The sequence below is a fragment of the Bradyrhizobium rifense genome (assembly GCF_008123425.1).
Classification (GTDB): Bacteria; Pseudomonadota; Alphaproteobacteria; order Rhizobiales; family Xanthobacteraceae; genus Bradyrhizobium; species Bradyrhizobium rifense.
Map to the genome: position 1 here is coordinate 277573 of NZ_VSSS01000030.1, position 55801 is coordinate 333373.

Sequence of the window (55801 nt, forward strand, 5' to 3'; positions counted from 1 at the left end):
TCAGCGCGAACGCGACCTGGATGATGCCGCCGGCGAGACCAGCGCGACGCCGATGCGCCATGCCATGTTGTAGGACTCGAGTGCGTCGTAGATCACCAGGCAGGTCGCCGCACGGCGTGCGAGGCAAGATCCGTCCTCGCTCCTGCCTGCCTGATCGCCACGCAACCTCAGAGCGCTTTGGTTCAAGCCGATAGGGTGTGCGGTCATCTCGACCAGCCGCGGCGCGCCACGTTTCGACGATAGTGCTGGCTATTGCGGCGCAACGGGCGCATGGTCGTATCGCCAGGTCGGTTGAGCCCCTCTTGTCGAAAAGGCAGGCCTGCATGACCATCCGCTCGCGGCGAGAAGCCGTCACGTTCAGACATCCGTTTCGGATTCGCGGCATCGAGCGGCTGCTGCCCGCCGGCACATATGATGTCGTCACCGACGAGGAGGCGATCGAGGGTCTCAGCTTCCCGGCTTATCGCCGCGTTGCGACGATGATCACGGTGCCCTCGGAGAACGTCCGCGGCTCCATGGAGATGGTCTCGATCGGTTCGATCGATCTCGCCAATGCGCAGGCTGCAGATGCAAGCGCCGTCAACGACTGACAGATAACCGCCAGGAACTCGCTGGAACGAAATCGCTGGAAACGTCATCTACAGGCACGTCTACTTCAAGATCTGATCGTGGTCTGGTTCAAATGCTACCAAGCACACATATAGGGATCAGCACCGCCCGGCCCATGGCATCTACCGGCGATGAGAGCGCTCCCTGCGCTCCCGCCCTCACCGAGCAAGGGAGCGCGCATCATGTCGCATCTGCGAGTTCTCGATCAACCTTCAACTTTGGAATTCCGCTTGACGCAAGAGGCCTTCAACTTGCGGAAGCAGGCTGAACACTTGCCTGTTGGCATTCGTCGTGCCGAGTTGCTGCGGAAGGCTGATCAGATGGACAACGCGATTGAGATCAATCAGTGGGTGAGTTCGCCCGGGCTCCGCGCTCCAATGTGATCTCTGGCAGCGGCCGCCGTTAAGGCGACATCTAGCAGCCGCGGCAAATGTTCTTCAGCTTGGCCGCGGTTCGCGCTTCTTCGTCAGCGAACGGGTCCTTGTAGCCAGCCGGTGAATCGATAATGGCCTCGGCTGGCTTCTTCGCTTTGGGAGGAAACGCCGAGTCATAACAGGCAAGTCGCGCAGAGGTGCTTTCGATGGCGCGACAGCCTGGCTCCGCGGCGAGAGCAGCTCGCGCGAATAGGCCAAGCGCGCACGTCAGGAGAAGTGTCGTCATTGACGTTCTGATCCAGACGATTTTCATGTGGTGCATCCCGTCATTGTTTCTGTTTGCCTGCCCAGGGTGGCGGCGCGCCGGTCCAGGCTGGAAGCGCATCCCATTCGGACCATCGCATCCGCCGCTCTTCGTTTCCAACCCTGACGAAAACGAAGGGAGCGTCGTCCCGGCCGGTTTTTGAACCGACGAAGGTTGCCGGCATCCCGTAGGCGTCCCTGATGATTGCTGTGTTTGCCATTCCAACTCCTGATCGGTTTCGGGCGATCGGCTTGCTCTTTCGCGCATATTGGCCGAGCAGAGCGATCGCTACAGAACGGCCACGGCAGCGATCGGCAGCGCGAAGAAGACCGGCACCAGCACCGGAGGCACGAGCCACTCGCGAAGTTCGAATTTGCGACTGTCGGACATCAGACCGCCCTTTGAGGTCAAGGCGGGAGCGCAATGCTCTCAGTCACCGATAGCAGCCCGGCAGCGTGCGGTGATGTGAGGAGTATAGCAGGCCCCCTCCCCGATAGCGAGGTCAATCGCGGTCACTTCAGCTCGAGGCGGCGCCGGACGTCTCCACGACTTCATCCGTCCACACCTTGAAGCTGACGAGCGTGTTGGGTCCGAACGTCTGGGTGATCGGAACATCCGCGGCATCGCGGCCTTGTGCAATCAGGACGCGGCCAATTCGCGGCGTGTTGTTGCGCGCATCGAAGGTGTACCAGCGGCCGCCGAGATAGGCCTCGAACCAGCCGGCAAAATCGCCGGGCGCATACGGTGGCGGCATGCCGATATCGCCGAGATAGCCGGTGCAATAGCGCGCGGGAATATTCATGCAGCGGCAGAACGAGATGGCCAGATGCGCGTAATCGCGGCAAACGCCCTTGCGCTCGTTGAAGGCTTCCCACGCCGTCTTGGTTGCGCGGGCGTGCTCGTAGCCGAACGCGATATGATTGTGAACGAAATCGCAGATCGCCTGGACCCGGGCCCAGCCCGGCCCGGTCTTCTCGAACAGCTTCCATGCGATGTCGGACAGCCGGTCGGTCTCGCAGTACCGGCTCCCGAGGAGGTAAACGATGGTGTCCGCCGGCAGATCCTCGACGGCGTGTTGCGTGGCTGAAGGCACGATCACATCGGGCAAACCGCTATCGCGCACCGACCCATCGGCGGAGAGGCGCACCCGACCGGCGGGCGCGACGATCCGGCTGCACCAGTTGCCGAAGCCGTCGCGATAGGGCGCGATCGGCACGGAGGGCTGGCTTGTGAGGTAGTCGGGCACGATGACGTCGGAGGCCCGCGTGAAGTGCATGCCCACCACCGCGATCAAAGGCGTCGCTTGCGGAAAGTCGTAGATCATCTCGAAGCCGACACGAATTTTCATGCGAAGGGCCTGACTCCAGCTGGCTTATTCGGAAAACGGCATTCGCTGAGGCCGCGCATCGAAGCGGCCTCCTTGGCGTGACAGGCGACGGTCGCCCTGCTGATCGGCTGGAGAGAAATGGCTCTCAGGCGACGATACCACGTCCAACTCGGCGATATCGGAACAATCGCCTCGGGAGCCTAAAGTTCAATTGCGCGTCCAACGAACTAAGGCGCCTCGAAATTGGGCAGCGGAGCAAGTGTGACCCACGTCAAAGAGCGTCATGAGGCGATCCAATATCTCCAGCGGGATCGTTGCATGAATTTGGTCCATTGCCGTGAAAAGCCATTTGCCGTTGCTGGATCCGCTGCGCTTCGGGGCCGCCGTCGGAGTCGCCATTTTTCACCAGATGTTCTGGTCCTGGGCCTGGTTCTCGATTGGCGTCCCGGGTTTCGAGCGTACCGTCGCCGCCGATGTCATCTACCCCTCTGCCGCCCCCTTCACATGGTTCGGCTGGGTGGGCGTCGAGATCTTCTTTGTCATTTCCGGTTTCGTCATCGCGAATTCCGCAAGCCAGTCCTCGCCGGGCGAGTTTCTTCTCGGTCGTGCACTCAGGCTTTATCCGGCGGTCTGGGTTTGCGCCACCGCGACGTTCATCGTTCTGCTGCTCTTCGGGAGTGGACCGGCATCCGAATTCATTCTGCCCTACATCCACGCCATGCTGATGGTGCCCAAGGGCGTCACAGGTCAATGGCTCGACGAGGTCTACTGGACGCTGGCAGCCGAGACGGCGTTTTATGGTCTCGTGTTTTGCGCGATGCTCACGAAGAGGATCACCCTGCGACACCTGGCGTGGGGTCTCACCATCTACAGCGCAATATTCAATGCGGTCGCGCTGCAGGTCGTGTCATGCACGACGCCATCCGACCTGCCCTACCTCGTCATCCTGATGTTTCGGGTGCCGTGCGCAGCATTCCTGTTGAGCCATGGCTGCTTCTTTGCGCTGGGGATCTGGCTGTTCATGTCTGCGAACAGACAGTTGACGAGGCTCGAACAGGTCGCCGTTGCCACCACCTGTCTTTCAGGCGCCGCAGAGATCTACGTCTTTGCCTCGTTCTTTCTGACGTCCATACCCGCTATCGCGGATCAATCAGCCGTTGTGCCGATCATGGTTTGGGCGGCGGCGGTGCTCCTCATTGCGCTGGCCGCGAACCGGAGCAGGCGCTCTGCGGGTATCGCTTCGCCCAACACACCAGCCTATTTGAGAACGCTCGGACTGATCACCTATCCGCTCTATCTCACCCATAACGTCATTGGCGCGGCGATTATTCGTGCCCTGGTCGATGCCGGCCTCGACGCGACCTCGGCCGTATGGATCGCGCTGGGTCTGCTGATGCTGGTCTGCTGGTTCATTTGCGCGAAGATCGAGCCAGCCGTGAGATCCGCGCTGATGCAAACCCTTTCCCATCTCGGGAAGCTGCTGGAAAGACTGCCGGCATCGCGACATCAGGCGTTGGCCAAGCCGCCTCTCGCCGAACACTTCGCGCGTAGCCAACTCATGGCACGCGCACCGACCTCGATGGTTAGCGTCCGCTTTGGTCATAAGCCGCCACCACGCGTCGTACCGCGATTGGTCCGCTAAGGGCCCAATAACGGGAGTGAGCGGCTATGCTGCGTTGATCGCAGGTGTGTGATAAGATGACGGCGAGAGTTGCGGTCAGCCACGAGTCCGGCCACGTTAACGGCGTCGAGTCCGTGGCATGTCCAAAGGTAACGCCCGCGTGAGTTCATTTGGCCGAAATCAGGAATTGACATCTCAGCCGACGCCGTCAGGCGAACGCGGCTCCAGCAAATACGGCGTCGCCGGGCTGTTGGCCTCATCCGCCCCGCGCGGTTGGTCGAATCTCACGGCAGAGCTTCGCAGCCACAGCGGTACGGTTGCCTGGAATAAGCCCCAGCCTGATGCCGAGATCTGCGTTGATGTGCGCGGTAATCGGTCCGTTGTCACGCGTCGGCTGGACGGGGCCATCGACTCGACCGTCTCCGAACGTGGAACGATCTGGTTGCGTCCGGCCGGCGTCCAGGAAGGCCTGATCGACATGTCGGAGCCGGTGCCGGCGATTTTGCATCTTTACCTGCCGCCCAGCTTGTTCTTGTCGGACAATCTGGGTGAAGGGTTCGACGCGACTGCGATCGATTCGCTCCGCCGCAAGGGCGGCTTCCGCGATCCACTGCTTGCCGAGATCGCCTATGCCATCATGCTCGAACTGGAACACGAGACTTCCGCGGGTAGGCTGCTCGCCGAAACCCTGGCGTTGAGCCTGGTGGCGAGATTGATCCAGAACCATGCCGCGTCGCAGTCCGGCCTCGTCACGCCCGCTTCAGGCGAAGGGCTCGACCGACGCAGACTGGCGCGCGTGCTAGACTATATCGAAGCCAATTTGGAGGGCGATCTGACGGTCGCGCGGCTGGCGTCGGTTGCCTGCCTGAGTGAGTTTTATTTCGCGCGCGCGTTCAAGGCCGCCATCGGCAAATCGCCGCATCGGCATGTCAGTGCAAGGCGCCTCGACCGCGCCAAAGATCTGCTCTGCCATGCGGACCGGGCCTTGATCGATATCGCCCTCGCGCTCAGGTTTTCGTGCCAGGCCAATTTCACCCGCGCATTCCGGCGAGCCACGGGCCAGACGCCGGCGCAATATCGGCGAAACCTGCTGGCTTGACTTTGTTACCGATGTAACGATTGGCAGCCTCCGACGGCAGGAAATGACAATAGCTGAGCAGGCGATGCAAAGCGGCATTGCCTCGATCAGGGTAACTGTTCGCTCATCCATGCACTTTGCGTGAAGGAGAAGCGAATATGATGTCCGAACGGAAGGTTGTCATCATCACCGGGGCATCGCGCGGCATTGGCGCGGCCTTGCTCAAGGCCTATCGCGATATCGGCTATCACGTCGTTGCCAGTTCTCGTTCGATCGGCAGCAGCGACGATCCATCGATGCTTGCGGTCGCCGGCGATATCGCCAGCGCAGAGACGGCCGATCGCATCGTGGAACTGGCCATCGAGCGCTTCGGACGGATCGATACGCTCATCAACAATGCCGGCCTGTTCATTCCGAAGCCCTTTACCGAGTATTCCGAGGCCGACTTCGCCACGATGGTCGGGGTCAATCTCGCGGGCTTTTTCAATCTGACGCAACGAGCGGCGGCGAGGATGCTGCTCGCGGGCTCGGGTCACATCGTCAATATCACGGCCACGATCGCCGAGCAGCCGATGGCCTCCCTGGCGGCGGCGTTGGCGGCGCTCACCAAAGGCGGGCTCAACGCGACCACCCGCTCGCTCGCGATCGAGTACGCAAGCCGGAATATCCGCGTGAATGCGGTATCACCTGGTGCGATCGCGACCCCGATGCATGCGCCGCAGGCGCATGGTTTCCTCGCAGGCTTGCAGCCGATGGGCCGCATGGGCGAGATACAGGAGGTCGTCGACGCCGTGATGTATCTTGAGCGGGCGGCGTTCGTCACCGGCGAGATCATGCATGTCGATGGCGGCGCGTCCGCCGGCCGCTGGTAGGAGGTGTGCAATGTGGTCTGACCGGCGTCTTGTTGAATTGTTCAAGATCGAGCATCCGATTGTGCTGGCGCCGATGGCCGGATTGGGCACGGTGGATCTTGCAGCCGCGGTCTCGAATGCCGGCGGCATCGGCTCGATCGGTTGCGCTGTCTTGACGCCTGAGCTCATTGCAAAGACCGCTGCCGAGCTACGGCGACTGACGAAGAACCCAATCAATCTCAACTTCTTCTGCCACGATGCGGCAAAGGCGGACGCCGCTCGCGAGCGTGCATGGCATGAGAAGCTTTCGTCGTATTATCGCGAACTCGGCATCGACCCCGCAACGGTTCCACCGCGCCTCGATCTCGCTCCGTTCGGCGATGTCGCGGTCGCCGTCGTCGAACAGGTCCGGCCGGAGGTGGTAAGCTTTCATTTCGGTTTGCCCGAGCCCCGATTGGTCGATCGGGTCAAGGCAGCTGGCTGCAAGGTGATGTCATCGGCGACGACGGTCGACGAAGCATGCTGGCTCGAAAAGCATGGTGCCGATGCGATCATCGCCCAGGGGTACGAAGCCGGCGGACATCGAGGCTCATTCCTCGATTCTGACCGCAAGCGTGCGGTCGCCTCACAGGCCGGCACGTTCGCCCTGGTGCCACAAGTCGCTGACGCCGTCAGCGTGCCCGTGATCGCAGCCGGCGGGATCGGGGATGGACGGGGGATCGCAGCGGCGTTCGCACTCGGGGCTGCCGGCGCGCAGGTTGGAACCGCCTTTCTGCTTTGTGCCGAGGCGGCAACGCCCCCGCTCTATCGCGAAGCCCTGCGAAATGCGCGGTCGAACCGGACTGTCGTGACAAACGTGTTCTCCGGGCGACCGGCGAGGGTTCTGGTCAATCGCCTTGCCGCCGAGATTGGCCCCTGGTCGGATGCGGCGCCGGACTTTCCGCTGCCCATGGGTGAACTGCCGTCGCTGCGTGCTGCGGCTGAGCAGAAAGGGAGCGCCGATTTCATGCCACTCTGGTCAGGCCAGGCAGCCGGGCTTGCCCGCGAGATGCCCGCCAGGATGTTGATGGACCTCCTCGTGCGGGAAGCCACCAAGTTGGGAGGCGGCTGATGTGCGGCTCAGGATACCAATCAAAGTCCGAATTGGGTCCCAAGTAGCCCCATCGCGACCAAGCAGCGAGGCGTCCGCCGTAGGCTCCGAAGCTGCCGAGCGACCACGCCTCCACCTACGCCGTCCGCAACACCGGCGCCGGCGGCTGCGAAGGCCGGGTCAGCGCGAACGCGACCTGGATGATGCCGCCGGCGAGACCCAGCGCCACGCCGATGCGCCAGGCCATGTTGTAGGAGCCGAGCGCGTCGTAGATCACCCCTCCTCCGTAGGCACCGAGGAAGCTGCCGATCTGGTGGCTCATGAAGGCGAGGCCCTGGATCATGGCCTGCCAGCGCAGGCCGAACATCTCGGCGACGGCGCCTGCGACCAGCGGGCCGACGCCCATCCAGAGGAAGCCCATGATCGCGCCGAACAGCAGCGTCGAGAATGGCGTGGCCGGCAGCATGAAATACCAGGCGAGCGCGAGCGAGCGGAAGATGTAGATGCCGCCGAGCAGCGCCAGCTTGTTCCAGCGCTGGCCGGCCCAGCCGAAGAACAGCGAGCCCAGCACGTTGAAGCCGCCGATCATGCCGAGCGTCTGCGCGCTCAGCATCGGATCGAGGCCGCAGATCGCCAGATAGGACGGCAGATGCGTGGTGAGGAACACCAGCTGCATGCCGCAGACCAGATAAGCGCACGTCATGACCACGAAGGAGGCATTGCCGAACGCCAACTTCGCGACGGACGCAGCCGTGGCGTCGCCGATATCGTCGGCGGCCGGCTTCGGCAGCGGGATGGCATCAACGCGGCCGGCATACCAGGCAGCCGGGATCATCAGCACCGACATGACGACGAAGCCGGCAAGCCCGATGCGCCAGCCAAAACCCTCGTTGAGCATCTGCCCGATCGGCGCCGACAGCAGCGCGCCGAGCGAGCCCGCGCCGGAGACGATGCCGAGCACGGTGGAGCGCACCGTCGCCGGAACCGCGCGCGCCGCCACCGACATCGCGATCGCAGCCGCGGTGCAGGCAAGCGATGTGCCGATCAGCACGCCGGCGCCGATCATGATGCTGACGAGCCCGTTCGCGGTCGTCATCAGGATGAGGCCTGCGATGTACATCAGTGCGCCGACGATCATGATCGGGCGGAAGCCGTAGCGCACGGTCATCGCGCCGGCGAGCGGCTGGAGGAAGCCCCAGGCGAGGTTCTGCACGGCGAGTGCCAGCGTGAAGTCCGACACCGACAGGTGGATGTCGTGCGTCAGCGGCTGCATGAAGATGCCGAGCGACTGCCGCAGCCCCATGCTCAGCGTCAGCATGATCGAGGCGCCGATCAGGATCGGCAATGTCGGACGCAGGACCTGCAACAGGGGCATTGTTGTTCTCCCTCGTGGGCACGGCACGCGTGCCGGCGCCTGCCATTCGCGTTGATTTTGGTTACACAGACCTGTGTAATTAGTCTATAGAAGGGTCGCACTGTCAAGCCAACAGAACATTCGCCGCCGCATGGCTCCCCCGCCCGCCCCACAGACGATGAAAGAGCGGATCCTCGAGACCGCCGACAAGCTGTTCTATCTGCAAGGCATTCGCGCCATCGGCGTCGACACCATCGCGGCCGAGATCGGCATCTCCAAGCGCACGCTCTACAACCACTTCCCCTCCAAGGACGCGCTGATCGCGGCCTATCTGGAGCGCCGCTTCGTGCATGCGCGCCCCTCCGACAAGCCGCCGGCCGAACAGATTCTCGGTACCTTCGATTCGCTGGAGCGGCGCTTTTCAGCGAAGGATTTTCGCGGCTGCCCGTTCGTGAATGCCGTCGCCGAGCTCGGCCCCACCGACCGTGCCGTGAAGAAGATCGCGATCGCCTTCAAGGAAAGCCGCCGCGTCTGGTTTCGCGAGCGGTTGACCGAGCTTGGCGTAGCGGAAGCCGAAGCGCTCGCAACGCAGCTCGTGCTGCTGGTCGACGGCTCGATCGCACAGGACCTAGTGCGTGATGATCCGGCCATGGCGCGCGCGGCGAAGGAAGCGGCGAAGGTGCTGCTGCGGAATGCGGGGGTTGATGTGGGCGGTGGTGCGGCGAAGCCGACGGCCACGCGAGGCAAGCGCGCACCTCAGCAATGACTGCTCGCAGCAGCGCCCGGTATCATCACCCGCGAGAAAGCGGGAGATCCAGTGCTCCAGTGATCATTAAGGCGCGCTTGCTGGTATGACGACCGCGACCGCGCTCCTACGCCCCCGCCGCGTCGCTCTTACCGAAACGCTGCTTATATGCCTTGATGTAGGCTTCCGGCGAGGGTCTTAGATGCCGACGCGTCAGCGAGATCAGTTCATCGCGACGGCCACCGCGTAGCGCCTTGATCATCTTCAGATGATCGAGGCGCGCGCGATCGAGCGATTCCGGCGATGCGTTGGCATAGAAGCGTATTCCGTGGACCTTACGTGCCAACTGATCGACGGTCTCGATCAGGCAGGAATTGCCGCACAGGCCAAACAAGGTCTGGTGAAAGCTCAGATTGCTGTAGAACACAGTGAGCAGATCACCGGATGCGACGGCCGCGCTGTGCTCGCGGTGAAGTTCTTCGAGCCGACCGATTTCGTGTGAGGCAACGGGGAACGGAATGATGCGCACCGCCATCACCTCCAATTCCTCACGGACGGCGTAGATCGCACGCACCTCATGCGGCGTCAATCCGCGCACCATCGCGCCCCGATTGGGGATGCGCTCGATCAGTCCCTTCCGCTCCAGCTCGAACAGCGCAAGCCGCACGTCACCGCGATGGGTCTGAAACAGATCGCAAAGATCCTGCTCGATCAGGCGCTCGCGCGGATGCCGTCGCCCGAGCACGATATCTTCCTCGATCCGCCGTGCAATCAAGTCGGCCGCGGCCGGCGCCTGCGCAGCACATGCGTCGGCGGGTTTGTCCAAGGCCTTCTCGGCGACCTTGACCCCGCCCCTCCCTGGCTTGATCGATTTTACGGCCATGCTGTCCTGATCCGTCAACGCGCGCCGCGCAGGCGCCGCTTGCTTTGAACCGATAATAATATTGTAGACGACATTGTAAACAATTCTGAATGGGGTTACGCTTCTCGACAATGCGGACGGCTGGGCCTTTAGGCCCGGCGACAGATCCGAACAGGGAGGAAACGGCATGACAAGACAACGCCACAAGTCCGTCCGCGATCGCGAGTGCGTTTCGAACCCCCTCCCCTCCAGCCAGCACAGTCGCCGCAAATTCCTCATCAAGGCAGGCGGCGCATTGGCTGCCGGCGCCTTCGGCGCGGTGCCGCTCCGTGGTTACGCTGCTGACGTCGTCAATATCGGCGGGCTCTATCCCACCACCGGCAGCATGGCGCAGATCGGTACCGGCTGCGTCGCCGCAGCCAAGCTTGCAGTCGACATGATCAATGAGGCTGGCGGCATCAAGTCGCTCGGCGGCGCCAAGCTCAACCTCATCATCTCCGATGTGCAGAGCGATACGACGGTGACCCGTACCGAGACCGACCGGCTGATCACCGGCAACAAACTGTCGGCGATCCATGGCTGCTTCGCCAGCGCGCTCACCTTGATTGCGAGCGAAGTCTGCGAGCGTGCCAAGGTGCCGATCATCACCGGTTCGAGCTCCGACCAGCTCAACAAGGGCCGCAAATTCACCTTCACGCCGTTCGCGCGCGCCTCGCAATTCGCCCGCGCGCAGCTCCAGATGGCCAAGCTCGTCAGCGACCAGCCGAAGGTGGCCGTGATCTTCGAGAACACCGCTTTCGGCACCTCCACCTCGAACGGCTTGAAGGAGCTGGCACCGGGCGAAGGCGTCGAGATCGTGATGTTCGAACCTTATTCGGCGGGTTTCACGGATGCAGGCCCCCTGATCAACAAGGTGAAGGCTTCAGGGGCGAATGCGCTGTTTTCAGTCTCCTACCTCAACGATCTGATCCTGATCGTGCGCACGGTGAAGCAGGTCGGCCTCAACGTCGCGATCAATGGTGGCTCCGGCGGCTTTGTCATTCCGGATTTCTACAAGAATGTCGGCAAGCTGGCCGAGGGCCTGCAGGGGGTCGCTCATTGGAATCACGACATGAGCCCGGACTGCCAGAAGGTGAACGAGGCCTACAAGAAAATCACCGGCGACTTCCTGTTCGAATATGCCGGCGGGCTGGTAGCCCAAACCTTCATGCTGGCGGAGGCGCTCGAGCGCGCCGCCTCCGCAGATCCGCAGAAGGTGCGAGAGGCGCTGTCGACGCTCGACGTATCCTCGGGTTATGCAGCCATGGCGCCCGGCGGAAGGGTCAAGTTCGAGCCAGATGGCAAGAATGCCTATGGCCGCCCCGTCGGGGTGCAGTGGCAGAATGGCGACCTCGCCAGCGTCTTCCCCAAGGAAGATGCCCGCGCACCGCTCATCAAAAGCTGAGGACGAGAAGTCGCAATGCTGGAGACAGTGGCTCAGGCCGTCATCAACGGCCTGCTGATCGGTGGCATCTACGCACTCGTCAGCATCGGCGTGACGCTGATCTTCGGCGTCGTGAAGATTGTCAATTTCGCCCAGGGCGAATTCGTGATGATCGGAATGTACATCAGCTATTTCCTCGCCACCTATTTTGGCGTGGATCCGCTTCTGTCGCTGCTCGTGTCGATGCCGACCTTGTTCTTGATCGGTGTGCTGGTCCAGCACTTCCTCATCCGCAGGGTGCTGGGGCCGAACGACATGCCGCAGATCTTCCTGACCTTTGCGCTGTCGCTGCTGCTGCTCAATCTTGCGCTGTTGCTGTTCACCGCGAACTACCGCACGGTTCACACCTCCTATTCGGACGAAGCCCTTCACTTCGGCGGACTCTACATTCCGGAAGCGAAGCTGATCGCCTTCGTGGTCGCGATGGCCTTGAGCGGCGCGCTATGGGCTTTCCTGCACACGACCGATCTCGGCAAGGCGATGCGCGCCGCGGCGCAGAACCGCGATGTCGCAACGCTGATGGGCATCAACTCCAACCGCGTGTTCTGTGTCGCCTTCGGCGCGGCCCTGGCGCTTGCGGGCGCCGCGGGCTCGCTGCTGATGCCGTTTTATTCGGCCTATCCGTTCGTAGGCCAGGTGTTCGTGCTGATGGCCTTTGTTGCGGTCGTGCTGGGTACGCTCGGCAACGTGCTCGGCGCCCTGGTCGCAAGCGTGATGATGGGAATTGCAGAATCGCTCGGCATCCAGTTCGTCGGCGCCGATTCCGGATTGATCGTGGTGTTTGCCATGCTGCTGCTGACGCTGGCGTTCAAGCCGCAAGGCCTTGGCGGTGGGAGAATGCGCTAGTGGGCAAGGACGCTGACAACACCAGCAAGTGGCAGGTGGCTGCCCTGGCCACGCTCGGCATGATCCTGCTGCTGCTTCCGCAACTCGTCAGCAACGGGTTCGCACTCGACATCTTCATCCGCATCCTGCTGTTTTCGTTCATCGGCGTCGCCTGGAACCTGATGGGTGGCTATGCCAAGCAGCTGTCGCTCGGCCACGTCGCCTATTTCGGGCTCGGCGCCTATACCTCGACCATCATGCAGATCGATTTCAACATCTCGCCGTGGATCGGCATGATCGCCGGCGGCTTCGTCGCGATGCTGGCGAGCCTTCCGGTCGGCTGGCTCTGCTTTCGCCTGCGCGGCCCCTATTTCACCATCGCCACCATCGCGACCGCTCAGGCGTTGATGCTGATCTTCCTGAAGTTCCGCGATTTCGCCTGGGGCGCCGAAGGCACCACCATTCCAAATCTCGGCAGCTCGCCCTTGATGATGCAATTCGAGACCAAGGCGTCCTACTATTATGTGGTGCTCGGCCTGCTGGTGCTGGGGCTGGTGATCACCTGGCGCATCGAGCGTTCATGGATGGGCTACTACCTCGTCGCCATCGGCGAGGACGAGGATGCGGCGGAGGCGATCGGCGTGAACGCGCCGCGCATCAAGCGCCACATCTACATGATCAGCGCGTTCCTCACCGCGCTCGCAGGCACGTTCTACGTCCAGTACATCTATTTCATCGATCCCGCGACCGCGTTCAGTTTCAACATCTCGATCGAGGCCGCGCTGGTCTCGATCGTCGGGGGCATCGGCACGCTGTGGGGCCCGGTGGTCGGCACGGTGTTGCTGGAGACCACCTCGGCTTTGCTGCAAAGCTGGCTCGGCTCCTCGACCGGCGGCATCCAGCTCACCGTCTACAGCCTGATCCTGATGGCGATCATCCTGTGGCGGCCGACCGGCTTGATGGGCCTGTTCAACGACCTCTGGCAACGGCATCTCGACCGGCGGCCGGCGCGAATGAGGACATTGCCATGACGGATGCGCTGGTGGTGACGGGCCTGAACAAGCGTTTCGGCGGCCTGCGCGCCGTGCAGGACGTCAGCTTCACCGTCAAGCAGAACGAAACGGTGGCGCTGATCGGGCCGAACGGCGCCGGCAAGACCACGAGCTTTCATCTCATCACCGGCTTTCATCGCGCCGATTCCGGCTCCGTGCTGGCCTTCGGGCAGGAAGTCGTCGGCCTGAAGCCGCATGACGTCTGCGCGCTGGGCCTCGCACGCACCTTCCAGGTCGCAAAGCCCTTCGGTGCAATGACGGTGCTTGCCAATGTCATGACCGGCGCCTTTCTGCGCGATCGCCACGTCATCGCCGCGCGCGAAAAAGCGCGCGAGGCCATCGACTTCGTCGGGCTCGCCGCGCGCGAGCAGACGCCGGCCAAGGACCTCACCACCATCGACCAGCGCCGGCTGGAAATGGCGCGTGCGCTGGCGACACAGCCGCGCATCCTGCTGCTCGACGAGGTGATGGCGGGGCTCAACCCGGCGGAGATCGATCAGGCGGTGGCGCTGGTCGGCAAACTGTCGCAGCGCGGGCTCACGATCGTGATCGTCGAGCATGTGATGCGCGCGATCATGGCGGTCGCCCGACACATCGTCGTGCTCGACCACGGCCAGAAGATCGCGGAGGGCGCGCCGAAGGAGATTGTCGAAAATCCCGAGGTCATCCGTGCCTATCTCGGCTCCGGCTATGCAGGTGCAGGCGGAGGGGCTCATGCTTGAGCTCAAGGGCGTCAGCGCGGTCTACGGTGCGGTGCCGGCGATTTCCCAGGTCTCGATCCGCGTCAACGCGGGTGAAGCCGTTGGTCTGTTGGGCGCGAACGGTGCCGGCAAGAGCACGACCCTGCGCGCCATCTCCGGACTGGTTCGCCTCACGTCGGGGATCATCAGTTTCGACGGCATCGACTTGGCCTCGCTGCCACCTCACAGGATTCCGGAATTGGGCATCGCCCATGTCCCGGAAGGGCGCCAGGTTTTTCCCGAGATGTCCGTGCAGGAAAATCTGGAAATCGGCGCCTTTGTGCCAAGGGCCAAGGTCGAGCGCGCCAAGACGATGGAGCTCGTCTATGAGATTTTTCCGCGGTTGGCCGAGCGCAAAAAGCAGCTCGCGGGGACGATGAGCGGCGGCGAGCAGCAGATGCTCGCGGTCGGCCGCGGTCTCATGCTAAAGCCGCGGCTCTTGATGCTGGACGAGCCGTCACTTGGCTTGGCGCCGGTGATGACCGACGTCACGTTCGAGAAGATTGCAGAAATCGGCAAGATGGGCACCGCCATCCTGCTGGTCGAGCAGAATGTCAGCCGCGCGTTGTCACTGGTCGACCGCGCTTACGTGCTGGAGAGCGGGCGCGTGACCATGCAGGGAAAAAGCGACGAGCTCGCGAACAGCAAACAGGTCCAGTCTGCCTATCTCGGAATCTAAGGGCGCATCTCTGGAGCCGGAGGGAGCTCCGCCACGCCCTGCCCGATCATATCAAAATGCGCCTGTTTTGCCCGACGAGTCAAACGGCCTCACTGGCTCATAAGCCATTGATCCGACAGGCGCCGGCTACTGTGCATGGGGTTGTTTTCGCACTTTTTTGTCGCGAGCGGCCTCACGCCGCCTGCGACACCACGCGATTTCGCCCGTCGTGCTTGGCGCGGTACAGCGCGGTGTCGGCGCGCTTGAGGACGTCGGCGACCGCCTCGCCCTTCTGCTCCAGCGTGGTGAGCCCGATCGAGATCGTGACCTCGATGCGCTTGGTGCCCTTGTGGACGGCGAACGGCTCGCCCGCGATCGAACGGCGCAGGCGCTCGGCGACCATGCCGGCGACGTGGAGATCGGTCTCCGGCATCACGATGACGAACTCCTCGCCGCCGTAGCGGCAGGCGAGATCGATGCCGCGGATCGACTTGCGCACGCGCACCGCGAATTCGCGCAGCACGTCGTCGCCGGCGTCGTGGCCGTAATTGTCGTTGATCGACTTGAAATAGTCGATGTCCAAAATCATCAGCGCCAGCGGCTTGCCGCGGGACGAGGCCTGCTCGGCGAGCGTCGCCAGATGGCTCTCCATGTAGCGGCGATTGTGCAGGCCGGTGAGCGCGTCGGTGATCGCCATCTCGATCGAGTTCTGCACGTTGTCGCGCAGATGATCGGTGTAGCGGCGGCGGCGGATCTGGGTGCGGGCGCGCGCCAAGAGCTCGGTCTTGTCGATCGGCCGCAGCAGATAGTCGTTGACGCCGATCTCGAGGCCGCGGAGCAGCCGCGTGGCATTTTCCGCTTCCGCAATCGCCAGGATCGGCACGTGGCGCGTGCGCTCCAGCGAGCGCGCCTGGCTGCAGAGCCTGAGGCCATCGAAATTGTTCAGGTCGAGTGAGACGATCAGCAGATCGTAATTGCCCTCGGCGGCGTGGAACAGCGCTTCGGTCGGATTCGGCTCGACGTCGATGGTGTGCTCGGCGGCGAGGATCGTCGCCAGCCGCTCATAGGACGACTGCCGGTCGTCGACCAGCAGGATGCGGCCGCCCTTGCCTGCATCGGCGATGGCGCTGCGCTCGGGCGCCTGCATGCCGATCTCGAGCGAGGTGATGGCGCGCATGCGCAGCTCATCCGTCATCATCTTCAGCCGCGTCAGCGAGCGCACGCGCGCGATCAGCACGACGTCGGAGACGGGCTTGGTCAGGAAATCGTCGGCGCCGGCTTCCAGTCCGCGGTTGCGGTCGGAGGGGCTGTCGAGCGCGGTGACCATCACGACGGGAATGTGGTGCGTGGCCGGATCGGTCTTGAGCCGGCGGCAGACTTCAAAGCCGTCCATGTCGGGCATCATCACGTCGAGCAGGATGATGTCGCATTCGGCGCGGCTGGCCAGCGCCAGCGCCTCGGTGCCGTTCGAGGCGGTCATCACGTCGAAATATTCGGCCGAGAGACGGGCTTCGAGCAGTTTGACGTTGGCGGGAACGTCGTCGACAACCAGGATACGCGCGGACACTGTGAACTCACTTCCTATCCGATAAAACGCCGGACCGTCTCAATGAATTTGCCGACCGAGATCGGCTTGGACAAATAGGCTTCGCACCCGCCCTCGCGGATGCGCTCTTCGTCGCCCTTCATCGCGAAGGCCGTGACCGCGACGACGGGAATGGCGCGCAGCTCCGGATCGTCCTTGATCCAGCGCGTCACCTCGAGCCCCGAGACCTGCGGCAATTGGATATCCATCAGCACCAGGTCGGGCCGCATCTTGCGCACGAGGTCGAGCGCCTCGTAGCCGTTGCTGGTGCCGGAGGTCTGGTAGCCGTGCGCCTCCAACAGGTCGCGGAAGAGCTTCATGTTGAGCTCGTTGTCTTCCACGATCAGGACGGTCTTAGCCATCCCGCCCTCCTGATTGGCACGAAGCCCTATACATGTGACGCCTCAGGCGCCGCTCTCCGGCGCTTCGAAAACTGGATTCAAACTAGCCTCAGATTCGCTCTAGTTTCGTTAAACCCGAGGGGCCACTTTCTGCGATGTGGTTTCCAGTTGCTTGTCTGGGCCAGCAGACTCAGGCCCGAGACTCAGTCCCAAGACTCGGGCATATTCCAAAGTAGACACCGAAAGTTAACGGAAAGGCAAACCGGGCCCGTGAAAAAGCCTGTTCACAACCCCCGCGAAGTCGCTGAAATCGTTGCGATTCAGGCGCTAACCTTCGTGGCCGGCGATCCAGAGCGGCTGGGCCTGTTCCTGGCTGAGACAGGGGTCGGCCCGGAGACGCTCCGGAACGCCGCCTCGGACCCCAATTTCCTCCTCAGCGTGCTCGATTTCGTGCTGCGCGATGACGACACCGTGAAGACCTTTGCCAAGGCCTCGGAACTGCATCCGACCAACGTTGCCGCAGCGCGGCAGGTGCTGGGCGATGCGCTCGGCGACCGGACCTGGGAGCGCGATGTGCCGTGAGCGCCGCCGATCCGGCGGGGCCCCGCTGCTTCTGCCGGGATTGTCTGGCCGATCTCGACATGGGCGTGCGACGCTGTTCCGCCTGCGGCTCCCCTCGCCTCGTCCGCCACCGCGCGCTCGCGAGCCTGACCATCGCCCATATCGACTGCGACGCCTTCTATGCGACGGTCGAGAAGCGCGACAATCCTGACATCGCCGACAAGCCCGTCATCATCGGCGGTGGCAAGCGCGGCGTGGTGTCGGCGGCCTGCTACATCGCCCGCACCTATGGCGTGCGCTCGGCGATGCCGATGTTCAAAGCGCTGGAAGCCTGCCCGCATGCGATCGTGATCCCGCCTGACATGGCGAAATATGTCCGCGTCGGCCGCGAGGTGCGCCAGGCCATGCAGGCGTTGACGCCGCTGGTCGAGCCGCTCTCGATCGACGAGGCCTTTCTCGATCTCTCCGGCACCGAGCGGGTGCACGGCATGATCCCGGCAAAAGTGCTGGCGCGCTTTGCCCGCGACGTCGAGCGCGACGTGGGCATCTCTGTCTCGGTCGGCCTGTCCTGCAACAAGTTTTTGGCCAAGATCGCCTCCGATCTCGACAAGCCGCGCGGCTTTGCCGCGCTCGACCAGGAGGAAGCGCGTTTGATGCTGGCTTCGAGGCCGGTCGGCTTCATCTTCGGCGTGGGACCGGCGACGCAGGAGCGCCTGGTGCAGCGCGGCTTCCGCATCATCGCCGACCTGCAAAAGGCCGACGAGATCGAGATGATGCGACAATTTCCGAGTGACGGCCGCAGGCTGTGGCGACTCGCCCGCGGCATCGACGACCGCCGTGTCGAGGCCGATCGCGGTGCCAAAACGATTTCCAGCGAAACCACCTTCGAGACCGACATCCGCGATTTCGCGTCGCTGGAAAAAATTCTGTGGGGGCTGTGCGAGAGGACGTCGTCGCGGCTCAAAAGCAGCGAGCTTGCCGGCTCGACCGTCACGCTGAAGCTCAAGACCGCCGATTTCCGCCAGCGCACGCGCTCTCAATCGATCGCGGCGCCGACGCAGCTTGCAGCAAAGATCTTCTCGATCTGCCGCGAGATGCTGGCGAAAGAGATCGACGGCACCGCCTTCCGCCTGATGGGCGCCGGCGTCAGCGCGCTGCGCGAAGGCTCCCCCGCCGACGACACCGACATGCTCGACCGCCGCGCCGCGCATGCCGAGCGGGCGGTAGACAGCTTGCGGAAGAAGTTCGGCAGCGGGGCCGTCATTCGCGGCATCGCGTATGAAGGGCCGGAGAGGCCACAGGACTGATTGGGCTCGGTTGAAATCAGTCGTGTTCGAATATCCTGGCGCCCGGATAGGCGCGCCGGACGTATTGAACGACCAACTGCCGGTCCTGAGTCTCCGGGAACGGAGTCCGGATCTGACAAGACCCGACCATGAGATGCCACAAGCCGTTGAGTTTTCGAATGACGACGCTCATTGAGCCTCCTCGCAGTGACCCGAGTGGACTCAGATTGTAAGAAGCCCCGCCGTTGCTCAATTGTACGAGCGTAAGAGCAGCGCATGACAAGGAATAGAGCAGGTATACAAAGGTATGTTGGCGAGGCTCCTGCCAGGACCCGACGCTGATGGGTTTCCCAAGCGCTCGACTCAAAACGCGCGCTGAAAGGCTGACAACTGTGGCGGGCGAACGCGATCTCAACGCGCTGTTAAGGGACATGAAGCCGGAGATGCAACCAGGCATCTTCGTGTTTTGCACGATTCCGCCAAACGAAAACATTCCGGCGGCGGTCAACCCGCTGCTGACGTTCCGCGAGCAGGAAGGAACCACACTCGTGATCCAGCGCGAAGAAGCCGAAGCGGCAGGACTCCACTACGCGTTTGCGTCGCGTCTTATCACCCTGACGGTTCACTCCGCGCTCGATGCGGTCGGCTTCCTGGCCGCGATCACGGCACATCTCGCCGAAGCCGGCATCAGCGTGAATGCCGTTTCGGCCTTCCATCACGACCATCTCTTCGTGCCGGCCGACAGGGCCGACGACGCAATGGCTGCTCTACGAGAGATGTCCCGAACGTAGCGCGGAATCAATCCGCGACCGCGATCGCCTCGATCTCGATCAGCCATTCCGGCGCGGCAAGAGCGGAGACGCCGACGAGCGTCGAGGCCGGCGGCTCCATGCCTTCGAAGAAGGCTGAGCGCGCCTTGCCGATGATCGGACGCAGCTCCGGCTTGTAGCCGACGACAAAGGTCGTGATCTTCACGATGTTGCTGTAGGTCGCGCCGGCTGCCTTCAATGCATGACCGAGATTCTGCATCACCTGCGTGGTCTGCGCGGCGAGATCGCCCTCGCCGACGATCCGCCCCTCCTCGTCCACCGACACCTGGCCGGAGATGTAGATCGTGCGCGCGCCGGAGGCGGTGACGACGTGGGAATAAGCGGGATTGTGGTGCAGGCCGCTGGGGCGGAGATGGTCGAGCTTCGGCATGGGCTGGCTCCCTGGCTTTTCTTTCGTGGGGCGCGAGCCTACCCGGAATCGCGCCTTACGCCAACGCTGCTATCGCTCGCGCATGCTCTCATGCCGATACCGCGCAAGCGGCGACAGCAGATAGCTGATGATGCTGCGGGTCCCCGTCTTGATCTCGACACTCACGGCCATTCCCGGCGAGAGATTGACATATTTGTCATCGATCAGCATCCGGTCCCGGTCAGGCGATATCCGGGCCGAATAGACCAGCTCCTGCCCCTTGGGCTCGCTGCTGTCCTGCTCCGCACCCGGCGGACTCGCGCCGTTCTTGTCCACGGGCTTGTCGCGCGTGATCGCATCATGCGACACGCTCGTGACCTTGCCGTCCAGCAGGCCGTAGCGGGTGAAATTGAAGGTATCGACCTTGATCGCCGCGTCCTGACCGACCTCGATGAAGCCGATGTCGCGGTTCGACAGCATCGCCTCGATTTCCAGCCGGCTCTCGAGCGGCACAACCACCATCAACGCCTGCGCCGGCGTGACGACGCCGCCGACGGTATGGATCGCGAGCTGCTGGATGACGCCGTCGACCGGCGCGGTCAGCCGCTGGAAGCTCCGCCTCTGCTCGGCCTTGACGACGTCCTGCGTGAGGCCCGCGGCCTTTTGTTCGGCCTTGGCGAGGTCATCCGACAGCGAACGCTGATACTCGGCCACAGTCTTCGTGGAGGTCTCGACCAGCGCGGCGAGAGCCGCATCAGCTTCCTTGTACCGGCTCTTTTGAACCAGGAACTCCTGCTGCTGGCCGACCAGGTCCTGAAGCTCCTGGAGATAGAAGATCTTCGATCCCAGTTCCTTGTCGAACAACTGCTTGCGCATGTCGACGCGCTGCTGAAGCAGCGGGATCGTTGCCTCGAGCTTGCCGATCGTCGCCGTGATCGTCGCTCGCTCGGCCTCCTTCTGCGCGACCTGATGCTCGATCGAGGCCAGCTTGGCGTTCTGCTCCACGGTCTGGCTCGCCAGGAATCGCCGCTGGACCTGCACGAGTGCGGCGGGAGCGGCTTCCGGCGGATGGAAGCCAGCGAGCGGATCGGCGCCGTCGGATAGAGCCGCGCGCAACCGTGCCACTTCGAGCTGCGCGCCGACGAGATCGCTCTTGAGATGCCCGAGCTCGGCCTCGTTCATCGTCGCGTCGAGATCGACCAGCACATCCCCTGCCCGCACCGTCTGGCCATCGGCGACCTGAATGGCGCGCACCACGCTGGTCTCGAACGGCTGGATGACTTTGGTTCGGCCACTCGGGATCACCTTCCCCGACGCCACTGCGACGATATCCACGGTCCCGAGGCACGCCCAGACGGTCGCGACCAAGAAGGCCGCAGCGATCGTGGCACTGACGGCACGGCCGACGGGATTGGGGGGCGTCTCGACGATCTCCAGCGCCGCCGGAAGAAATGCGATCTCGTCCCGGCTTCTCGCGGTCGGCTTGTTGGCCGGAAACGGCACGACCTTACTAGCTGATTTCATGCAGCCCTGCCTGAAGCCGGAACAGCGTGGCGTATCGGCCGCCGGTCTTGACCAGTTCCTCATGGGTGCCGTCCTCGATCAGACGACCACGATCCATCGTGATGATGCGGTGAGCCATGCGCAGCGTCGAGAGGCGATGCGCGATCACGAAGACGGTGCGACCCTTCGCGATCTGAATCATGTTCTGCTGCACGATCCGCTCGCTCTCGTAATCGAGCGCGCTCGTTGCCTCATCGAGGATCAGGATGCGCGGATTGGTCACCAGCGCCCGCGCGATCGCGATCCGCTGCCGCTGGCCGCCCGAGAGTGTGCTGCCCTGCTCGCCGACGACCGTGTCGTAACCCTCCGGAAGCTCGAGGATGAAATCGTGCGCGCCCGCGAGCCTGGCGGCCTCGATCACGCGCTCGATCGACATCGCTGGATCGGCAAGCGCGATGTTGTCGCGCACGGTGCGGTTGAACAGGATGTTCTCCTGCAGCACGATGCCGATCTGCCGGCGCAGCCAGGTCGGATCGACCATCGCCAGATCGGTGCCGTCCACCAGCACACGTCCGCTCTCGGGGATGTAGAGCCGCTGGATGAGCTTGGCGAGCGTGCTCTTTCCGGAGCCCGACGTGCCGACCACACCGACGAACTGCCCCGCGGGCACGCTCAGGCTGACGTCGCTGAGAATCTCCGGGCCGTCGATGCGGTAGCGAAAAGTGACGTGCTCGAACTTGATGTCGCCGCGGATCGCGGGCAAGGCCGCCCGCCCCGAGGCATAGACCGGCTCCGCCGGCGTGTTCAGGATGTCGCCCAGGCGTTGGACCGACAAGCGCGCCTGGTGGAAATCCTGCCATATTTGCGCAAGACGGAGGACCGGAGCACTGACACGGCCCGCCAGGAGATTGAAGGCAACGAGCTCGCCCACGGTCAGATCGCCCGCGATCACCAGCCGCGCACCGAAATAGAGGATGGCGGCGGTTGCGACCTTGCTGACGAACTGGATGGCCTGGCTTGCGGTGTTGCCGAGGCTGATGACGCGGAAGCTCGCGGCCACATAGCTTGCGAGCTGCTCTTCCCAGCGCCGCTGCATCTGCGGCTCGAGCGCCATCGCCTTCAGGGTCTCGACACCCGTGACGCATTCGACCAGGAACGCCTGGTTCTCCGCGCCACGCTGAAACTTCTCGTCGAGCCGCCCGCGAAACGCGGGACTGACGCCGGCGGAGATGGCGATATAAAACGGAAACGACGCCAGCGTCACCATCGTCAGCAGCGGCGAGTAGACCCACATCACGGCGATGAAGACGATCGTGAAGAACAGATCGATCACGATCGTCAATGCCGAGCTGGTGATGAAATTGCGGATGTTCTCCAGCTCGCGCACCCGCGCGACGGAGTCGCCGACGCGCCGCGCCCGGAAATAACCGATTGGAAGTGCCAGAAGGTGCCGAAACAGCCGAGCGCCCAGCTCGACGTCGATGCGATTGGTGGTGTGCGAAAACAGGTACGTCCGCAGCGCGCCGAGGATCGTCTCAAAGAGCGCGATCGCGATCAGCCCGGTCACGAGGACGTCGAGCGTGGTCATGCTGCGATGGACGAGCACCTTGTCGATCACGACCTGGAACAACAACGGTGATACGAGCGCGAACAGCTGGAGAAACAGCGAACCGACCAGGACCTCGCCGAGCAGCCGCTTGTACTTCTGAATCGCTCCCAGGAACCAGGTGATGTCGAAACGCCGGGTAAGATCGGTCAGGAGCGCCCGCTTCGCAATCAGGATGGCCCGGCCGTCCCAGGCAGCCTCAAACTCGGCCCGGGTCATCATGATTGGCTTCGACGCATCCGGGACCTGGACGATGATCTTGTCGTCCCCGGCTTTGCCGAGCAGCAGAAATCCACCGTCACGCAAAACCCCGATGCATGGCATCGGAATCCCCGCGAGCCGCTCCCACGTCGTGGAGACCGTCTTCGCTTTCAGGCCAAAGCCCTTTGCGCAACGTAGGATCTCGGTAACGCCAATTTGGGCGCCGAATTGATGGCGGACCTGGTCCGCGCTCGCCCCCACCCCATTCAGGCTCAACATGGCAATGATCGCGTGAAGGCCGGGATCGCCGGGCAACGCCTGGGCCGCAGCTTCAGTCATGCGTAGCCCGGCCAAATGCCAGCGCCATCACGCAGTGAGATCCCAATAAGCCCATTGCCTGCTCCATGCATCCTCATCAGGCACGATGCAGCAGGCCGCGCCCAAATTCGTACGATATAATAACAATCTATGTTATAGACGAGAAATGCGACTCATATGCGAAAGCAGATTTCAGTTGACCGGACTTTCTTGACGCCTCTCGGCTAGCGCGGGATGGCGCTATCGCGCTCTCTCATCAAGCTTGCAGCACAATCGGGCCTGCGAATAGGGCCTATCCGGTCCCATTACCCGGGGTGCGCCGGATCAATTTCACATCGCGAGACCGCCGTCTCGCGGCAATTCATGCGGCAATCCGACGCGTCGATGCACGTAACACCACATCGAATTTCGCGGGAATAAAATGTTACTCGCTATGTTATGATAACAAATATGATGCAGATATCGTAATAACTGCCCCGTCGCTTTGACCAACTCCGGACGACGATAGCGTCAACGCGACAGCAACACCTCTCAATTCCGCGCCAAAGCCATCAGACGAAATCCATTTTGCCGACCGCTCACCGATGAATATTGCCCACGTCCCGAATTCAGCGCCTGGTGCAAACGGCTCGTCCTGGCCATCGGAGCCCGGACCGGCCAATGCCGCGTCGCCGTCCGCGCGGACATCTTCCGCCGCGCCGGACAAGCTGCCCTTCCATCCTCCGGCCGACGTGCCGACCCAGTCGGGTCCCCGCGGGATTCGTTTCGACTTCAACGACGGCTGCCGGGTCTGGCTGCCCGAAGCCGACGGCCCCTACCGGGTCCGGCTCAGCGATATCGACAGCGGTAACGTCCTGTTCGAAACCGAGATCAAGTCCGGCCGCATCAATTCGACCAAGCGCTACTTCGTCCGCATCCGCCTCCAGATCTCGATCAAGGACGAGATCGTGCTCGAGCACGACTATTCCGCGGCCGACCGCGATGTCCTGATTCAGCTTCCCGAGGTGACACTGGGCGATACCATCGGATGGTTTCCCTACGCGGACAGGTTTCGCGCGCTGCACGGCTGCCGCCTGACCTGCACAGTGTCAGAACGAGTCATCCCGCTCTTCCGCAAGGCGTATCCGGAGATCACACTCCTGGCGCACGGCGAGGTCGATCCGCGCCGCTACTACGCGACATACAATATCGGACTGTTCTTCGACGATCCGGATCTGGTGTTTCAACCCTGCGACTTCCGCCATGTCGGCCTGCAACGTACCGCAGGCTACATCCTCGGCGTCGACCCGACCGAGCAGCCGCCGCGCATCGCGTTGGCCGAGGACACGCCTCCCATCGCCGAGCCCTATGTCTGCATCGCCGTGCAGAGCACGACGCAATGCAAATACTGGAATAACCCCCATGGCTGGCGCGACACCGTTCGCTGCCTGAAACAGGCCGGCTACCGGGTGATCTGCATCGACCAGAAGCCGGTTCACGGCGCCGGATTGGTCTGGACCCACATTCCGCACGGAGCCGAAGACGAGACCGGCGACCGCCCGCTTCAGGAGCGCGCGCGCTGGGTCAGGCACGCGGCCTTCTTCATCGGCCTGTCGAGCGGACTGTCGTGGCTCGCCTGGGCGACCGGAACGCCGGTCGTGCTCATCAGCGGCTTCACGCATCCGACCAATGAGTTCGCGACGCCTCATCGCGTCGTCAATTACCACGCCTGCAATTCCTGCTGGAACGATCCTGGTCACAGGTTCGACCACAAAGACTTCCTGTGGTGCCCGCGCCACAAGGATACCCCGCGGCAATTCGAATGCACGCGGCTGATCACCTTCGACCAAGTCAAACGCACGATCGAGAACATCCCGGGCTTCGGGATGCGAAACGGACATAGCACACAGTGAATTTTATCAGGAGAAATGCGATGACTGATACAGTGCAACCCGGCGATACCTTGGATGTCGGCTCCGGGTCGACCGCCGACGGGACCTTGGTCCTGTGGAACGGCACGCTCGAAATCAACGCCGGCGGCACGGCCAATGGAACGGTCGTCAATGGCGGCGGTCTGCTAGTGGTGGACTCCGGCGGGACTGCCGTTGACTCCTTCCTCGGCGGCCTCGCCGTCGAAAACGTGTTCGGTACTGACATCAATGCAACGATCGCCGGTGGCGCCGTCATGAACATCTTGAACGGCGGCAAGGCGATCGGCACCACCTTGGACGGCGCCAGTCAGAACGTCTACTCCGGCGGCGTCGCCAGCGGCACCACCGGCGACGGCGTTCAGGCCGTCTACGATGGCGGCATCGCGACAGGCACCAATCTGAGCACCGGCGCGCAATGGGTCTATTCCGGCGGCGTGGCCAGCGGCTCGACGCTCGGCAACGGCATCTACCAGGCCGTCTATAGCGGCGCGATCGTGAGCGACACGACCATTGCCGGCGGCCAGGAGGACGTCGTCGGCACCGCGATCGACACGACAATGACGAACGGCTGGCAATTCATCGGCAGCGGCGGTGTCGCCAGCAACACCACCATGAGCGGCGGCTTCGAATATGTGCTGGCCGGCGGTACTGCGGCCGGCACGCATATGAGCGGCGGATCCCAGATCGTCTGGGACGGCACCGCGGACAACACCGTGATGACCGGCGGCACGCAGACCGTGCTCGGCGGAGGCGTCGTAAGCGGCACGACGTTGACCAGCGCAACGCAGCAGGTGGAGACCTACGGCACGGCGCTCGCCACCGTGGTCAACCGCGGCGGCTACGAAGTCGTGACCTCGGGCGGGGTGACGAGCGGCACGATCGTCAACAGCGGTGGCTACGAGTTCGTCAGCGCGGGAGGAAGCTCGTTCGGGACCACGGTCAACCGTGGCGGCTATGAGATCGTCAGCGCCGGCGGGACGTCCAACAACACGACCGTGACTTCGGGCGGCTATGAGGTCGTCGACACCGGCGGCATCTCGAATAATGCCACCATTCTGACCGGCGCCTACAGCATGATCCAGGTCGGAGGCGTCGCGTACAACATGGTTGTCAGCGCCGGATACCAGTTCGTCTACGGCAATGCCGAAAAGACGACCAACCTCGGTGGCACCGAGTACGTCTATGGCGTCGTCGACGACACCGTGATCGGTAATCACGGCAAGGAGAACGTCATGGGCGTGGCCAACGATGTGGTCGTGAACAGCGGCGGTCTCCAGACCGTGTCGGGCGGCATCACCAACGGCACGATCGTCAACAGCGGCGGCGTCGAATTGGTGAACAGCGGCATTGCCAACGGCACGATCATCGCGGGCGGCGTCGAGCACGTTGCTGCGGGTGGTGCAGCGGTCAACGTCAGCTTCCAGGGCGCAGGCGGCACGCTTCAGCTCGACAGCTCCGACCTTTTCTCGGGCCAGATCACCGGGTTCGGCGATAGCGACCTCATCGACTTCAGGGACATCGCCTTCGGTGCCGGGACGACATTGGGCTACGCAGCCGACGCCGGCAACGCGAGTGGCACGCTGACGCTGAACGACGGCGTCAATTCGACCTCGCTGTTCCTGCTGGGCCAGTACTCGGCTGCAAACTTCGCGCTCGCATCCGACGGGCATGGCGGCACGACGATCGCCGAGCACAATGCGGTGGCGTCGGCGAGCCTGGCCCCCAACGCGCTGGCGGCCTGATGATGACGCAGGTGGCGGAGCCCCGACTCCGCCTGTCCTGAACGATCAAGGGCGCCGCCTCAGAGGCAGCGCCCTTTTCCTCTCACTGTTGGACCGGCGGCGCGCCGAGCCTCGGCGCTCAATTGCAGGGCTTGCTGTCCTTGACGTCGAACTTGCCCATCGCGCCGGAAATGACAAAGTCGTTGTAGTCGAGCACAAGCTGGCGGGAGACGCCGTTTTCGTAGAGCTCGAACGACATCGCATAGACCGGCGTCTGCTCGCCTTCCTTCTGCTGGACGTCGCGGTCGAAATAGCTGACGGTCACCGGCCAGCGCTTCAGCGATTTCATGTGCTCGTCCGACGTCGACGGATCGGGCGACGCGGTGCGTTCGTCGGGGATCGGCTGACCGATCACGGTCAGCGTGTTGTAGACCTTCTGGCCATCGTCGGAGCCGTCATAGACGGAGAGCTCCAGCAGCGATTTGCCCTCCTTGGCGGCGGCAATGATGTGCTGGATCTGCTCGGTCGGAAACACGATCTTGCCGTCGAGGGTGAAATTCTTTGGCGCCGGCAATTTCAGCTTGACGTTGATGTGGTCGCCGTCGCGTTCCGCCGAGCCGTCGACCAGACCGGCCTCGGTCTCGTTCATCCGCGTCTCGATCTTGAAGCGGTAGCTTTTCCCTGTGGCGTCCTCCCAGGAATTGGAGCGGAGATCGCTGAGCGTGATCTTGCCCTCGCCGCTATCGAGCTCGGAGACCTGGCGGAATTCGGACGTATAGCCCTCGCAGCTGCTGCCGGCGAAATTGTAGAGGATGCGGCCGCGCGCGCTGTTGATGGAATTGGAGCGCGATTTGACCAGGCTCAGATCGTAGAGCGCCTGGTGCGCGAGGAACGGACCGTTCGCGGCATGGACGCCACCACCGGGGCCGACAGCGGCCATCGCGAGCGCCATCACACCGAGTGAAGTCCGGAAAAGGTGCACCATGTCTGTTCCCTGGGGACGCGCAGATTCGACACTTTAATGACCGTTCCATTGCGTCGCAACTGCGGCGGTTTCACGTAAAGTTGCGCCTCTTCGTTGAACCTCCTGACCTGCCTCAGGAAAATGCAGTCCACCCCGGCGTCCGACCGCCCTATCGGCTTGCTTGCATGTGGCGGCACGATGGGCGAAACAGGGCGCGCCCGGCGGTCACCAGACGCGCCGGAGCGGATGATTTTTCAGACATCGAGGTCGAGACATGGCGGGCACGGTCGAGCAGAAACTGGCGGAACAGGGCATCAAGCTGCACGATGCCCCCACCCCCGTCGCCAATTACGTGCCGTTCGTACGCACCGGCAACCTGCTGTTCGTCTCCGGCCAGGTCTGCTTTGCACCCGACGGCAAGCTGATCGCCAAGGGCAAGCTGGGTGCCGGCGTCTCGCTCGAGGAAGGTGCCGCGGCCGCGCGCGGCTGTGCCGTCAACCTGCTCGCGCAGGTCAAGGCGGCGCTTGGCGACCTCGACAAGGTCGTGCGGGTGGTGCGCCTCGGCGGGTTCATCAGTTCGGCGCCGGACTTCCTGGACGGCCCGAAGGTTCTCAACGGCGCCTCCGACCTGATGGTCGCGGCCTTCGGTGACAAGGGCCGCCACGCCCGTACCACCGTCGGCGTCGCCTCGCTGCCCGCGGATGCGGCGGTCGAGGTCGAGGGCGTGTTCGAGGTCGCCTGAGATCAATGCGTGCTCCTGATTGGCTGACAGCGCGGCCGGTCGCTCATCGCGGCCTGCATGACATCTCCCGCGGCATCGTCGAGAACATGCCGGGCGCGGTGCAGGCGGCGGTTGCGGGCAATTTCTCGATCGAGGTCGACATCCAGCTCTCCGCTGACGGCGAGGCCATGGTGCACCACGATCATGCGCTCGGCCGCCTCACCGAGGCCATCGGCCCGGTGGTCGCAAAGACCGCAGCCGAGCTGAAGGCCATCACATTCAAGGACACACCCGAGCGGATGATGTCGCTCAGCGACCTCTGCACCATGGTCGCCGGCCGCGTGCCGCTGGTGATCGAGGTGAAGAGCCATTTTGACGGCGACCGCAAGCTGGTGAAGCGGATGGCCGAGGTGCTGGCGTCGTATCAGGGGCAAGCGGTCGGGATGTCCTTCGATCCCGACCAGGTGCTGGCGCTGCGCGAGCTGCTGCCCTCCCGCCCGCGCGGCATCGTCGCGCAGCGGACCTATCAGGACGAGTACTGGGCCTACCTGACGCAAGCTCAGCGCGACAGCATGCTGTACCTGCGCCACGGCTTCCAGACCCAGCCGCACTTCGTTGCCTTCAAGGTCGACCACCTGCCGGCGCCCGCCCCCTGGATCGCCCGCAACGTCTTCGGCTGCGCCCTGCTCGGCTGGACCGTGCGCACACCGGAGCAGCGGGCGCGCGCCGGGCAGTACGCCGATCAGATGATTTTTGAGGGGTTCGTACCGTAGGCTTGATGTTCCCCACCCTTGAAGTCGCTGCTGCAATGCACGATCTTGGGCGCAATGGGATCATCGGACATCACGCTCGAAGCCGTACCGTCGATTGGCGAAGTGTCGCCGGAGGATTGGGACGCCTGCGCCAATCCTGGCAAAGCCTGCAACGGACATGGCATGGGAACCTCATCCAGGCTTCCAGGCGATTCGCTCGACCTTTTAAAGCCCGCCTATAACCCATTCGTATCTCACGCGTTTCTTTCCGCCCTTGAGAAGTCAGGTTCAGCCACGATCCGCACCGGCTGGGGACCGCGGCATCTGGTGGCCAAGATCGACGGCCGCGTGGCCGGCGTCGCGCCCTGCTATCTGAAATCGCACAGCCAGGGCGAATACGTTTTCGACCGCGGCTGGGCCGACGCCTATGAGCGCGCCGGCGGGCGCTATTACCCGAAGCTGCAGGTCTCTGTTCCCTTCACGCCGGCAACCGGCCCGCGGCTCCTGGTCCGCGACGGCGTCGACGGCGAGCGCATCACGGAGGCGCTGGCGAGCGGCTTGGTGGCGCTGTGCGGTGTCAGCAAGGCCTCCTCGGTCCACGTCACCTTCGCCTGCGAGGCAGAGTGGAAGCTGCTTGCCCAGCACGGCTTCCTCCAGCGCACCGACCAGCAGTTCCACTGGCGCAATGAGGGCTTTGCGAGTTTCGACGATTTTCTGGCGACGCTGAACTCGCGCCACCGCAAATCGATCAAGCGCGAGCGACGCGATGCGCTCGCTGCCGGTGTCACCATCCATTGGCTCACCGGCAAGGACATCACCGAGGACGCCTGGGACGCCTTCTTCGCGTTCTACATGGAGACCGGCTCGCGCAAATGGGGCCGGCCTTATCTCACGCGCGAATTCTTCTCGCTGATCGGCGAGACCATGAGCGAGGATGTGCTGCTGGTGATGGCCCGCCGCAACGACCGCTGGATCGCCGGCGCGATCAACTTCATCGGCTCGGACACGCTGTTCGGCCGCAACTGGGGTGCGGTCGAGCATCATCCGTTCCTGCATTTCGAGGTCTGCTACTATCAGGCGATCGATTTCGCCATCAAGCGCGGCCTCACACATGTCGAGGCCGGCGCGCAGGGCGAGCACAAGATCGCGCGCGGCTACCTGCCGCGGACCACCCACTCCGCGCACTTCATCGCCGATCCCGGCCTGCGCCGTGCCATCGACGACTACCTCAAGCGCGAGCGCGCCTATGTCGCCGAGGCTGGACGCGAGCTCGCCGAGCTCGGCCCGTTCCGGAAAGGCATCGACGAGGCGCCTTGACGGTTTGCCGTTGCTGGTGACAGTAAGCGCAAAATTTGAGGAGCCGCCGCCATGACCGCCTATGACCCGAACAACATCTTCGCAAAGATCCTGCGCGGCGAGTTTCCCTGCCACAAGGTCTATGAGGACGAGCATGTCTTCGCCTTCCTCGACATCATGCCGCGGGTGCCCGGCCACACGCTGGTGATCCCGAAAGTCCCCGCCCGCAACATCCTCGACATCAAGCCCGACGACTATGCCCACGTCGCCCGCGGCGCGCACAAAATCGCGGCTGCCGCGATGAAGGCGTTCAAGGCCGATGGCATCACCGTGCAGCAGTTCAGCGAAGCGGCCGGCGGCCAGGTGGTGTTTCATCTCCACATGCACGTGATGCCCCGCCACGACGGCGTCGCGATGCTGCCGCCTGCGAGCCGCAAGGAAGACGTCAAGGTGCTGGAAGAGAATGCGACCAAGCTGATCGCGGCGTTGCAGAGCTGATCGTCACTCCGTCTGAAAATCCCCCGGCTGCGGCGCAGCAAGTGGCGTGAACTCGCAGCGATCGGGCTTGATGTCGATCAACGGCGTGTTGTCGAGGCAGTCGAGGCCACGCACGAGGATGGTGTTGCCCTCGATGCCGACCAGCTTCACGATCGAGGTGCCGATCGGATTGGGGCGGACCGGCGAGCGCAGCGAAAACGTGCCGCGGGTTTTTTCGTTGTTCTTCGGACTTTGCAGCACGATGTCGCGGCGCGATTTGTCGAGCCAGTAGAGCACTTCGAGATTGCCGTAGAAATCGACGCCCTTGATGGCGGGCACGAACGGCTCGAAAATCTCGAGGCGACATACCGGGCCATCGGCGCGGCCCTGCCGTGGCGTCTCCAGCCGCGAGGTCCAGGGCGTGCGGATGCGGCCGATGAAGACGAGGCCGGCATCCTCTGTCGACGGCAGCTCGATGGCGACCTCGCCCTCGCGGAGTTCGTTTTCGCGAACCATATGTCCAGTTCCTTGGCTGTTCGGAGGCGTTTTAGCCCAACCACCACTTGCCGGCCAGCATGAAGACTTCGCCGGCGACAACGCCTGCAAAGATCGAGCGGCGGGTCAACAGGAACACGACGAGGCCGGCGCCGACCGCGCCGTACCGCAGGCCGTCCGGCACGCTGGCGAGCGCGCCGGGTGGCTCGACCACGATCTGGGCGATGACGCCAGCGAGGATCGCGGTGGCGACCGCCCTCACCCAGACCAGCAGCTCGGAGCCCTCGTCGATGCCACCGCCGAACCACAGGCCGAGCATGCGCCATATCTGGTTGGGAATGACACCGGCGACGAACAGCACGACCAGCGCGTGCCAGTCGCCGATGAGTTGCGCGGCACTCATGAGCGCACCTCCCGCCACCAGTGCACCCCATAAGCAATTGTGCCCGCCGCCAGACCGCTGACGAGGATGTCGAGGCCGGAGTTCATCTTCGCGGCCAGCGGATAGAGCAGGACCCCGAGCGCGAGCGCGACGACATCGGCGATCTCGCGGCTGTTGCGCGCGGTCGAGAACAGGAAGGACAGCGGCGTCAGCAGCAGGATCGCGGCGCCCAATGTCTGCGTCAGATTGGCGGCGAGGAAATAGCCGATCGTGTTGGCGGTGAGGCACACCGAGACCAGACCGAAGCCAAGTCCGTTGACGAAGGCGATGCGCCTCTCGCGCGGCACCTGCGGCAGGAAGCGATGGCATTCAACCCACAGCGTCACCGCCGTGAGATGCGCCGCGAAAAACAGCTCACGCCGCTTGGTCGTCGGCGTGCGCATCAGCGGCAGCACCGAGACCACCATCGGAAACAGCCGGATCGCGCTGACAGTGACCGCGATCGCCGACTGGATGACGGTCGCGCCCGAGCCGAGCGTGGTGATCAAGATGATCTGTGCCGGCCCGGCCCAGACGAACAGCGTCGAGCAAAGCGCCCAGACCAGGCTGAAATGGCTGTCATGGGCGAGCGCGCCGATGCCGAGATAGGTCGCGAACAGGACGAGCGTGAGGATCGTCTGCGTGATCGAGCGCACCCCCCAGACGAAGGCATGCCACGGACTTTGCCATTGAGGGGAATCGAGCGGAGGAAGCGCCACGGGACGGCCGGCTGAGGTTGCGGAATCGTGGCCGCATAACGGGCAATGCGGGCGGCCGCGTCAAGGAACCACGCGGCGGGGCTGGCATGCGCGCACTCCCTACCCGCTCACGCCCCGGTTCTTCAGCACGAAGCAAGCCCCGCCCGCTTTGCGGATGCGGTTGCAGAGATCGTCGGCCTCGGGGCGCGTGTCGGTGCCGATGCGCACCTGGTAGAAGGCGTGCGAACCGCGGCTGCGCACCACCGAGCTCAACAGGCTGGGATCGCGCTCGCCGATCACGGCGCTGAGGCGCGTGACGGCGCGAGAGTACATCGCGAGCGCCTTGTTGCGGTCGAAGCCGGCGGCGAGCTGCACGCCCCAGATCTTCGCGGCGGCAAGCTCGACATGCTGCTCGAGCTCGCCAACGAACGGGTTCGGCGCGCGCTTCAACAGCGCCATCAGGTCACGGCAGCTCGTCGGCGGTGAACTGAGCGGCCCCTTGCCAGTGCTGCCGGCCTTGGCCCATGCGTCAACCGTAGCACCGGTGATGGCATAGACGTAGTTGCGGGTCTGCTCCGGTATGCCTCCGGTGCCGGCGAGCCATTCCTGCACCCGCCGCGGGCCGGCATTGTAGGCGGCCGCGGCGAGACCGAGATTGCCGAACTGGTTGCGCAACTCGTTGAGAAACTCGGCCGATTTCGGCAAGGCCTGCACCGGATTGAAGGGATTAAGAAGCCCGCGCTCGCTCGCGGTGCCCGGCATGAACTGCGCGATCCCCTGCGCCTGCTCGCCGCTGCGCGTTATGGGCCCCACCGCGTCGGCCTGGAAACGGCTTTCCTGCCAGATCACGCGGGCGAAGAATTCCAGCGGCAGATTGGCATCGCGCGCGGCCGCCTCCACGATCAGGCAGATCGATTCCCGCGTGTCGCTCTCGCGCCCATCCGCCGGCTTCTCCGGCGGCATCGCGAGCTCCTCGACGCTGGGAACGGCGACGTTGGTCTTTGCCGGTGAGCTGTCCCATGCCATCGCCTGTGTCGCGGACACGAGCAGTGCGGGGATGATGCGTGATGCAATTCGCGTCAGCCGTGCCCAAGTATCGCCGTGGCGCACGCAGGCGCGGCATGCAACAAGATAATCTGCCATGTCGTGGCGTCGTGCCATGGTTCGACGAGTTGCCAATAAATGCTGCCTGACCTGCTTCTCCCAATGCGTTCCCCCGCCAAGGGGATCCGCGCGATCCTCGCCCTCGCATTATTGATCCTGTCCGCCGCGCCAGCCATGGCGCAAGTGAACTGGCGGATGACCACCGAATATCCCGAGAACAATATATCCGGGATCGGGCTCACCACTTTCGCCGATCGCGTCGCCGCGCGCACAAACGGTTTCGTGAGCGTGACCAACGCCTTCGACAATCAGTTGAAGATCAGCTCGGGCGAGATGCCGCGCGCGGCTCTGGACGGCCGGATCGCCGGCGGCGACGCCTTTGCGGGCGCGCTCTCGGGCCTCGACCCCGTGCTCGGCCTCTCGACGCTCCCCTTCCTGGTGCAATCGGTCGAGATCGCTCACGCCGCCAATGCGCGCGCACGGCCGCTTTACGAAAAGGCCCTCGCCGCCCGCGGCCTCAAACTGCTCTATCTGACGATATGGCCAGCCACCGGCCTATGGTCGGATCGCGCGCTTGCAGGCGCCGACGACCTGCCGAAACTCAATTTGCGCGCTTACGATGCCAATTCCAGCGAGGTGATGAAGGCGGCCGGAGCCAACGCGCAGTTCCTGCCGATGGACAAAGCGCTTGCTAGTCTGAAGGAGCATCAACTGAACGCGTTCCTCACCTCCGGCGATGGCGGCGCGGGACGCAAATTGTGGGACTTCCTGCCCTATTTCACGGCCATCAATTACGCGATGCCGATCTCGATCGCCTTCGTCCGCACCGAGGCATTTGCCGCGCTGCCAGAGCCGATGCAGCGCGAGGTGCTGGCCGCCGCAGCCGAGACCGAGCAAAGCCAACTCGCGCTGCTGGCCCACCGCACGACCGAGAATTATGCGCGCATGCGCGAAAACGGCGTCAAGATCGCCGAGCCCGCGCCGCCATCCCTGGTCACGGCGCTCCGAACGGCCGCAACGGCCACGATCTCCGCCTGGGAGGCGCAGGCGGACGCGGATGCCGCCGCGATCGTCGAATGGGCGAAACAGCAATGACGGGAACGGTAGCGGCCAACGGCATGCCACTGCTCATTTGCAGTGAAACGTCCGCCAATCCCACTTTTCGTCGCTTCAGTTTTTGACCGGAAACAGGCTTTCGCCGCTGATGGCGCGATCGAGCGCGTCGATCAGCCCCTGCATCTCCACGAACTTGTTGCGCGCGCGCTCGGCCGTCTCTCGCACAAAGGGAGCGGCCAGCACTTTTGCGTGCGCGTCTCTGTCCTCGATCATGCGATCACGGGCTTTCTTCAGTGTCTCAAGTCGCTCGCTCATCCCGGCTCTCCTGTATCCTCTGACGTGTTAGCAAACGGAGCCAACGACTGCGAAAGCCGCGTTCAACCTTGCATCGCTTCGATGAGCGCGGAAATCTTGATCGTTGCGAAACTGGAGAAGGTATCGGACACGGCATATGGCAAGATGATCTGGTCATTGTGCCGCATCGCACCGCAGGTATAGACGACGTTCGGGACATACCCTTCGCGCTCGGACGGTTCAGGCCGCAACAGCGGCTCGACCGAACGTGCCAGCACCTTTGATGGATCGTGCTTATCGAGCAGCGCGGCTCCGATCGCGTATTTGCGAATCGGACCGACGCCGTGCGTCAGCAGCAGCCAACCTTCGTCAAGTTCGATCGGCGACCCGCAATTGCCGATCTGGACGAACTCCCAGGGAAATTGCGGCTTCAGGAGTATCCGGCCGCCTTCCCACGTGTAGAGGTCGTCCGAATAGATCAGATACAGGTTCTCATTGTCCTGTCGCGCGATCATGGCATAGCTGCCGTCGATCTTGCGTGGGAACAGCGCCATGCCCTTGTTGCGTGCCGCGGCCCCGCGCAAAGGCGTTAGTCGAAACGACATGAAATCGCTGGTCTCGATCAATTCCGACCGGATCGCGCGTCCGCTATAGGCTGTATAGGTCGCGTAGTAGCCCTCCCGATCGCCATCGCTGAATCTGACAAAGCGCGCATCCTCGATGCCATTCGATTGGGATTCGGTAACGGGAAAGATGACGCGCTCGCTGAGGTCTTCCTCAGGCTTGAACATCAACTCCACGCGGTCGCCGTCCGGCCCGGATACGCGATCGCTGACCCGCGGAACCGAGGCAAGGCGCGCGGTCGGATCGACGGCGAGGCTTCCGTCAACCGCAATCGTTCCGGTTCGAAACGTCAGTGACGACACATGTCCCTCGCCGACGGCCCGGAGACTGATGATGAAGCGTAAACCTCCCTTCGGTGCCCCCGATTGATCCGGGTGCGGGACGATGCTGGGGTTGAACAAGGCAGAGGCTTCGAACGAATACTCACTGAGAAAATAGGCACCGACCAGCTGACGCTGGGTCTTCGAGAAGACGCCATGCGCCGCGAAGGCATCCTCCATTTCATCCGCTCGGGTCTCGAATCTCTCCAGGAGATTGCGATGTCGACCCTGAAAATTGTCGAGGACGTCTGCAAGCTGAACCGCAACGGCTTCCGAACTGAGCGCAAGAACCCGGTCGACGATATGATTTGCACGCATCTTATCGGTTGGATTCAGGTCGCGGGGTTCGGTTGTCGGCTTGAAGGGCCGCACGATGACTCGCGCTGGATCGGGGCGCAGATGAAGCCCCTGCCGGTTCAGGAAAGAAGCTTGTGACACGGTATCCTCGGCTCGCTGAATGAGAAGATGACGTTCAGGCGCTCACGGCGCGCAAGGCTGTCGGCCTTGTCAGGATCGGATTGACGCGCGCAAGCTGACGCATCTCCGCAAGTCCGAGGAGATAGCAAACAACCGACTCGCCCCCGCGGTTTTCGTTGGCGCGATCGGGGTGCAAGCCATCCCGGCAACTTCCCGTAAGCGGATCGACCAACGCCACCGAGAGATCATTGCTGCCAAGGAACCAGCCGAAGGCCCGCGTCGCCAAGGCTTTCCATTCGGCATCGCCGTCAACACGCCACGCGGTGAGGCAGGCAGCGATCGTTGCCGTTGCTTCCACAGGCTGCTGGTCAAACGCGTGAGGAGGTTGCCGCAGCTCGCCGAAGCCGGCGGTGCCGACCGGCCGGAAATGACCTGCCGAGCTCGTCTGCTGCGTCATGAGCCAGCGCAGAGACCTCAATCCACCATCGAGATATTGAGGCGTTTGCGTTGCCACACCCGTGAGTATCAGGGCCTGTGGCAATCGCGCGTTGTCGTAAGCCAGCCCCTCCTCAAACCACACCCAATCCGGCGTCTCGACCGACGCCAGACAGGACATCAACCTGCCGGCAAGCGAATGCCGGACTTCCTTGGCGTGGATATCGTCCGGAGCTACAGCGCAATAAGCGTCCAAACCCAGCAACATGAACGCCCACGCGCGGGGCGAACGAAAGCTTTCCGCGACCGACAATGCCTGGGCAAACAGAGCAGCAGCCCACAAGCGCCGGGCCGGGCTCGTGTCTTTGCGTGCAGCCTCACCCAAGGCCCATAGCGTCCGCCCGTGGCTATCTTCCGACCCCTTGTCTTCAAGCCAGGTTCGATTGAAGCCCATGAAGTTGCGAAATTGCCTGGTGTCAGGGTTCCAGGCGTGTTGCACGAATGCCGCAAACCGGCTCGTCAATAGCTCCGACAGCGGCTGTTCGCCTGGACTATTGAGGGCGCAGGCCAACAGCAGCGCTCGCGCATTGTCATCGACGCAATAGCCGTGTACGCGATCCGGCACCGAAAGTACCGCGTGCTGGAACAGGCCGACATCGTCACACATCGACAGAAAATGGCCGATCTGCATATCGGGCGGCGCGGGGCTACGTGGCTCCGGCAAGCTCCTGTCGGCGCGCGCGAAGACCTTCAACCGATGGCCATGCCGCGCGTTTTCGAAGACAGACAGGTAGCGTTCGGCCACCCGCTCCCATGTCATCATTCGGCTCTCGGCATAGGCGCGCCGGGACATCGCCTGGCGGCGGACGTCGTCGGTCAGCAAGTTTGCGATCTCGTTGCCGATCGCCGCGGCGTCGCCGAAAGGCACCAGCACACCGCACCCGTCGGCAAGCAGCTCGCGTGCGTGCCAGTAGGGCGTCGAGACGACCGGCTTCCCCAACCCGAAACTGTAGGCCAAGGTTCCCGACGTCATCTGGGCTTCGTTGAGATAGGGCGTGACATAGACGTCGCACATCGAGATGAATTCGAGCAGCGTGGCCAGATCGGCGAAGCGATCGAAGAACACCACGTGATCGTCAATTCCGAGTTCGCGCACTCGCGCCATCAGGCTCTCGCGATAGGCCTCGCCCTGATTCCGAACCAGATTGGGATGCGTTGCGCCGAGCACGACATACACCGCATTCGCGCAGCGCTTCAGAATCGACGGCATGGCGTCGATCATGACTTCGATGCCCTTGTTCGGTGACAACAGGCCGAACGTCAGAATGACCGACTTCTGCTCAAATCCAAGCTTGGCTTTCGCGGCATCGGGCGTAGCGAAGGCGACATCGGGAATGCCGTGGGCGATGACCTCGATCTTGTCGTCAGGCACCAGGTAGATATCGCGCAGCAGTTCGCGGCCCTTATGGGCCATCACCACGACCTTCACCGACGCCTCGACGATGCGCTCCATGACCGTCCGCTGCGCAGGTGTCGGATCGGCCAGCACGGTATGGAACGTCGTCACCACCGGCAAGGCAAGGCGGGACAGCAACACCAGGATATGGGCGCCGGCTTCACCACCGAAAATTCCAAACTCATGCTGCAGACACACAGTGTCGAATCGGCCGGCATTCAGGAAATCCGCTGCCCGTATGTAGTCTTCGATATTGCCGTCCTTGATCTGGAACGCGACCGCCGGAGGATAATCATAAGCTTGACCGCGATCGGTCATTGCAACGATGCAGGTCTCCAGATCCTGGCGCGAAATCGATATCGCGTTCTTCAGATCGGTCGTATAGGTCGCAATTCCGCACGGGCGTGGCAGCGAGTTGCCGATGACGGCGATACGGCGGAGCGGCGTCATGTCGTCACCTCGATGATTTCTCCTGATGTCGGAGCGTGCACGGCCTCAACAACCGCGGCAGATATTCTTCAGTTTCGCTGCGGTTCTCGCCTCTTCCGCAAGGAACGGGTCTTTGTAGGCACCGCGGGACGCGTTGTCCTCCGCAGTGTCGGGCTTCTTCACTTTCGGGGGAAACGCCGCGTCGTAACACGCGAGGCGTCCGCTCGTGCTTTCGATCGCGCGGCAGTCCGGCTCTCTCGCGACGGCACTTTGCGCGAAGGTGCCAAGCGCCAATGCGACAATAAGCATTTTCATACAGGTATGGTTCCTCGCGACGATCTGGACACGGTCATTCGACGAATCCCCGCGATCTCATGCATCGAATTGGTCGAACTCGTCGGACAGCAGGATCCGCCCTTGCGGCGTGCATATCCGCACGTCGACATAGCCCTCCTGCAACAGCTCCCTCGCCTTCTTCAAAGCGGCATCCGTAGTGGCGCGGGCCAAGCTGACGTAGCCACCTTGATCGCGTCCGCTCACTAGATACTGCAGTGACGTTCTATCCATGCAGAAGCGCCGCCGCAGCCACCAGAAACAACAGAAACAGCGGGACGATCACCGGCGGCACGATCCAGTCGGCCAGGCGAAATCGAGGCACGCGCGCTCCTCCTCGTTCGGCGGGAGCGCAAGTGACCCTCAGTCACCGATGGATGCCATGGGAAGGGCGGTGATAGCGTGACTCTACGCTTACCCCCGGCCAATAGCGAGCCTTTAAAGCGGTACACGACATCCGCGACGCCGGTTTCGGCGTGATGACGGTTGCGCATTGCCTTGGCCTGCGGCCTCGGTTAGGTCAAACAGCGGCGCTGGTATCAACACGGACACGGCCAGAATGGCGACAATCTTCTTCGATCTCGACGGCACGCTGACCAACCCGAAGCCCGGGATCACCCGCTCGATCCAGTACGCCCTGGAGCGGCTGAGCCTCACGGTTCCGAGTGAGGACGAGCTGACCTGGTGCATCGGGCCGCCGCTGCATACGAGCCTGAAGAAGCTCACCGGAACCGACGCGCTGGCCGACCAGGCACTGTTGCTCTATCGCGAGCGCTTCAGCGACATCGGCCTGTTCGAGAACGAGGCCTATGCCGGTATTGTCGACACATTGACGACGATTGCCGCGACCGACCAGCGCATGTTCGTCGCGACCAGCAAGCCCGCGGTCTACGCCACCCGCATCGTCGATCATTTTGGCCTGAAACCGTATTTCGAGCGCGTGTTCGGTTCCGAGCTCGACGGCACCCGCGTCGACAAGCGCGACCTGCTTCGTTACGCGCTCGACGAGACCAGGGTCGATGCCACCAGCGCCATCATGATCGGCGACCGCAGCCATGACGTGGTCGGCGCCAGAACCAACGGAATGACCGCGATCGGCGTGCTCTATGGCTATGGCAGCGAGGCCGAGCTGCGGGACGCCGGCGCGCATCACATCTGCGCCGCACATCCGGAGCTGCTCGGCCACTGCGTCGCCTAGGCAGCGACCGTCTCGACCGCCGCAAGCATTCCCGTCTTTGGATGGCAGTTGAGATATTCGAAGAACTGCTCGTCGGCGGCCGCGACCGTGACCTCGTGATAGAGCCGCAGCTTCGCTGATGGCCCGAGCGTGGAGAGATATTTCATCGCCGCACCGAAGATCTTGACGTGGGTCGGATGCGATTCCGCCCAGCGCTCCAGTGCGGCGAGACTTTTCCACCAGCTCTGACCGTAGGATTTTTCACTCGTCTTGCCGTCAGCCGAGAGCACTTCCATGTAGCGGTTGGCATAGCAGCCGATCGCGAGCCCGTCGTCGCGCAAGAAATCCATGCCCTCGCGGAGCACCGGCTCGACGTCGTCGAGATAGAGCTTCCGCTCGGACGCCTCGGTATCGCTCCAGTCCTGCCCTGAGCGGATCAGGCAGAGATTGTCGTTCGCCTTCACACGCAGCCGCGCACCATCAGGGATCAGTTCCGGATTGCCGCCCGGCGACATCGGATCGGTCTGCGACAGCGGAATGCGATCGCGCATGCCGCCCCAATAGGCGTGCTCTTGTACCTCGCCGCTCATGCCGTCGGCGATGACTGCGACACCTTCAGGCCTGCCGAGTGAGGAAAACAGCGTCTCGTGCCGCGCCACCGTGGGACGCAGCACCTCGATGAAGGTGCCGATTCCGTCGCGCGACTTTCCGGTCCACGCCTCGCGTGCCGGCGCAAACCAGGCATCGAAGCGGGCGATGTCGTCCCAATAGGCGACCGAGACAATGTTCGCGTGGCCGGCCTGATCGACATAGTGCGCGCGGTCCCAATGCGAGGGACCGCCCTCGCCGGCGAACAGCCCGGCGATTTCCGCGAGCGCTTCCGTCGCGGCCGCCGGCGTCGCCCCACGATACTGCACGCCGAAATACGCCATCACGACGCGGCTCACGGCGGGCTTGTAGCGCGCCACGAACGATGGATATGGCGGCTGGTAATCGTCCGGCACGCGCATGTGGCGCGTGCGCTGGGTTTCGAGATGCATAGGAATTGCGGATTCCATGATCGTGCCTCCCTTGATCCCGCCAATCAGCTTGCTGCAGCGTTGATGTCCGTGGGCTCAATAGTATCCACCGGCAGCGCAAACTGCTCGACGCGCTTGTACGGCTTCTTGTTGAGCAGCAGCCGCGTGACGTCGGGCCGCGAATAATGCCCGGCGGGATCGGCAGCATTCTTGGCGACGCCGATGGCGCCGAGGTCGATCTCGGCGATCAGCAGCCCCTCCTGGTCCGGCGCCAGCTTGTCACCGATCTGACTGCCGTCGGGCCCATAGATCGCGGCAAAGCCGCCGCCCACATGCAGCAGCGCATTCTTGTCCGGCCGGTCGCAGAGCTCGTCGATCATCGCCTGCGACACCGTCGCGCAAGGTGCGAGCACGAAGCAGGAGCCCTCGACCGCATAGACGCGCGAAGCGGCGTTGTTGACCTCGGCGCCGAGCGCCGGCGCGAAGGGATCGTAAAGCGAGAAGCTCGGCCAGGCCGCGACGTGCACCTGCTCGTTCTGGGCGTACATGGCGTATTTCGACAGCGGCTGGAGATGCTCCCAGCAGCATAGCGCGCCGATACGGCCGATGTCGGCGCGCGCATGGACCGCAAGATCGCTGCCGTCGCCCTCGCCATAGACGGTGCGCTCGGCATGGGTCGGCCGCAATTTGCGGCGTTTTGCAATTGTCTCGCCATCTGGTCCGATCAGCCATTGCGCCAGATAGAGACTGCCTCCGTCGCGCTCGGACAGGCCGAACACGGCCGTAAGCTTCGCTTTCCGCACCGCATCGCGCAGCCGCTCGGCCTGCGGGCTGTCATAGGACAGCGAATTGTCGAAATAGCGCTGCACAAAACCGCGGCCGATCGCCCAGGCCGGCGAGTCCATCCAGATATGCCAGGGGTAACCGGGGATGAAGGCTTCAGGAAAGGCGATCAGCTTGGCACCCTTCTCGGCGGCCTCCCTGATCAGGGCGATCGACTTGTCAATGGACGCGTCGAGGTCGAGCCAGGCGGGCGCCGCCTGCACCACCGCGACCTTATATTTTGGATGTTCGATGCCCATTGCCGCCTCCATTGCCGGTTGATCGGAGACCAGGTCCGATGCAGTCTATTGGGCCAAGCCGGGCGGCCGCGCGCTCGACCACGGCGGAACAAAAACTCGACTGGAAGGGATCGCGGCCCCGGTACGGAACTTGCCTGCTGTCAGGCTGGATCTGCGCCACCATGCGGTTTTGCTGGATGTGAAAGGGAGGCCTGTGAGATGCCAATCCAGTTCACGACAGACGGCAGCCCCGGCTATCGCCGGCTCGCCCTCTGGCAGGACATCGTCTGCGACGTCTTCGTCGGGCTCGACTGCAAGTCGGACCTCGGCAGCGCCTTTCATGGCTCGGTCACGCAAGTCGCGCTGGGCAAGGCCGTTTGCTCCGAGGTCTGCTCGGACCGTCAGCACGTTTTCCGCACGCCCTCGCGCATCGCGCGCTCGGATCAGGATTATGTTCTCGTTGCGCTCGGCCATCGCGGCGACGGCGGCGTGGTGCAGGATGGCCGGGAGACCGTGATCCATCCCGGCGAGTTCGCGCTCTACGACACCACGCGTCCCTACGAGCTGAAGTTCAAGGACACGTTCTCCCAGACCATCTTCAAGGTGCCCCGCGAGATGTTGCAGCGCCGGCTCGGCCGCACCGAGACGCTCACCGCGATCACATTCGGGGCCGATGTACCGCTCGAGCGGCTCGCCTATGATTTCATCTTCCGCCTCTGCCAGAGCGCCGACCGGCTCGCGCCCAACAGCGCCGCCGCCCTGTCCGAGCAGGCCGTCGACCTGCTCGCCATGGCGCTGAGCGAACGGCTCGGCGGGACGTCGCTGCCGTCCTCGACCCATCGCTCCGCCCTGCTCTACCGGCTCAAGGCGCATATCCGCACACGCCTCGCCGACCCCGACCTCTCGCTGACCGAGACCGCCGCCGCGCTCGGCATCTCCTCGCGCTACGTCAACGATCTCCTCGCCGACGAGGACACCTCGTTCCAGCGCCATGTGCTTGCCGAGCGTCTCGCCCAGTGCAAGCGCGACCTCGCCTCGCCCGTGCTCGCCCAGCGCCACATCAGCGAGATTGCGTTTGCCTGGGGCTTCAACGATCTCTCGCATTTCGGCCGCGTCTTCCGCGAGCATTTCGGGATGTCGCCACGCGACTACAGGCAGAGTCAGTTGCGGCACTGAGATCCATTCTGGTCAGCCATCATTGCGAGCCATCGCCTCAGGCGAAGGCAATGCTCGCCAATTCCAGATTGTCAGGTCGTGCAGTCTGCATCAGGCTCGCATGTATGAGGACTCACGCGACGATAAGCGGATCCGAGCTGCTGCTGGGCATGATCGCGATCCGTCTCGCCGTGCTGGTCCTGGTGGGCTGGGGCTTGACGCTCCTGCCGCGGCAGGCGCGCGACCCGGAAGTCGCTTGCATTTCATCACCCACAACGCGGCTGGAGGCGCAGCCACCGGCCAGCTTGGCGGGCTCGCGCATCGTCGATGCCGCACTCGATGACATGCACTTGCACGACTAGGGCAACAGCGCGTCGCTGGGCGAGACAACACGCGCCTTCATGGCATCGCTCATAGGAAGCTGGAGGTTCTGTCCTTTTGGCGGGATCGGCGATTCGAACCATTTTGCGTAGAGCCGTTCGAACCCGCCGGACGCCATCTTCTCCTTGATTGCGGCGTCGACGAGGGCCTTGAACTCCGGGTCGTCTCTCCGGGTCATCAGCCCGTAGTAGGATGGCGCATAGGTGGCTGCCAACATCCGGAAAGCTTTGGGATCGGATGCGTTCGCGACAAGGCCGGCAACCAGGATATCGTCCTCAAACCACGCCATCGCGCGGCCCGTTCCAAGCATGAGGAGCGACTCGGCGTGGTCCTTGGCCTGGACGATCGTGACATTCAGCTTCTGGTCGTCGATGATCTTCTTGGCGACCCCGAAATTCAGCGAGCCCTGCGTGATGACGACCGTCTGCCCGTCAAGTCCTTTCGGCTCCATCACCTGCGACGAGGCGGACACCAGCCAGCGCGGCGATGCCACATAGGTCGCAACGGAGAACGCGACCTGCTTCTGCCGATCGGCGGTATTGGTCGTGCTGCCGCACTCGACGTCGATCGTGCTGTTCTGCAGCAAGGGAATACGATTGGATGCATTCACCGGAACGTATTCGATCCCGAGTTCGGGCCGCTGTAATACAGCTTTGATCTTGTCCGCCACCGTCGAACAGAGGTCGAGCGAAAGTCCGGTCGGCTTCTGATCGACCCCGAGATAAGCGAACGGAATCGACGCCTCGCGGTAACCGAAGGTGATCTTGCCGACCTCCCTGATCTTGTCGAGTGTCTGGCTGGCTGCCCGCGCGGCCGGAATATCGAGCAGTGCGAACGATACGGCGGCGATGGCGAGTGTCGGCAAAGATTTGCGGATCATGTCAGCCTCCGACAAGTTTGCTAGGCAGCGGGGTTTCGCGACAGCTCGTCGAGACTTTCCCTCAAGGCCCGATCCAGGATTTCAACAGCGTGGTCGATTTCCTCGGTCGAGACGGTCAGAGGCGGCGCGATTCGCCACACCGACCCGCGCTCGGGGCGACGTCGGATGTTCATGCTCAGCCCGTACTCAAAACACTTTTTCGTCGTCAGGCCGCCAAGCTGGTGGGCTGGGCGCCGGCTGTTACGGTCACTGACCAGTTCGACACCGAGCAGGAGGCCCATGCCCCTGATGTCGCCGATCTGCTCGTACTTCTGCTGGAGCCCTTCGAACCGGCCGCGCAGGTAGGCGCCCATCTCGTTTGCGCGTGCGACGAGTTTTTCTTCAGTGATCACGCGCAGCACGGCGAGCCCGACCTCGGCAAGCAGGGGATCGGAGACATGGCTTGTGTAATAAGTGAAGTGATCGTCGTGGAGCTTGCTCTCGATCGCCTCGGTTGTGGACACCGCCGCAAGCGGAAGCCCTCCGCCGAGTGTCTTCGACATGGTCATGATGTCGGGAACGACACCGAAATATTCCGATCCTGTTTTTTTGCCGATGCGCCCAAAGGCAGTCTGGGCCTCGTCAAAGATCAGCAGCATGCCGCGCTCATCGGCCGCCTTGCGCAGCGCCTTCATGAACGCCTTCGGCGGTACCAGCACGCCGCCGGCGCTGATCACGGGCTCCGCGATGATCGCCGCACCCCGCCCGCTCGACTGCATGTCGAACATTTTCAGGGCGAGCTCCAGATTTGCGAGCGCGGACTCGTCCTCGCTGCCCTTTGCGATGTAGGGCCGATAGGCGTTCGGCTCGGGGATGACGAACACGCCTGGCGGCGGGACGCCATATCCCTTGCGGTCGCTGGCCATAGAGACCGCGGCGGCCCCGCCGGTGATGCCGTGCCACGAGCCGCCAAGGACGAGCACCTCGTAGCCGCCGGTGTACATCTTGGCCATCCGGAGCGCGACTTCGGTCGCTTCCGAACCGGTGTTGATGAAGATCGAGCGCCTGATATCTCCCGGGAGCCAATCCGTGGCCAGCACCTGAGCAAGCTCGGCGACCACCTCGGGTATCATCCCGCTGAAGAGATGGAAGGCCTTCTTCCCTGCTCTTTCCACCGCCGCGACGATGGCCGGATGGTTGTGGCCGATGGTGGCGCACATCTGGCCGGAGGTGAAATCGAGATAGTCGCGCCCGTCACTGTCGGTCACGATCGTCCCCTTCGCCGAGGTGAAGAGGTTCGGAAAGACGTCTCCGCCGTATCGGACCAGGAACTCGTCGGCGGCCTGTTTCAGCGCAGAAGTCATGGATTCTCCTCGGGCAAGCGGCATCCGTCGCACGGACGTGCGTTGCGGCGGTGTGCTCGCCGTTGTCGGGTCGGTTTTGGGGTACGAAGCTGTTGCTTCAGGGCGCCTGCGGTACGAGACTTGCCTGAGCAACGTGGACATTCGTACCGAGCGGACATGATGGGCGCCAGTTCAAAAAACTCAGCAGCCGATGAAGCGGGCTCAACGCAGCGGCCGCGAATGCCTCCGCTCAAGGCGCTGTCGGCGTTCGAAGCGGCCTCGCGCCACGGCAGCTTCAGCCGGGCCGCCGAGGAGCTCGGGGTCACACCCTCCGCGATCAGCCATCACATCCAGAAGCTCGAGGACTTCCTCGGCGTTCCCGTCTTTTCCCGGCACGCCGGCCGCGCAGTCCTCACCAATGCGGGCCGCACCTATGCCAGCGAGATCGAGCGCGCATTCGGAACGATCATGGGAGCGACGCAGCTGGTCGCGCCGCAGTCGCAGCGCGAACACCTCTTCATCGCGAGCGGTCCGAGCTTCGCCGCCAAATGGCTGCAGCCACGGATCGGACATTTCATCGGCCAGCACCCGGAGATCGGGATCAGGCTGTCGACCATCACCGACTTGCGCGACCTCGAAACCATTCGGTTCGATCTCGCCATCGCCTATGGCCGTCCTCCCGTCGGCAACGGCCGGCAGATCGAACCGTTGCTGGCGGAGCGTCTGCGCCCGCTCTGCAGCCCGCGGCTGATCGAACAGCTCGCGCTCCGCGACCCCGGTGATCTCGCCCGCGCCACGTTGATCCATTCCTCAAATGCCCTGACCTGGACCGACTATCTGCGACAGGTCTTGGGCTCGACCATCAAGGCGCGCCACGAATTGTGGTTCGACCGATCCACCATGGCCATCGACGCCGCCGTCGAAGGTCTCGGCGTCGTCCTGGAGAGCGAGATCCTCGCTGCCGACGAACTCGAGAAGGGCACGCTGGTCGCGCCCTTCTGCCAGCCCAAATTCGAGGTCGAGACGGTCTCCTATTATCTCGTGCGGTCCGCTGAAGCCAAAGGCCGCAGCCACGTCGGCGCATTCGAAAACTGGCTGCGGGCGAAGATCCCGGCCGCGAATCTGCAGGCGACAAGCGTGGCGTGACGCCTGCGGACCCTGCAAAGCAGAGCCGCTATGTGAGCGCGTCGTAGGACAACGCGCATGCTTGCATTACGATCTGTCTCCAAGGCCGCGTCAATCAATCAGCGGCCACGAGGAGCAGTTCGATGGAATACCGACGCTTGGGCCGATCCGGCCTCATGGTCCCCGCTTTGAGCCTTGGCACGGGCACGTTCGGCGGCGTCGGCCGTCTCGCGGCATGGGGGACGACCGACGCCACGGAAGCGCGGCGCCTCTTGGACATTTGTCTCGAGGCCGGCGTGTCGATGTTCGACACCGCCGACGTCTATTCGCTCGGTGAATCCGAGCGCGTCCTCGGGGAAGCCATCAAGGGCCGCCGCGACAAGGTGCTGGTCTCGACCAAGGCCACGTTCCGCTTCGGCGACGGCCCCAACGACATCGGCTCGTCACGCCAGCATCTGCTCGCGGCCATCGACGGCGCACTGAGCCGGCTCGGCACCGATTACATCGACCTGTTCCAGCTCCATGGCTTCGATGCCATGACCCCGCCCGAAGAGGTCCTGAGCACCCTCGACGTCCTCGTGCGCGCCGGCAAGATCCGCTATGTCGGCGTCTCGAATTTCTCGGGCTGGCATCTGATGAAGTCGCTCGGCGTTGCCGACAAGCACGGCTTCCCGCGCTACGTCGCCAACCAGACCTACTATTCGCTGATCGGGCGCGACTATGAGTGGGAGCTGATGCCGCTCGGTCTCGATCAGGGGCTTGGCGCCGTGGTCTGGTCGCCACTCGGATGGGGCCGCCTCACCGGAAAGATCCGCCGCGGCCAGCCGAAGCCTGAAGTGAGCCGCCTGCCCCAGACCGCCGATTTCGGGCCGCCCGTACCGGACGAGCACGTCTATCGCGTCGTCGAGGCCATCGACGAGGTCGCAAAGGAGACGGGCAAGAGCGTCTCCCAGATCGCGCTGAACTGGCTGCTGCAACGCCCGACCGTTTCGACGCTGATCATCGGCGCCCGCAACGAAACACAGCTGCGTGAAAACCTTGGCGCGGTCGGATGGTCCCTGACCAAGGACCAGATCGCGAAGCTGGACGCGGCCAGCAAGGTGACGTTGCCCTATCCGTACTGGCACCAGCGAGGGACCTTCTCCGACCGCAATCCGCCGCCGGTGTAGCTGGCTTACCCGTAAGGGCTGGCCTGATTTGAGCTGCATCAATCCGCCCCATATGGATCGTGGCATCGTGCGGCCTTACGAGGCAGCCCGATGCGCCGATTTGCCATGAAGGCCCTGCTCACGGCCCTCAATCTCAACCGCGCCGAGCGGGCGCGGATTGATTGGGATCGCACCGCCATTGTCGTCTCCACGGCGGTGACGCTCGGGCTTGTCGCGCTCTACATCTTCGGCAAGGCGACCTCGCGCTGGTGAGCGTGCGAAGGGCGAGCCGATCCATGCCTGTGGCGCCGGGAGACCTGCTTCCGGCTCAGGAACCGTCCGTGTCCTGCCGGGTTGCGATGGACAGCGCAATTTCCTAATCCGGGGATCATCACGGCTCGAATCAAGCACGCCTCCACCATGTCGTCCGTCCCGATCGAGCATGCCGACGGCCTGCCACAGCCCCAGCGCAATCAGGCGATCCTGACCATTGCGCTCGGCATCACCATGGCCGTCGTCGACAGCGCCATCGCCAATGTCGCGCTGCCGACGATCGCAGCTGATCTGAACGCGAGCCCCGCCTTCTCGATCTGGATCGTCAACGGCTACCAGCTCGCCATCACGATCTCGCTGCTGCCGCTGGCGTCGCTCGGCGAGATCGTCGGCTATCGCCGCGTCTATCTGGTCGGGCTGGTGCTGTTCACGCTCGCATCCGCTTTCTGCGCGCTGGCGCACACGCTGCCGTTGCTGACGATCGCGCGCATCATCCAGGGGTTTGGCGCGGCCGGCATCATGAGCGTCAACTCGGCGCTGGTTCGCTTTACCTATCCGCGTAACCTGCTCGGCCGCGGCATCGGGCTCAACGCGCTCGTCGTCGCCTTCTCCGCCGCGGTCGGACCGACGCTCGCCGCCGGCATCCTCGCAATCGGCAGCTGGCCCTGGTTGTTCGCCATCAACGTTCCGCTCGGCGTGATTACGCTCGTACTCGGCCTGCGCAGCCTGCCGCATACGACGCCCGCGAGCCATTCCTTCGACTGGCAGAGCGCGGGGCTCTCTGCGATCACCTTCGGCGTCGGCATCGCCGCGATCGACAGCGTCGGCCACGGCGAGGCGCCGATCACCTGCCTTGTCCAGTTCGCCATCGCGATCGTCGCCGGCGCGTTGCTCATTTATCGCGAGATGCACATGAAGTCGCCACTGCTGCCGGTCGACCTGTTGCGCATCCCGGTGTTCGGGCTCTCGATTGCGACCTCGATCGCCTCGTTCTGCGGGCAGATGCTGGCCTTCGTCGCGATCCCCTTCTACCTTCAGAGCCGGTTCGGCTACTCGGCCGTCCATATGGGCCTCTTGATCACGCCGTGGCCGATCGCGGTGGCGTTCGCGGCTCCGCTGGCCGGCCGCCTGGTCGAGCACTATCCCGCCGGCCTGCTCGGCGGCATCGGGCTGACACTGTTCGCCTGTGGCCTCGCCATGCTCGCCTTCCTGCCCGCGAGCCCGACACCGCTCGACGTGGTCTGGCGGATGGCGCTGGCAGGCGCCGGCTTCGGCCTGTTCCAGACGCCCAACAACCGCACCATGATCGCCGCCGCCCCGCGCGAGCGCTCCGGCGGCGCCAGCGGTATGCTGGGCACGGCGCGCCTGCTCGGCCAGACCACCGGAGCTGCACTGGTCGCGCTGTTCCTCGGCCGCTATCCGGCCGAGGGAACCCGGATTGCGCTTCTCACCGGCGTTGGATTTGCCATGTGCGGCGCGATGCTGAGCATGCTGCGGCTATCGCCCGCGGGTGCGCGCGGTGCCGAGCACGTCCGCGTGCAGGACCACCAGCGCCTGCGGGGCGAATAGCGCTGCGTCCGGCGCGCCTCACATCTTCACCATCTCGGTGCAATATTTCGGCAGCAGTGCCGCGATCAACTTGCCCTTCTCGGCCATCTCTTCCGGGGTCGGCTTCGGCGGTGGCGATGTGCGGCTTTCGACGGGAAAGCCGACCGCCAGGAAGAATTCGTCCTGCCCCGCGGGCGTACACATACACAGCATGCGGGCCGTCTTGCCGGACACGTTCTTGAACGCATGCGGCGCGTTGGCCGGAACGTTGACGGTCGCCCCCGCACTTACGGTATGGGACTTTCCGCGAAAGGTGAATTCAAGTTCGCCTTCGAGCAGAGTGAACATTTCCTCGAAGTCGTGGCGGTGCGGTGGGGGCCCGCCGCCCGCGGGTACCAGCATGTCGACCAGGCAATAGCGTCCAGCGGTCTGCGCACCTGACACCAGGATCGTGTAGGTGCCGCCGGCCACAGAGACATGCGGCACGTCGGAGCCGTCGGGATCGGCGACCGTCAGGAGGCGGCCGGGATCGTCGGCGGGGATCGTGGAAGCTGACGGAGATTTTGCAGAAGGCGCGTTGGTCATCTCGGATCTCGTTGCCTGCGGTGATTGCCAACAAAAAGGCCGGCTGAACAGCCGGCCTTTTCAATTCATGACGCTCGCGATCAAGCCTTGACCAGCGGGCCCTTGGAGGTCGGCCCCTTGGAGCCGCCGGGACCGGGACCGCCCGGCTTAGACTTCCCCGGCGGGCGCTTGCGGGCGGGCAGCTTTTCCTGCTTCGGCGTGACCGGACCCTCGACGAACTCGAAGCCGATCTTTTCCTTGGTCTCGTCGGCCTCGTCCTTGACCAGGACGACGCGGACGTGGCCGCCGCCCTTGAGCTTGCCGAACAGCACCTCGTCAGCCAGCGGCTTCTTGATGTGCTCCTGGATGACACGGGCCATCGGACGCGCACCCATCTGCTCGTCATAGCCGTGCTGGACCAGCCAGATCTTGGCGGGCTCGGACAGTTCGATGGTGACGTCGCGGTCGCCGAGCTGCGCTTCGAGCTGAAGCACGAACTTCTCGACCACCGTGCCGATCACCTCGACACTGAGATGGCCGAACGAGACGATGGCATCGAGACGGTTGCGGAATTCCGGCGCGAACTGCCGGTTGATCGCCTCGTGGTCGTCGCCTTCCCGCTTCGAGCGCGTGAAGCCGAACGCCTGCTTGGCGAGATCCGAAGCACCTGCATTCGTCGTCATGATCAGGATCACGTTACGGAAGTTGACCTGCTTGCCATTGTGGTCGGTGAGCCGGCCGTGATCCATGATCTGGAGCAGCACGTTGTAGAGATCGGGATGTGCCTTCTCGATTTCGTCGAGCAGCACCACGCAATGCGGATGCTGGTCGACGCCGTCGGTCAGGAGACCACCCTGGTCGAAGCCGACATAGCCGGGAGGCGCGCCGATCAGGCGCGACACGGTGTGCCGCTCCATGTACTCCGACATGTCGAAGCGCAACAACTCGACGCCGAGCGACGCCGCGAGCTGCTTGGCAACCTCGGTCTTGCCGACGCCGGTCGGACCCGAGAACAGGTAGCAGCCGATCGGCTTCTCCGGCTCGCGCAGACCCGCGCGGGCGAGCTTGATCGAAGCGGCGAGCGACTCGATCGCCTTGTCCTGGCCGAACACCGTTCGCTTCAGGGTCTGCTCGAGATGCTTGAGCACCTCGGCGTCGTCCTTCGACACGCTCTTCGGCGGGATCCGCGCCATCGAGGCAATCGTGGTCTCGATCTCCTTGATGCCGATGGTCTTCTTGCGCTTGTTCTCGGCGACCAGCATCTGCGCCGCGCCGGACTCGTCGATCACGTCGATCGCCTTGTCGGGCAGCTTGCGGTCGTGGATGTAGCGCGAGGACAGCTGCACCGCAGCCTCGATCGCCTCATTGGTGTATTTCAGCCGGTGATAGTCTTCGAAGTAGGGCTTGAGGCCCTTGAGGATGGCGATGGCGTCTTCGACCGTCGGCTCGTTGATGTCGATCTTCTGGAAGCGCCGCACCAGCGCGCGGTCCTTCTCGAAGTGCTGGCGGTATTCCTTGTAAGTGGTCGAGCCCATGCAGCGGATCGTGCCCGAGGCCAACGCAGGCTTGAGCAGGTTCGATGCGTCCATTGCGCCACCCGACGTCGCGCCCGCACCGATCACGGTGTGGATCTCGTCGATGAACAGGATGGCGTTGGGATGTGCCTCGAGCTCCTTCAGCACCTGCTTGAGGCGCTCCTCGAAGTCGCCGCGATAGCGCGTGCCCGCGAGCAGCGTGCCCATGTCGAGCGAGAACACGGTCGCAGCCGCCAGCACCTCCGGCACCTCGCTGTCGACGATGCGCTTGGCCAAGCCCTCTGCGATCGCTGTCTTGCCGACGCCGGCCTCGCCCACGAACAGCGGATTGTTCTTCTGGCGGCGGCACAGCACCTGGATCGCGCGGTTGATCTCGGAATTGCGTCCGATCACCGGATCGATCTTGCCGTCACGCGCCTTCTTGTTGAGGTTGACGCAATAGGTCTCGAGCGCCTCGCCCTTCTTCTTGGCGTCCTCGGCACCCTTGGTCTCGGTCTCCTCGTCGACGCCGCGCACCGGCCGCGCCTCGGAGACGCCCGGCCGCTTGGCAATGCCGTGGCTGATGTAGTTGACGGCGTCGTAGCGCGTCATGTCCTGCTCCTGCAGGAAGTACGCGGCATGACTTTCGCGCTCGGCGAAGATCGCGATCAACACGTTCGCACCGGTCACCTCTTCGCGACCGGAGGATTGCACATGGATCACCGCGCGCTGGATCACGCGCTGGAAACCGGCGGTCGGCTTGGCGTCGTCGGCGCCATCCGTCACCAGATTTTCGAATTCGGTCTCAAGATAATTGACGAGGCTCGTGCGGAGCTTGTCGAGATCGACGCTGCAGGCACGCATGACGGCGGCTGCATCGGAGTCATCGATCAAGGAGAGCAGGAGATGCTCGAGCGTCGCGTATTGGTGATGACGCTCGTTGGCGATCGCCAGTGCACGATGCAGGGATTGTTCAAGGCTTTGGGAAAAAGTCGGCATTCGCGTCCTCTATGGCCCCCACCATCATGATCGCCATCGCCCGGTCAGGCAACAACAACCTTTGTCACATATAGTTATACTAGACCGCGGCAAAAGACCGGTTCCGCGACTCAATGGGCATTACGCGCCCACCGCATTGTCGATGCAAAACCCGTTCCGATTTGGGCAAAACTACCCATTTGGGCAGGATTGGCGTCGGCGCTGATTGTCGCCGGATCATGCAGCGGTATCCGCTGACATCACACACCGCACGAACAGAACCGATCTAAAGAACCCGGGACGCGAACGCGCAGTTACTTCTTTTCCATCACGCATTGCAGCGGGTGCTGGTGCTTGCGGGCGAAATCCATCACCTGAGTCACCTTGGTCTCGGCAATCTCGTAAGTGAACACGCCGCACTCGCCGATGCCGTGATGATGGACGTGCAGCATGATCTTGGTCGCGGCCTCGACATCCTTCTGGAAGAACTTCTCCAGCACGTGGACGACGAACTCCATTGGCGTGTAGTCGTCGTTCAGGATCAGCACGCGATACAGGTTGGGCCGCTTGGTCTTTGGCTTGACCTTGGTGATGACGGACGTGTTCGGACCCGCCGGGCCACCGGAACGGTTCTCATCATTGCTCATCCGAGGAGCGTGGGCGGCGGCGGCCGCTGACAGGTCGAGTCTGGAAGTCAATTGCGGCATGGCTCAGGCGTTCAAATTCCCCACGGAAGCGTATGGCGGTTTGCCGCGCGGTCCCGAACCCGGGAACCTCGCGCAAGCGCGCCGCCTTGGATCGCCGCTTCCAACCGGTCCGGTCGAAGCCGGATCAGTTGCTGGGAATATGGGCCCGCCCCCGGCTCGCCGCAAGCATGCGAAGGCCCAGCCAATGCGGCCGCGACGGTCCCGATTCCCGGTCCGGGCGATCCGGGCCAAGGTTAACCAATCCGGACTGATTTGCCAAAAATTTCCCACTGGTCCGTTCAGAGGGTGTTGACCAGGAACCTGACGCGGGCATGGCCGCGGCGGTTTGGCGCGGGATTCCACCGTTTTTCTACGGCCCGATTTACCCGCCGTTCAAGGCTGTGGCGTGAAATCGGGCAGAACCACAGATCTCGGGGATCGTCATGTTTCGCCTACCCGTCGACTCCCGCTTCGGCCGATTGCTTGCTCGCTTTGTGTCCGCCGAGCAAGGCAACATCGCCGTCATTTTCGCCATCACGCTGCTCCCGATCCTCTGCATGGTCGGCGCCGCCGTCGACTACTCTCGCGCATCCCGCGCACGCTCGTCGATGCAGGCCGCCCTCGACTCCACCGCGCTGATGCTGTCGAAGGATTTGACGGCAGGAACGATCACGACTTCGGACATCAGCACGAAGGCGCTGAGCTACTTCTCGGGTCTCTATACCGATACCGAGGCCAAAGGCGTCAACATCAGCCCCACCTACACGGCCGCGACCACGAGTGCGGCAGCCACCCTGCTGCTGAATGGCTCCGGTTACATCACCTCCGATTTCATGCAGATTGCCGGCTTTCCGACGCTCGGCTTCAACACCACCTCGACCTCCACCTGGGGCAACGCGAAAATGCGCGTTGCGCTTGTGCTCGACAACACGGGATCGATGGCACAGGACGGCAAGATCACGGCACTGAGAAACGCCGTGGCCGGATCCGGCGGCCTCATCGACCAGCTCAGCGCCCTCAGCAAGAACAGCGGCGATGTCTATATTTCGGTCGTCCCGTTTGCCAAGGACGTGAATGTTGGATCCAGCAATTACGCGCAGAGCTGGATCGATTGGACGAGCTGGGAAGCGGAGGCACCGGACCTCGTGTCGTCCAAGCCCTCGAATTGGGCGAACATCGGACCGGGCTCCAACTGCCCGTGGACGATGTCAAATAACGGCTTCACTTGCGTGAATGGTCCGGGCAGCACATCGGCGGTCAGTACCATCCCGAATTCGGGCTCGAACAAAGGGCTGATCTGCCCCGGGACCAATGGCGGTGGCTCGTACAAGTACCACTATTTGATCAATGGCTGCTATAACAGCGTGGCATCGGGCTCAACGTATACGCACACATGGCAGCCGAATTCCCACTCGACGTGGAGCGGATGCATTACGGATCGGACCCAGCCCTACGACGCGCAGTCCACGGCGCCGAACACAAGCACTGTCGCCA

At 63.4% G+C, this 55801-nt stretch carries 55 protein-coding genes (1 of these 55 cut by a window edge); 30 read left to right on the forward strand and 25 right to left on the reverse strand.

Annotated features, from left to right (window positions below; translation table 11 throughout):
• Positions 1 to 323: 323 nt before the first annotated feature.
• Positions 324 to 590 carry a hypothetical protein gene (locus FXB40_RS20040; protein WP_148773879.1) on the forward strand — a complete coding sequence of 89 codons (267 nt, stop codon included), beginning with the start codon at positions 324 to 326 and terminating at the stop codon, positions 588 to 590.
• Positions 591 to 791: 201 nt separating this feature from the next.
• On the forward strand, positions 792 to 992 hold the full coding sequence (locus tag FXB40_RS20045; RefSeq protein ID WP_148773880.1) for a hypothetical protein: 201 nt from the start codon (positions 792 to 794) through the stop codon (positions 990 to 992).
• Between the two features lie 31 nt (positions 993 to 1023).
• Here FXB40_RS20045 and FXB40_RS20050 read toward each other — a convergent pair whose 3' ends face one another.
• A complete protein-coding gene (locus FXB40_RS20050; RefSeq protein WP_246207730.1) occupies positions 1024 to 1296 on the reverse strand; it encodes a type VI secretion system-associated protein TagO in 273 nt (90 codons plus the stop codon).
• A 508-nt stretch (positions 1297 to 1804) separates the two neighbouring features.
• Entirely contained in the window at positions 1805 to 2635 is an 831-nt protein-coding gene (locus tag FXB40_RS20060; RefSeq protein ID WP_148773882.1) for a transglutaminase-like domain-containing protein, read from the reverse strand.
• 316 nt (positions 2636 to 2951) lie between these two features.
• On the opposite strand from FXB40_RS20060, the gene FXB40_RS20065 reads away from it, so the two are divergent.
• From FXB40_RS20065 to FXB40_RS20080, 4 genes are all read left to right on the forward strand, one after another.
• Positions 2952 to 4256, forward strand: coding sequence for an acyltransferase family protein (locus tag FXB40_RS20065; protein WP_148773883.1), 1305 nt, complete (start codon positions 2952 to 2954; stop codon positions 4254 to 4256).
• A gap of 166 nt (positions 4257 to 4422) precedes the next feature.
• Positions 4423 to 5334 (forward strand): helix-turn-helix domain-containing protein, encoded by a 912-nt coding sequence (locus FXB40_RS20070; RefSeq protein WP_246207732.1) that lies wholly within the window; start codon positions 4423 to 4425, stop codon positions 5332 to 5334.
• A 137-nt stretch (positions 5335 to 5471) separates the two neighbouring features.
• Entirely contained in the window at positions 5472 to 6185 is a 714-nt protein-coding gene (locus tag FXB40_RS20075) for an SDR family NAD(P)-dependent oxidoreductase (protein ID WP_148773884.1), read from the forward strand.
• 10 nt (positions 6186 to 6195) lie between these two features.
• The gene (locus FXB40_RS20080; RefSeq protein WP_148773885.1) at positions 6196 to 7275 is read left to right on the forward strand and encodes an NAD(P)H-dependent flavin oxidoreductase; all 1080 of its coding nucleotides are present in this window, start codon (positions 6196 to 6198) and stop codon (positions 7273 to 7275) included.
• Positions 7276 to 7390: 115 nt separating this feature from the next.
• On the opposite strand, the gene FXB40_RS20085 is transcribed toward FXB40_RS20080, so the two are convergent.
• The gene (locus FXB40_RS20085) at positions 7391 to 8629 is read right to left on the reverse strand and encodes an MFS transporter (protein ID WP_148773886.1); all 1239 of its coding nucleotides are present in this window, start codon (positions 8627 to 8629) and stop codon (positions 7391 to 7393) included.
• A 130-nt stretch (positions 8630 to 8759) separates the two neighbouring features.
• On the opposite strand from FXB40_RS20085, the gene FXB40_RS20090 reads away from it, so the two are divergent.
• A complete protein-coding gene (locus FXB40_RS20090) occupies positions 8760 to 9374 on the forward strand; it encodes a TetR/AcrR family transcriptional regulator (protein ID WP_148773887.1) in 615 nt (204 codons plus the stop codon).
• Positions 9375 to 9480: 106 nt separating this feature from the next.
• Here FXB40_RS20090 and FXB40_RS20095 read toward each other — a convergent pair whose 3' ends face one another.
• Positions 9481 to 10485 carry a GntR family transcriptional regulator gene (locus FXB40_RS20095; protein ID WP_246207737.1) on the reverse strand — a complete coding sequence of 335 codons (1005 nt, stop codon included), beginning with the start codon at positions 10483 to 10485 and terminating at the stop codon, positions 9481 to 9483.
• A gap of 25 nt (positions 10486 to 10510) precedes the next feature.
• Here FXB40_RS20095 and FXB40_RS20100 point away from each other — a divergent pair, with 25 nt between their 5' ends.
• The 5 genes from FXB40_RS20100 to FXB40_RS20120 are packed head-to-tail and all read left to right on the forward strand — an operon-like array spanning position 10511 to position 14994.
• Positions 10511 to 11659 carry an ABC transporter substrate-binding protein gene (locus FXB40_RS20100; RefSeq protein WP_246207740.1) on the forward strand — a complete coding sequence of 383 codons (1149 nt, stop codon included), beginning with the start codon at positions 10511 to 10513 and terminating at the stop codon, positions 11657 to 11659.
• 15 nt (positions 11660 to 11674) lie between these two features.
• Positions 11675 to 12544 carry a branched-chain amino acid ABC transporter permease gene (locus FXB40_RS20105; protein ID WP_148773890.1) on the forward strand — a complete coding sequence of 290 codons (870 nt, stop codon included), beginning with the start codon at positions 11675 to 11677 and terminating at the stop codon, positions 12542 to 12544.
• Positions 12544 to 13554, forward strand: a complete 1011-nt coding sequence (locus FXB40_RS20110; protein ID WP_246207743.1) for a branched-chain amino acid ABC transporter permease — start codon at positions 12544 to 12546, stop codon at positions 13552 to 13554. The genes FXB40_RS20105 and FXB40_RS20110 overlap by 1 nt, the downstream gene beginning before the upstream one ends.
• Positions 13551 to 14297 (forward strand): ABC transporter ATP-binding protein, encoded by a 747-nt coding sequence (locus tag FXB40_RS20115; protein ID WP_148773891.1) that lies wholly within the window; start codon positions 13551 to 13553, stop codon positions 14295 to 14297. The genes FXB40_RS20110 and FXB40_RS20115 overlap by 4 nt, the downstream gene beginning before the upstream one ends.
• A complete protein-coding gene (locus FXB40_RS20120) occupies positions 14290 to 14994 on the forward strand; it encodes an ABC transporter ATP-binding protein (RefSeq protein WP_148773892.1) in 705 nt (234 codons plus the stop codon). Before FXB40_RS20115 ends, FXB40_RS20120 begins: the two co-directional genes overlap by 8 nt.
• Before the next feature lie 172 nt (positions 14995 to 15166).
• On the opposite strand, the gene FXB40_RS20125 is transcribed toward FXB40_RS20120, so the two are convergent.
• Both FXB40_RS20125 and FXB40_RS20130 read right to left on the reverse strand, forming a co-directional pair.
• Complete coding sequence (locus tag FXB40_RS20125) at positions 15167 to 16540, reverse strand: PleD family two-component system response regulator (protein WP_148773893.1); 1374 nt, start codon at positions 16538 to 16540, stop codon at positions 15167 to 15169.
• A 14-nt stretch (positions 16541 to 16554) separates the two neighbouring features.
• A complete protein-coding gene (locus FXB40_RS20130; RefSeq protein WP_008566616.1) occupies positions 16555 to 16920 on the reverse strand; it encodes a response regulator in 366 nt (121 codons plus the stop codon).
• A gap of 249 nt (positions 16921 to 17169) precedes the next feature.
• Here FXB40_RS20130 and FXB40_RS20135 point away from each other — a divergent pair, with 249 nt between their 5' ends.
• From FXB40_RS20135 to FXB40_RS20145, 3 genes are all read left to right on the forward strand, one after another.
• A complete protein-coding gene (locus FXB40_RS20135) occupies positions 17170 to 17481 on the forward strand; it encodes a DUF3572 domain-containing protein (protein WP_148773894.1) in 312 nt (103 codons plus the stop codon).
• On the forward strand, positions 17478 to 18767 hold the full coding sequence (locus FXB40_RS20140; protein WP_148773895.1) for a DNA polymerase IV: 1290 nt from the start codon (positions 17478 to 17480) through the stop codon (positions 18765 to 18767). Before FXB40_RS20135 ends, FXB40_RS20140 begins: the two co-directional genes overlap by 4 nt.
• Positions 18768 to 19138: 371 nt before the next feature.
• A complete protein-coding gene (locus FXB40_RS20145) occupies positions 19139 to 19537 on the forward strand; it encodes an ACT domain-containing protein (RefSeq protein WP_148773967.1) in 399 nt (132 codons plus the stop codon).
• 7 nt (positions 19538 to 19544) lie between these two features.
• Here FXB40_RS20145 and FXB40_RS20150 read toward each other — a convergent pair whose 3' ends face one another.
• The 3 genes from FXB40_RS20150 to FXB40_RS20160 form a co-directional block, all read right to left on the reverse strand.
• Entirely contained in the window at positions 19545 to 19946 is a 402-nt protein-coding gene (locus FXB40_RS20150) for a RidA family protein (RefSeq protein WP_148773896.1), read from the reverse strand.
• Between the two features lie 69 nt (positions 19947 to 20015).
• Positions 20016 to 21449: an HlyD family type I secretion periplasmic adaptor subunit gene (locus FXB40_RS20155; protein ID WP_148773897.1), complete on the reverse strand. Its 1434-nt coding sequence runs from the start codon at positions 21447 to 21449 to the stop codon at positions 20016 to 20018.
• Positions 21436 to 23574 (reverse strand): type I secretion system permease/ATPase, encoded by a 2139-nt coding sequence (locus FXB40_RS20160; protein WP_148773898.1) that lies wholly within the window; start codon positions 23572 to 23574, stop codon positions 21436 to 21438. The genes FXB40_RS20155 and FXB40_RS20160 overlap by 14 nt, the downstream gene beginning before the upstream one ends.
• A 563-nt stretch (positions 23575 to 24137) precedes the next feature.
• Here FXB40_RS20160 and FXB40_RS20165 point away from each other — a divergent pair.
• Positions 24138 to 25445 carry an autotransporter strand-loop-strand O-heptosyltransferase gene (locus FXB40_RS20165; protein WP_148773899.1) on the forward strand — a complete coding sequence of 436 codons (1308 nt, stop codon included), beginning with the start codon at positions 24138 to 24140 and terminating at the stop codon, positions 25443 to 25445.
• Positions 25446 to 25465: 20 nt separating this feature from the next.
• Entirely contained in the window at positions 25466 to 27205 is a 1740-nt protein-coding gene (locus tag FXB40_RS20170; RefSeq protein WP_148773900.1) for an AIDA repeat-containing protein, read from the forward strand.
• 118 nt (positions 27206 to 27323) lie between these two features.
• On the opposite strand, the gene FXB40_RS20175 is transcribed toward FXB40_RS20170, so the two are convergent.
• Positions 27324 to 28169, reverse strand: a complete 846-nt coding sequence (locus FXB40_RS20175; RefSeq protein ID WP_148773901.1) for a cell envelope integrity EipB family protein — start codon at positions 28167 to 28169, stop codon at positions 27324 to 27326.
• Positions 28170 to 28422: 253 nt separating this feature from the next.
• Between FXB40_RS20175 and FXB40_RS20180 the strand changes: the two genes are divergently transcribed.
• Genes FXB40_RS20180 through FXB40_RS20195 form a run of 4 tightly spaced genes read left to right on the forward strand, consistent with a single transcriptional unit; the run spans position 28423 to position 31415 of the window.
• Positions 28423 to 28890, forward strand: coding sequence for a RidA family protein (locus FXB40_RS20180; protein WP_148773902.1), 468 nt, complete (start codon positions 28423 to 28425; stop codon positions 28888 to 28890).
• 5 nt (positions 28891 to 28895) lie between these two features.
• Positions 28896 to 29642, forward strand: a complete 747-nt coding sequence (locus FXB40_RS20185; protein ID WP_148773903.1) for a glycerophosphodiester phosphodiesterase — start codon at positions 28896 to 28898, stop codon at positions 29640 to 29642.
• 54 nt (positions 29643 to 29696) lie between these two features.
• On the forward strand, positions 29697 to 30938 hold the full coding sequence (locus tag FXB40_RS20190; RefSeq protein ID WP_148773904.1) for a GNAT family N-acetyltransferase: 1242 nt from the start codon (positions 29697 to 29699) through the stop codon (positions 30936 to 30938).
• A 51-nt stretch (positions 30939 to 30989) separates the two neighbouring features.
• Positions 30990 to 31415, forward strand: a complete 426-nt coding sequence (locus FXB40_RS20195; protein ID WP_148773905.1) for an HIT domain-containing protein — start codon at positions 30990 to 30992, stop codon at positions 31413 to 31415.
• Between the two features lie 3 nt (positions 31416 to 31418).
• On the opposite strand, the gene tsaA is transcribed toward FXB40_RS20195, so the two are convergent.
• The 4 genes from tsaA to FXB40_RS20215 form a co-directional block, all read right to left on the reverse strand.
• On the reverse strand, positions 31419 to 31910 hold the full coding sequence (tsaA, locus tag FXB40_RS20200) for a tRNA (N6-threonylcarbamoyladenosine(37)-N6)-methyltransferase TrmO (protein WP_148773906.1): 492 nt from the start codon (positions 31908 to 31910) through the stop codon (positions 31419 to 31421).
• 31 nt (positions 31911 to 31941) lie between these two features.
• Complete coding sequence (locus tag FXB40_RS20205) at positions 31942 to 32292, reverse strand: AzlD domain-containing protein (RefSeq protein ID WP_148773907.1); 351 nt, start codon at positions 32290 to 32292, stop codon at positions 31942 to 31944.
• On the reverse strand, positions 32289 to 33029 hold the full coding sequence (locus FXB40_RS20210; RefSeq protein WP_148773908.1) for an AzlC family ABC transporter permease: 741 nt from the start codon (positions 33027 to 33029) through the stop codon (positions 32289 to 32291). Before FXB40_RS20210 ends, FXB40_RS20205 begins: the two co-directional genes overlap by 4 nt.
• A 99-nt stretch (positions 33030 to 33128) precedes the next feature.
• Entirely contained in the window at positions 33129 to 34034 is a 906-nt protein-coding gene (locus FXB40_RS20215; RefSeq protein ID WP_187437009.1) for a lytic transglycosylase domain-containing protein, read from the reverse strand.
• Between the two features lie 156 nt (positions 34035 to 34190).
• Between FXB40_RS20215 and FXB40_RS20220 the strand changes: the two genes are divergently transcribed.
• Positions 34191 to 35207, forward strand: a complete 1017-nt coding sequence (locus FXB40_RS20220; RefSeq protein WP_148773910.1) for a TRAP transporter substrate-binding protein — start codon at positions 34191 to 34193, stop codon at positions 35205 to 35207.
• Positions 35208 to 35282: 75 nt separating this feature from the next.
• On the opposite strand, the gene FXB40_RS20225 is transcribed toward FXB40_RS20220, so the two are convergent.
• The 4 genes from FXB40_RS20225 to FXB40_RS20240 form a co-directional block, all read right to left on the reverse strand.
• Positions 35283 to 35483 carry a hypothetical protein gene (locus FXB40_RS20225; protein WP_148773911.1) on the reverse strand — a complete coding sequence of 67 codons (201 nt, stop codon included), beginning with the start codon at positions 35481 to 35483 and terminating at the stop codon, positions 35283 to 35285.
• Positions 35484 to 35545: 62 nt separating this feature from the next.
• The gene (locus FXB40_RS20230; protein WP_148773912.1) at positions 35546 to 36844 is read right to left on the reverse strand and encodes a glycoside hydrolase family 130 protein; all 1299 of its coding nucleotides are present in this window, start codon (positions 36842 to 36844) and stop codon (positions 35546 to 35548) included.
• Between the two features lie 34 nt (positions 36845 to 36878).
• Positions 36879 to 39164 carry a glycosyltransferase family 4 protein gene (locus FXB40_RS20235; RefSeq protein WP_148773913.1) on the reverse strand — a complete coding sequence of 762 codons (2286 nt, stop codon included), beginning with the start codon at positions 39162 to 39164 and terminating at the stop codon, positions 36879 to 36881.
• Between the two features lie 45 nt (positions 39165 to 39209).
• Positions 39210 to 39458: a lysozyme inhibitor LprI family protein gene (locus tag FXB40_RS20240; RefSeq protein WP_148773914.1), complete on the reverse strand. Its 249-nt coding sequence runs from the start codon at positions 39456 to 39458 to the stop codon at positions 39210 to 39212.
• A 577-nt stretch (positions 39459 to 40035) separates the two neighbouring features.
• On the opposite strand from FXB40_RS20240, the gene FXB40_RS20250 reads away from it, so the two are divergent.
• Positions 40036 to 40674, forward strand: a complete 639-nt coding sequence (locus FXB40_RS20250; protein ID WP_148773915.1) for an HAD family hydrolase — start codon at positions 40036 to 40038, stop codon at positions 40672 to 40674.
• On the opposite strand, the gene FXB40_RS20255 is transcribed toward FXB40_RS20250, so the two are convergent.
• A complete protein-coding gene (locus tag FXB40_RS20255; RefSeq protein ID WP_148773916.1) occupies positions 40671 to 41711 on the reverse strand; it encodes a phenylacetaldoxime dehydratase family protein in 1041 nt (346 codons plus the stop codon). The two genes, FXB40_RS20250 and FXB40_RS20255, sit on opposite strands and share 4 nt — an antisense overlap.
• Before the next feature lie 26 nt (positions 41712 to 41737).
• The gene (locus FXB40_RS20260) at positions 41738 to 42754 is read right to left on the reverse strand and encodes a carbon-nitrogen hydrolase family protein (protein WP_148773917.1); all 1017 of its coding nucleotides are present in this window, start codon (positions 42752 to 42754) and stop codon (positions 41738 to 41740) included.
• A 198-nt stretch (positions 42755 to 42952) separates the two neighbouring features.
• On the opposite strand from FXB40_RS20260, the gene FXB40_RS20265 reads away from it, so the two are divergent.
• Both FXB40_RS20265 and FXB40_RS20270 read left to right on the forward strand, forming a co-directional pair.
• Positions 42953 to 43909, forward strand: coding sequence for an AraC-like ligand-binding domain-containing protein (locus tag FXB40_RS20265; protein WP_148773918.1), 957 nt, complete (start codon positions 42953 to 42955; stop codon positions 43907 to 43909).
• Positions 43910 to 44013: 104 nt separating this feature from the next.
• Positions 44014 to 44250: a hypothetical protein gene (locus FXB40_RS20270; RefSeq protein WP_148773919.1), complete on the forward strand. Its 237-nt coding sequence runs from the start codon at positions 44014 to 44016 to the stop codon at positions 44248 to 44250.
• Here the strand turns inward: FXB40_RS20270 and FXB40_RS20275 are convergent.
• Both FXB40_RS20275 and FXB40_RS20280 read right to left on the reverse strand, forming a co-directional pair.
• A complete protein-coding gene (locus FXB40_RS20275) occupies positions 44247 to 45149 on the reverse strand; it encodes an amino acid ABC transporter substrate-binding protein (RefSeq protein ID WP_148773920.1) in 903 nt (300 codons plus the stop codon). The genes FXB40_RS20270 and FXB40_RS20275 overlap by 4 nt on opposite strands.
• Positions 45150 to 45169: 20 nt before the next feature.
• Complete coding sequence (locus FXB40_RS20280) at positions 45170 to 46492, reverse strand: aspartate aminotransferase family protein (RefSeq protein WP_148773921.1); 1323 nt, start codon at positions 46490 to 46492, stop codon at positions 45170 to 45172.
• 219 nt (positions 46493 to 46711) lie between these two features.
• Here FXB40_RS20280 and FXB40_RS20285 point away from each other — a divergent pair, with 219 nt between their 5' ends.
• From FXB40_RS20285 to FXB40_RS20295, 4 genes are all read left to right on the forward strand, one after another.
• The gene (locus FXB40_RS20285) at positions 46712 to 47617 is read left to right on the forward strand and encodes a LysR substrate-binding domain-containing protein (protein ID WP_148773922.1); all 906 of its coding nucleotides are present in this window, start codon (positions 46712 to 46714) and stop codon (positions 47615 to 47617) included.
• Positions 47618 to 47739: 122 nt separating this feature from the next.
• Positions 47740 to 48765 carry an aldo/keto reductase gene (locus FXB40_RS20290; protein ID WP_148773923.1) on the forward strand — a complete coding sequence of 342 codons (1026 nt, stop codon included), beginning with the start codon at positions 47740 to 47742 and terminating at the stop codon, positions 48763 to 48765.
• Positions 48766 to 48855: 90 nt separating this feature from the next.
• Positions 48856 to 49017: a hypothetical protein gene (locus FXB40_RS47990; RefSeq protein WP_187437000.1), complete on the forward strand. Its 162-nt coding sequence runs from the start codon at positions 48856 to 48858 to the stop codon at positions 49015 to 49017.
• A 147-nt stretch (positions 49018 to 49164) separates the two neighbouring features.
• A complete protein-coding gene (locus tag FXB40_RS20295; protein WP_148773924.1) occupies positions 49165 to 50586 on the forward strand; it encodes an MFS transporter in 1422 nt (473 codons plus the stop codon).
• 18 nt (positions 50587 to 50604) lie between these two features.
• Here FXB40_RS20295 and FXB40_RS20300 read toward each other — a convergent pair whose 3' ends face one another.
• The 3 genes from FXB40_RS20300 to clpS form a co-directional block, all read right to left on the reverse strand.
• Positions 50605 to 51150 (reverse strand): cupin domain-containing protein, encoded by a 546-nt coding sequence (locus FXB40_RS20300; RefSeq protein WP_148773925.1) that lies wholly within the window; start codon positions 51148 to 51150, stop codon positions 50605 to 50607.
• An 80-nt stretch (positions 51151 to 51230) separates the two neighbouring features.
• A complete protein-coding gene (clpA, locus tag FXB40_RS20305) occupies positions 51231 to 53642 on the reverse strand; it encodes an ATP-dependent Clp protease ATP-binding subunit ClpA (protein WP_148773926.1) in 2412 nt (803 codons plus the stop codon).
• A gap of 293 nt (positions 53643 to 53935) precedes the next feature.
• Positions 53936 to 54268 (reverse strand): ATP-dependent Clp protease adapter ClpS, encoded by a 333-nt coding sequence (clpS, locus tag FXB40_RS20310; RefSeq protein ID WP_027530069.1) that lies wholly within the window; start codon positions 54266 to 54268, stop codon positions 53936 to 53938.
• Between the two features lie 482 nt (positions 54269 to 54750).
• Here clpS and FXB40_RS20315 point away from each other — a divergent pair, with 482 nt between their 5' ends.
• Positions 54751 to 55801, forward strand: partial view of a pilus assembly protein gene (locus tag FXB40_RS20315; RefSeq protein ID WP_148773928.1) — the 5' portion only. Its footprint extends 605 nt past the window's final position; 1051 of the gene's 1656 nt are visible here — the first part of the coding sequence; its start codon is at positions 54751 to 54753; the stop codon falls past the right edge of the window.

What these genes read in the sequence shown, in the direction of transcription:
- FXB40_RS20040 (WP_148773879.1), top strand. Translation starts at nt 324, where the DNA reads ATGACCATCCGCTCGCGGCGAGAAGCCGTCACGTTCAGACATCCGTTT.
- FXB40_RS20045 (WP_148773880.1), top strand. Translation starts at nt 792, where the DNA reads ATGTCGCATCTGCGAGTTCTCGATCAACCTTCAACTTTGGAATTCCGC.
- FXB40_RS20050 (WP_246207730.1), bottom strand. Translation starts at nt 1,296, where the DNA reads ATGAAAATCGTCTGGATCAGAACGTCAATGACGACACTTCTCCTGACG.
- FXB40_RS20060 (WP_148773882.1), bottom strand. Translation starts at nt 2,635, where the DNA reads ATGAAAATTCGTGTCGGCTTCGAGATGATCTACGACTTTCCGCAAGCG.
- FXB40_RS20075 (WP_148773884.1), top strand. Translation starts at nt 5,472, where the DNA reads ATGATGTCCGAACGGAAGGTTGTCATCATCACCGGGGCATCGCGCGGC.
- FXB40_RS20080 (WP_148773885.1), top strand. Translation starts at nt 6,196, where the DNA reads ATGTGGTCTGACCGGCGTCTTGTTGAATTGTTCAAGATCGAGCATCCG.
- FXB40_RS20085 (WP_148773886.1), bottom strand. Translation starts at nt 8,629, where the DNA reads ATGCCCCTGTTGCAGGTCCTGCGTCCGACATTGCCGATCCTGATCGGC.
- FXB40_RS20090 (WP_148773887.1), top strand. Translation starts at nt 8,760, where the DNA reads ATGGCTCCCCCGCCCGCCCCACAGACGATGAAAGAGCGGATCCTCGAG.
- FXB40_RS20105 (WP_148773890.1), top strand. Translation starts at nt 11,675, where the DNA reads ATGCTGGAGACAGTGGCTCAGGCCGTCATCAACGGCCTGCTGATCGGT.
- FXB40_RS20115 (WP_148773891.1), top strand. Translation starts at nt 13,551, where the DNA reads ATGACGGATGCGCTGGTGGTGACGGGCCTGAACAAGCGTTTCGGCGGC.
- FXB40_RS20120 (WP_148773892.1), top strand. Translation starts at nt 14,290, where the DNA reads ATGCTTGAGCTCAAGGGCGTCAGCGCGGTCTACGGTGCGGTGCCGGCG.
- FXB40_RS20130 (WP_008566616.1), bottom strand. Translation starts at nt 16,920, where the DNA reads ATGGCTAAGACCGTCCTGATCGTGGAAGACAACGAGCTCAACATGAAG.
- FXB40_RS20150 (WP_148773896.1), bottom strand. Translation starts at nt 19,946, where the DNA reads ATGCCGAAGCTCGACCATCTCCGCCCCAGCGGCCTGCACCACAATCCC.
- FXB40_RS20155 (WP_148773897.1), bottom strand. Translation starts at nt 21,449, where the DNA reads ATGAAATCAGCTAGTAAGGTCGTGCCGTTTCCGGCCAACAAGCCGACC.
- FXB40_RS20160 (WP_148773898.1), bottom strand. Translation starts at nt 23,574, where the DNA reads ATGACTGAAGCTGCGGCCCAGGCGTTGCCCGGCGATCCCGGCCTTCAC.
- FXB40_RS20165 (WP_148773899.1), top strand. Translation starts at nt 24,138, where the DNA reads ATGAATATTGCCCACGTCCCGAATTCAGCGCCTGGTGCAAACGGCTCG.
- FXB40_RS20170 (WP_148773900.1), top strand. Translation starts at nt 25,466, where the DNA reads ATGACTGATACAGTGCAACCCGGCGATACCTTGGATGTCGGCTCCGGG.
- FXB40_RS20175 (WP_148773901.1), bottom strand. Translation starts at nt 28,169, where the DNA reads ATGGTGCACCTTTTCCGGACTTCACTCGGTGTGATGGCGCTCGCGATG.
- FXB40_RS20180 (WP_148773902.1), top strand. Translation starts at nt 28,423, where the DNA reads ATGGCGGGCACGGTCGAGCAGAAACTGGCGGAACAGGGCATCAAGCTG.
- FXB40_RS20185 (WP_148773903.1), top strand. Translation starts at nt 28,896, where the DNA reads ATGCGTGCTCCTGATTGGCTGACAGCGCGGCCGGTCGCTCATCGCGGC.
- FXB40_RS20190 (WP_148773904.1), top strand. Translation starts at nt 29,697, where the DNA reads ATGGGATCATCGGACATCACGCTCGAAGCCGTACCGTCGATTGGCGAA.
- FXB40_RS20195 (WP_148773905.1), top strand. Translation starts at nt 30,990, where the DNA reads ATGACCGCCTATGACCCGAACAACATCTTCGCAAAGATCCTGCGCGGC.
- tsaA (WP_148773906.1), bottom strand. Translation starts at nt 31,910, where the DNA reads ATGGTTCGCGAAAACGAACTCCGCGAGGGCGAGGTCGCCATCGAGCTG.
- FXB40_RS20205 (WP_148773907.1), bottom strand. Translation starts at nt 32,292, where the DNA reads ATGAGTGCCGCGCAACTCATCGGCGACTGGCACGCGCTGGTCGTGCTG.
- FXB40_RS20215 (WP_187437009.1), bottom strand. Translation starts at nt 34,034, where the DNA reads ATGGCATGGGACAGCTCACCGGCAAAGACCAACGTCGCCGTTCCCAGC.
- FXB40_RS20220 (WP_148773910.1), top strand. Translation starts at nt 34,191, where the DNA reads ATGCTGCCTGACCTGCTTCTCCCAATGCGTTCCCCCGCCAAGGGGATC.
- FXB40_RS20225 (WP_148773911.1), bottom strand. Translation starts at nt 35,483, where the DNA reads ATGAGCGAGCGACTTGAGACACTGAAGAAAGCCCGTGATCGCATGATC.
- FXB40_RS20235 (WP_148773913.1), bottom strand. Translation starts at nt 39,164, where the DNA reads ATGACGCCGCTCCGCCGTATCGCCGTCATCGGCAACTCGCTGCCACGC.
- FXB40_RS20240 (WP_148773914.1), bottom strand. Translation starts at nt 39,458, where the DNA reads ATGAAAATGCTTATTGTCGCATTGGCGCTTGGCACCTTCGCGCAAAGT.
- FXB40_RS20250 (WP_148773915.1), top strand. Translation starts at nt 40,036, where the DNA reads ATGGCGACAATCTTCTTCGATCTCGACGGCACGCTGACCAACCCGAAG.
- FXB40_RS20255 (WP_148773916.1), bottom strand. Translation starts at nt 41,711, where the DNA reads ATGGAATCCGCAATTCCTATGCATCTCGAAACCCAGCGCACGCGCCAC.
- FXB40_RS20260 (WP_148773917.1), bottom strand. Translation starts at nt 42,754, where the DNA reads ATGGGCATCGAACATCCAAAATATAAGGTCGCGGTGGTGCAGGCGGCG.
- FXB40_RS20265 (WP_148773918.1), top strand. Translation starts at nt 42,953, where the DNA reads ATGCCAATCCAGTTCACGACAGACGGCAGCCCCGGCTATCGCCGGCTC.
- FXB40_RS20270 (WP_148773919.1), top strand. Translation starts at nt 44,014, where the DNA reads ATGAGGACTCACGCGACGATAAGCGGATCCGAGCTGCTGCTGGGCATG.
- FXB40_RS20275 (WP_148773920.1), bottom strand. Translation starts at nt 45,149, where the DNA reads ATGATCCGCAAATCTTTGCCGACACTCGCCATCGCCGCCGTATCGTTC.
- FXB40_RS20280 (WP_148773921.1), bottom strand. Translation starts at nt 46,492, where the DNA reads ATGACTTCTGCGCTGAAACAGGCCGCCGACGAGTTCCTGGTCCGATAC.
- FXB40_RS20285 (WP_148773922.1), top strand. Translation starts at nt 46,712, where the DNA reads ATGCCTCCGCTCAAGGCGCTGTCGGCGTTCGAAGCGGCCTCGCGCCAC.
- FXB40_RS20290 (WP_148773923.1), top strand. Translation starts at nt 47,740, where the DNA reads ATGGAATACCGACGCTTGGGCCGATCCGGCCTCATGGTCCCCGCTTTG.
- FXB40_RS47990 (WP_187437000.1), top strand. Translation starts at nt 48,856, where the DNA reads ATGCGCCGATTTGCCATGAAGGCCCTGCTCACGGCCCTCAATCTCAAC.
- FXB40_RS20295 (WP_148773924.1), top strand. Translation starts at nt 49,165, where the DNA reads ATGTCGTCCGTCCCGATCGAGCATGCCGACGGCCTGCCACAGCCCCAG.
- FXB40_RS20300 (WP_148773925.1), bottom strand. Translation starts at nt 51,150, where the DNA reads ATGACCAACGCGCCTTCTGCAAAATCTCCGTCAGCTTCCACGATCCCC.
- clpA (WP_148773926.1), bottom strand. Translation starts at nt 53,642, where the DNA reads ATGCCGACTTTTTCCCAAAGCCTTGAACAATCCCTGCATCGTGCACTG.
- clpS (WP_027530069.1), bottom strand. Translation starts at nt 54,268, where the DNA reads ATGAGCAATGATGAGAACCGTTCCGGTGGCCCGGCGGGTCCGAACACG.